This is a genomic window from Janthinobacterium sp. PAMC25594, assembly GCF_019443505.1.
Lineage (GTDB): Bacteria > Pseudomonadota > Gammaproteobacteria > Burkholderiales > Burkholderiaceae_D > Janthinobacterium.
In genome coordinates this window covers 3835246-3891433 of the sequence record NZ_CP080377.1, presented here as the reverse complement: position 1 = coordinate 3891433, position 56188 = coordinate 3835246, and the positions used below count along the sequence as shown (strand labels likewise).

Here is a 56188-nt window from a genome sequence, read left to right as displayed (position 1 = left end):
TGGCGAGATCCTGTGGGATGGCCAGCCCCTGCGCGCGCAATCGATCCGCGACACGGAAGAAGCGGGCATCATCATCATCCACCAGGAACTGATGCTGGTGCCGCAGCTGTCCGTAGCCGAGAATATCTTCATGGGCCGCGAGCTCACCCTGCCGGGCGGGCGCATGCATTACGCCGCCATGTACAAGCGCGCCGACGAGCTGCTGTGCGAATTGAAAATTCCCGAACTGAACGTGGCGCTGCCGGTCATGAACTATGGCGGCGGCCACCAGCAACTGGTGGAAATCGCCAAGGCGCTCAACAAGAATGCGCGCCTGCTGATTCTCGACGAACCGTCGTCGTCGCTGACGGCGTCGGAAATCGCCGTGCTGCTCGATATCCTGCGCGCGCTGAAAGCCAAGGGTGTTACCTGCATCTACATTTCGCACAAGCTCGATGAAGTGGCGGCCATCTGCGACACCATCGTCGTCATCCGCGACGGCAAGCATATCGCCACCACGCCGATGGCGCAGATGAACGTCGAACGCATCATCGCGCAGATGGTGGGCCGCGAAATGAGCCAGCTGTATCCGCAGCGCTCGCCTGAGAAAAAGGCGGCGATCGGCGAGGTGCTGTTCGAGGCGCGCCACGTGAGCTGCATCGATGCCGACAACCCGCAGCGCAAGCGGGTCGACGATGTGTCATTTACCCTGCGCCGTGGCGAGATCCTCGGCATCGCCGGCCTGGTGGGGGCGGGGCGCACGGAGCTCGTCTCGGCCCTGTTCGGCGCCTATCCGGGGCCGTGCCAGGCCGAAGTGTGGCTCGATGGCCGCCGCATCGACACCTCGTCTCCGCAAAAAGCGATTGCCATGGGCCTGGCCATGGTGCCGGAAGACCGCAAGCATCACGGCATCGTGCCCGACCTCGACGTGGGCCAGAACATCACCCTGGCCGTGCTGGAGACATTCGCGCGCGCCACGCGCATCGATGGCGAGGCGGAATTGACGGCCGTGCGCGGCGAGATCGCGCAGCTGGAACTGAAGGCGGCCAGCCCGTCGCTGCCCATTACGAGCCTGTCGGGCGGCAACCAGCAAAAGGCCGTGCTGGCCAAGATGCTGCTGACGCGCCCGCGCGTGCTGATCCTCGACGAACCCACGCGCGGCGTCGACGTGGGCGCCAAATATGAAATCTACAAATTGATGCTGGCGCTGGCCGACCGGGGCGTGGCCATCATCATGGTCTCGTCGGAACTGGCCGAAGTGCTGGGCGTGTCCGACCGCGTGCTGGTGATGGGCGAAGGCCGCCTGCGCGGCGACTTTATCAACGATGGCCTGAGCCAGGAAACCGTGCTGGCGGCGGCGCTGGACCAGCGTCCGGCGCCCGCCGCCAACACCGCAAACAAGGAACCCGCAGCATGAAACCGCACAGTATCAAACAGCTGTTCACCCAATACAAGATGCTGGCCCTGTTGATCGCCGTGGCGCTGATCTGGGCCTTCTTTTCGTGGAAGACGCAGGGCAGTTTCCTCACGCCGCGTAACCTGTCGAACCTGCTGCGCCAGATGTCCGTCACCGGCATCCTCGCCTGCGGCATGGTGCTGGTGATTATCGCCGGCGAGATCGACCTGTCGATCGGTTCCCTGTTGGGGCTATTGGGCGGCATCGCCGCCGTGCTGGACGTGACGCAGCACTGGCCGCTGGCGCTGAACCTGGCTGCCGTACTCGGCTGCGGCCTGGTGATCGGCCTGCTCAACGGCTACCTGACGGCGTACCGGGGCATCCCGTCCTTCATCGTGGGACTGGGCGGCATGCTCGCGTATCGCGGTGTCCTGCTGGGCATCACGGGCGGCATCACGATCGCCCCCGTCTCCGAGCCGATGGTCTACCTGGGGCAGGGTTACCTGCCCGCGGTGCCCGGCATCGTGCTGGGCGTCGGCCTGTTCCTGCTGGCCGCCTTCCTGACGTGGCGCGCGCGCGCCAGCCGCGCGCAGCATGGCTTGCCGCAGACGGCGCCCTGGGCCGATGGCTTGCGCCTGGCCGTCATCGGCGCCGTGCTGTATGCCTTCGTGCAAACCCTGAACGGCTATGAAGGCATCCCGCTGCCCGTGCTGTTGCTGCTGGCCTTGCTGGGATTGTTCAGCTACATCACCAGCCAGACCGTGTTCGGCCGGCGCATCTACGCCGTCGGCAGCAATATGGAAGCGACGCGTTTGTCCGGCATCAACGTCAAAGCCGTCAAGCTGTGGATCTTCGGCATCATGGGCCTGATGTGCGCATTGGCTGGCCTGATCAACACGGGCCGCCTGGCGGCCGGTTCGCCTTCGGCCGGCACCTTCAGCGAACTCGATGCCATCGCCGCCTGCTTCATCGGCGGCACCTCGATGCGCGGCGGATCGGGCACCGTGTACGGCGCCCTGATCGGTGCGCTGGTGATGGCCAGCCTCGATAACGGCATGTCCATGCTGGACGTGGACACCTACTGGCAGATGATCGTGAAAGGCAGTATCCTCACTTTGGCCGTGTGGGTCGATGTCAGCACGCGAGCAGGGCGCCGTTAGCCGTGAAACGATCTGGCACGCGAGGAGACACCATGAAGATGCCGACCGCGCACCGGATCGCGCTGCTGTTTAACGGGAATAAAATCTACGACCGCGACATCATCGCGGGCATCGCCGCCTACCTGAACACCACGCGCGTATCGTGGGACCTGTTCCTGGAAGAGGATTTCCGCTGCCGCCTGCCCGGCATTGAGCGCTGGCAGGGCGACGGCATCATCGCCGATTTCGACGATCCCGCCGTCTGCGCGGCGCTGGCAAACAGCCGCCTGCCCGTGGTGGCCGTGGGCGGCTCGTATGCGCACGCCGAGGATTACCCGGCCGGCATCCCCTACGTGGCGACCGATAATTTCAAGATCGTCAAGCTGGCCTATGAACATCTGGTGGAAGCGGGCTTGACGCGCTTTGCCTGTTTCAGCCTGCCCGAGGCCGATGTCAACCGCTGGGCGCAGGAGCGCGAAACGGCGTTTTGCGCGCTGATGGAACGCGATCACATGCGCGCCGACGTGTACCGGGGCGTCGCCACCAGCGCGCCCGCGTGGGATGAAGCGGTGGAGCAGCAGATCGCCTGGCTCAACAGCCTGGAAAAACCCGTTGGCATCATCGCCGTGAGCGACGCGCGCGCGCGTCAGCTGCTGCAAGCGTGCATGCACGCGGGCATCGCCGTGCCGGAGCAAGTGGCCCTGATCGGCATCGACAACGACCCGCTGGCGCGCATGCTCACGCGCATTCCCTTGAGTTCCGTGATCCAGGGCACCGAGGAAATGGGCCGCACGGCGGCGCATTTGCTGCACCAGATGCTCAACGGCGCGCGCCTGTCCGGCACGCGCATCCTCGTGCCGCCGGCCGGCCTGAACGTGCTCGCGTCCACCTGTCACCAGCCCTTCCAGCATCCGCAGGTGATGCAGGCGCGCCACTTCATCCGCCAGTACGCCTGCCAGGGCATCAAGACGGAGCAGGTGGCCGATTACGTGGGCGTGTCGCGCTCCTCGCTCGAAGCGCACTTCCGCCATGAGCTGGGGCGCAGCGTGCACGACGAAATCCTGCATTTCAAGCTCGATGCGGCCAAGACCCTGCTGGCGCGCGGGCCGGGCCAGGTGGCCGAGGTGGCCGTGCGTTGCGGCTTTACCACGGTGCAGTACATGCATACCGTCTTCAAGCGCGAACTCGGTTGCACGCCGCGCGAATTCCAGCAGCGCAGCCAGCCACCGCCATGACGATTTTTACCTTGCACAACGCGCGCGGCATGCGCGTGGCCATCGACGCGCACGATGCCAGCGTGCGGGCCTGGTGGGCGCCCGACCGCTATGGCCGCCTGGCCGATGTGCTGGGCGCGGCGCCCCCTGCGGCGCGTGCGCCCACAATCTGGCAGTGCGCGCCGCCAAACGATGGCCACCTGCTGCTGCGCCTGATGCAAGACGGCCTGTCGGTGCGCCTGGCTTACCGGCTTGACGACGATGGCAGCCTGCACCTCGACTGCGCCGCCACGGCCGATGCCATTTCCCGTTTTGCGCTTGCCGCGCCCCGCTTCAATCTGCAGGGCCACCATGCCAGTGTGGGCGAGCATGTGCTGCGCCTGGCCGCCGATCGCTATTGGCCGGGGGGCCGCACGGGCGATACGCCGCTCGATGTGGCGGGCAGCGCGTTTGACTTCCGCCAGCCGGCGCCGCTCGCATCGCGCCTGGCCTGGCCCGCGCTGGTGAACTTGCCGGGATTTGGGCATGATTTTTACTGGACGGGCAGCGGCCAGCCGCGCGAGGTGGCGCGGGTGGTCGATCCCGCTTCCGGCCGGGTCTTGCGTTTTTCCAGCACCCAGGACAGTTGTCACCTGTACTCCGACGCGCGCTGTTTTTCCCTGCTGGCGCAGGGCGTGCAATTGCAGCCGGGACAGGTAATGCGCTTCCAGCTCGCCTACCGTTTGGGCGTGCAGGATCTCGACGCGTTTGACATATCCGAACCGGTATCAATGATGTCAAATAAGTGATTGGTCAGATATGCGGGGCAGTTCTACCATGGGGTAGTTTTTCCCTCATTTATTTTTGCCCTTAGCGACGCTGCGAACCTGCCCATGAACATACTCACCATCGATGCCGGCACCACCAATACGCGTACCTTGCTGTGGCGCGCCGGCGCCGTCGTCGCCCAGGCACAGCTGGAAACGGGCGTGCGCAATACCGCCATCGATGGCCATAACGGCGCGCTGAAACAGGCGCTGCGCGATACCATCGCCAGCGTGCTGGCCAGCGCCGGCATCGCGCCGTCCGCCGTGGACCTGGCGCTGGCGTCGGGCATGATCAGCTCGCCCATGGGCGTGCGGGAAGTGCCGCATTTGCCGGCGCCCGCCGGCCTGGCCCAGCTGGCGCAAGGCATGCAGGCGGTGGATTTGCCCGACGTGCTGGCGCAGCCCCTGTGGCTGATTCCCGGCGTGCGCAATCAGCATGGCGCCGTCGGCCTGCATAACGTCGAGGCGATGGACATGATGCGCGGCGAAGAGACGGAAGTCGTCGCGCTGCTCGAGCGCTTGCAGTTGCGCGGCGCGGCGACCCTGATCATGCCCGGTTCGCATACAAAACTGATCAGCGTGGACGAGCAGCGCCGCATCCTCGGCTGCAGCACCACCATCGCGGGCGAACTGCTGCAGGCGATCACGCAGCACACCCTGATCAAGCAATCGGTCGATGGCGGTTTTGCCCAGACCCTGGTGCCGAAAATGCTGCTGGCCGGCGCCGCCGCGGCGCAAAAAACGGGACTGGCGCGCGCCTGCTTCAGCGTGCGCACGCTGGGCCAGTTCAGCGCCGTCGAATGCAATGAGCGGGCCAATTTCCTGATGGGCGCGGTCCTCAGCGGCGACCTGCTGGCGCTGCGCAACAGCACCGCCATCCAGATGCGGCCCGATACGCCGCTCGTCATTACCGGTAAACCCATGCTGCGCCAGGCACTCGGCTTGCTGATCGAAGAACACGGATTTTTTTATGGCAAGCGCATCATCGTCGACGACCAGCAGCAAGCCAATCTGGCCGGTCACGGTGCGCTGCTGATCGCCGCCGCGCGCGGCTTGATTTCTCCGCAGGAGACGGTATGAGTGACAACAAGAACAAGCGTCCCTTGCGTTCGCAGTCGTGGTTTGGCGGCGACGACAAGGACAGTTTTATTCACCGCAGCTGGATGAAGAACCAGGGCTATCCCGGCGATGCCTTCGATGGCCGGCCCGTCATCGGCATCTGCAATACCTGGTCCGAGCTGACGCCCTGCAATGGCCATTTCCGCGACCTGGCCGAGATGGTCAAGCGCGGCGTGCTCGAAGCGGGCGGCTTCCCCGTCGAGTTTCCCGTGATGTCGCTGGGCGAGACCAATCTGCGTCCGACGGCCATGCTGTTCCGTAACCTGGCCAGCATGGATGTCGAGGAATCGATCCGCGCCAACCCGATCGACGGCGTGGTGCTGCTGACGGGCTGCGACAAGACCACGCCGGCCCTGCTGATGGGCGCGGCCAGCGTGGATTTGCCCACCATCGTGCTGTCGGGCGGCCCCATGTTGAACGGGAATTACCGGGGCAAGCCGATCGGCTCGGGCACGGATGTGTGGAAGTTTTCCGAAGACGTGCGCGCCGGGCGCATGACCTCAAACGAATTCAAGCAGGCCGAATCGTGCATGTCGCGCTCGGCCGGCCACTGCATGACCATGGGTACGGCTTCCACCATGGCCAGCATGGTCGAGGCGCTGGGCGTGACCCTGCCCGGCAACGCGGCCATTCCCGCCGTCGATGCGCGGCGCAAGCTGCAGGCGCAGCTGACGGGGCGGCGCATCGTCGACATGGTGCATGAAGACCTGAAACTGTCGCAGATCCTCACGCGCGACGCGTTTGAAAACGCCATCATGGTCAACGGCGCCATCGGCGGCTCGACCAATGCGGTGATTCACCTGCTGGCCATTGCCGGGCGCATCGGCGTGGACATGCGCCTGGCCGACTGGGACCGCCTGGGCCGCGATATTCCCTGCCTGCTCAACCTGATGCCGTCGGGCCAGTACCTGATGGAAGACTTTTACTATGCGGGCGGCCTGCCCGTCATCATCCGCGACTTGCTGGGAAAATTGCATGGCGGGGCGCTCACCGTCACGGGCGCCAGCATGGCCGTCAACGTGGCCGAAGCGGAAAATTTCAATCCCGAGGTGATCACGCCGCTGGCGCAGCCATTCAAGGACGAGGGCGGCATCGCCGTCCTGCAGGGCAACCTGGCCCCGCGCGGCGCCGTCATCAAGCCCTCGGCCGCCTCGCCGGAACTGATGCAGCACCGTGGCCGCGCCGTCGTCTTCAACAGCATCGAGCATTATAAAAAGCGCGTCGACGATCCCGCGCTCGATATCGACGCCAGCTGCGTGATGGTGCTGCAAAATTGCGGCCCGCAAGGCTATCCGGGCATGGCCGAAGTGGGCAATATGGGACTGCCGAAAAAACTGCTGGAGCAGGGCGTGCGCGACATGGTGCGCATCTCGGATGCGCGCATGAGCGGCACGGCCTACGGCACGGTGGTGCTGCACGTGGCGCCGGAAGCGGCCGTGGGCGGGCCGCTGGCCCTGGTGCGCGATGGCGACATGATTGAACTCGACGTGGCTGGACGGCGCTTGCACCTGGATGTCGACGAGGCCGAGCTGGCGCGCCGGCGCGCCGAGTGGCGCGCGCCGCCACCGGCCATGCAGGGCGGCTATCAATCGATGTACATCAAGCACGTGACGCAGGCCGACGAAGGCGCGGACCTCGATTTCCTCGTCGGCTGCCGGGGTTCGGCAGTACCACGCGAATCTCACTGAAAGAAGGAACAGACATGGGGACACGGGCCCAATTACTGGTCGATGCGCAGAATTTTCTCGGCGAGGGAGTGCGCTGGTGCGAACGCAGCGGCCGCGTTTTCTGGACGAATATCGAAGGCTGCCAGCTGCATGCGCTGGTGCTGGCCACGGGCGAGCGCCAGAGCTGGGCCATGCCCGAGCGCCTGGCGTGCTTTGCGCTGACGGACAACGACGACGTGCTGCTGCTGGGACTGGCCTCCGGACTGGCGTGGTTTGACGCGCGCAGCGGGGCCGTCACGCCCTTGCACACGGTGGAGGGGGACTTGCCCATGACGCGCCTGAACGATGGCCGCTGCGACCGCCAGGGACGCTTTGTCTTCGGCACGCTCGATGAGCGCCCGTGCCGCGATGCCATCGCCAGCTTTTACCGCCTCAACCTGGACTTGAGCCTGGAGCGCTTGCCGCTGCCGCCCATCGCCATCTCGAACAGCATCTGCTTCAGTATCGATGGCACGGCCATGTACTTTTGCGATTCGATGAAGAAGGCGATCTACCGCTGGGACGATTACCTGGGGGGCGACGCCAGCCGGGTGCGCGTGTTTGCCGTGCTCGATCCGGGGCCGGGCGCGGCCGATGGCGCCACCATCGATGCGCACGACCACTTGTGGAGCGCCCAGTGGGGCGCGGGACGCGTATTGCGCTTCGCGCCGGACGGCAGCGTCGAGCGGGCGATCACCTTGCCCGTCTCGCAACCCAGCTGCGTGAGCCTGGGCGGCCCGCACTACGACGAATTATTCGTCACCACGGCGCAGGAAAGCTTGACGCCGGCCCAGTTGGCGGGCGAACCGCTGGCCGGTGGATTGTTTCATGCGCGCCAGGTGGACGTGCGCGGTTTGCCGGAAGTGCGCTTTGGCGCCCTGCCGGCCTGACAGGAGAGAGCATATGCAAAAGCACACGGTTTATGAGGGTATTCTCGAGCGGGGCATGGTCGGTATCGTGCGCGCCCCTTCGGCGCAGGCGGCCGTGCAGATCGCCGAGGCGTGCATCGCCGGCGGCATCACGGCGCTGGAAGTGGCGTTCACCACGCCCGATACCCTGGGCGTGCTGCGTACCCTGCGCGAACGCCATGGCGACGAAGTTTTGCTGGGCGCGGGCACGGTGCTCGATACGGAGACGGCGCGCGCCGCCATCCTGGCCGGCGCCCAGTTCATCATTTCGCCCGGCGTCAACGTGGAAACCATCGCGCTGTGCCAGCGCTACCAGGTGTTGTCCATGCCGGGCGCGATGACGCCGACGGAGATCGTCACGGCCCTGCAGGCGGGCGCCGACATCGTCAAGGTCTTCCCGGCCGAGATGTTCGGCCCCGCCTATATCAAGGCTTTGCTCGCGCCGTTGCCGCAAGCGCCGCTGATGCCCACGGGCGGCGTGACGGTGGAGAACCTGCATGCATGGTTTGCCAGCGGCGCCGTGGCCGTGGGCATCGGCGGCAGCCTCAGTGGTCCGGGCGCCACCGGCGATTACGCGGCCGTGACGGCGCGCGCTCGCGCATTTGTCGCGCAGATGGCGGCCGTGCGTACGGCTAAGTCTTCTGGCTAGCTCCTGCCGGGCCGGGAATCTGCTACGCTAGGCGGGCAATGTCGCACGCCTAACCACGACCCGAATATGTCCAACATCGCCCGCATCCTGCAAGACAGCCGCATCATCGCCATCGTCGGCATGTCCGACAAGCCCGAACGCGCCAGCCATGAAGTGGCCGATTACCTGCTGCGGCATGGCTACCGCGTATTGCCCGTCAATCCGGCCCTCGCCGGTAAGGAAGTGCTGGGCCAGCGCGCCTACGCCACCCTGACGCAGGCTGCGGCGGCTGTCGCGCCGGCGCGCATCGACATCGTCGACTGCTTCCGCAAGTCCGAGGATATTGTGCCCATCGCCGAGGAAGCCATCGCCGTCAAGGCAGGCTGTTTGTGGCTGCAGCTCGACGTCATCAACGAGCAGGCGGCGCAGCTGGCGCGGGCGGCGGGCCTGGAGGTGGTGATGGACCACTGCACAAAAATTGAGCACCGCAAGCTGGCGGTGGCGGCATGAAGGCGCGCACGCAATTTCGCGCCGGCCAGGGGTTCGAGCTGAACGAGGAATTCGCCGGCAAGCGCCTGCTGGGCGCCGCCACCAAGGCGGCCAACAAGAAGCTGACGCCAGCCCAGTGCAAGGCCCTGGACCGCGAGGAAACCGTGGCCCTGACGGCGCAGATCGCCGAGTGCCAGAGCATGCTGTATGCGCAGCACAAAAAGAAGGTGCTGCTGGTCTTGCAGGGCATGGATACCTCGGGCAAGGACGGCACGGTCAAGGCGATCTTCAGCAATATCAATCCGATGGGCATCCGCGCCGTGGCGTTCAAGGGACCCACCGATATCGAACTGGCGCACGATTACCTGTGGCGCGTGCACCAGCACGTGCCGGTCAAGGGCGAGATCGCCATCTTCAACCGCAGCCATTACGAGGATGTGCTGATCACGCGCGTGCAGGACATGATCGACAAGGCCGAATGCCAGCGCCGCTACGCGCAGATCCGCGATTTCGAGCGCATGCTGAGCGAAACGGGCACCGTCATCCTGAAAGTCTTCCTGCATATCTCGAAGGACGAGCAACGGGGACGGCTGCAGGAGCGGCTTGACGATCCCGACCGCCAGTGGAAGTTCGACCCCAACGATATCGCCCAGCGCAAGAAGTGGGATGGCTACCAGCGCGCCTATGAAACGGCGATCCGCGAGACCGATGCCGATCACGCGCCGTGGTACGTGGTGCCATCGAATTCCAAGACGCAGCGCAACCTGGTGGTCGCCTCGCTGCTGCTGGAAACGCTGCAGGGCATGAAGCTGGAATACCCGGCGCCGGACCCGAAACTGTCGTCTTTCAAGGTCGAGTAGAACTCAGGGCAGTTCAGCGCGGCGCCTGCGGAATCGGCCGCGCTGTGGCATAGTATCCCTCGTCGATAATTCAAACCAGACCGGAGATCCATATGCTGCAGTTGAAAGATCCTACCTTGTTGCGTCACCAGGCTTACGTGAATGGAGCCTGGGCGGATGCCGATGGTGGCCAGACGATTAATGTGAGCAATCCCGCCACCGGCGAGCATATCGGCACGGTGCCCCTGATGGGCGCCGCCGAGACGCGCCGCGCCATCGAGGCGGCCAATGCCGCCTGGCCCGCCTGGCGCAAGAAGACGGCCAAGGAACGCGCGGCCGTGCTGCGCCGCTGGCATGACCTGATCCTGGAAAACGCCGACGACCTGGCGCTGATCATGACCACCGAGCAGGGCAAGCCCTTGCCGGAGGCGAAGGGCGAAGTGCAGTTCGGCGCCTCGTTCATCGAGTGGTTTGCCGAAGAAGGCAAGCGCGTCGCTGGCGACACCCTGCAATCGCCGTGGCCGGACCGCCGCCTGGTCATCACCAAGGAACCGATCGGCGTGTGCGCCGCCATCACGCCGTGGAACTTCCCCGCCGCCATGATCACGCGCAAAGTCGGCCCGGCCCTGGCCGCCGGCTGCCCGATGGTCCTGAAGCCTGCCGAAGCGACGCCGTTTTCCGCGCTGGCGCTGGCCGTGCTGGCCGAGCGCGCGGGCGTGCCTGCGGGCGTGTTCAGCATCGTTACGGGTGCGCCGAAAGACATCGGCGGCGAAATGACCTCGAACCCCATTGTGCGCAAGCTGACGTTTACGGGCTCGACCCAGGTGGGCCGTTTGCTGGCGGAACAGTGCGCGCCGACGATCAAGAAACTCTCGCTGGAACTGGGCGGCAACGCGCCGTTCATCGTCTTTGACGACGCCGACCTGGATGCGGCCGTGGAAGGCGCCATCGCCTCGAAATACCGCAACGCGGGCCAGACTTGCGTGTGCGCCAACCGCCTGTACGTGCAGGACAGTGTGTATGACGCGTTTGCCGAAAAACTGGTGGCTGCCGTGGCCAAGCTGAAGGTGGGCAATGGCATCGAGGCGGGCGTCACGCAAGGCCCGCTGATCGACGCCAAGGCCGTCGCCAAGGTGGAAGAGCACGTGGCCGATGCATTGGCCAAGGGCGGTCGCCTGCTGGCCGGCGGCAAGCGCCATGCGCTGGGTAATGGATTCTTCGAGCCGACCATCATCGCCGACGTGACGAACGACATGCGCGTGGCCACCGAAGAAACCTTTGGCCCGCTGGCGCCGCTGTTCCGCTTCAAGACCGATGAGGAAGTGATCGGGCTGGCCAACAACACGGAATTCGGCCTGGCCGCCTACTTCTATTCGCGCGACATCGGCCGCATCTGGCGCGTGGCCGAAGGCCTGGAAACGGGCATGGTTGGCGTCAACACGGGCCTGATCTCGAACGAGATCGCCCCCTTCGGCGGCGTCAAGCAATCGGGCCTGGGCCGTGAAGGGTCGACCTACGGTATCGAAGATTATTTAGTCATCAAATACATCTGCATGGGCGGTATCTAAGGCTGCCTAGCGTGAGCCGCGGCGCGCGGCGAGGCGGTCCAGCATGCCCTTGACCGCTTCCATCTGCGTGCCGCTCTTGCGGTAGAAGTCCGGGTCGATCGGATTGATGCTGGTGTAGCCCCAGAAATCCCAGCAGCCTTTCGGGTTGTACGGGTAGACGGGGCTCGGTTCGGCCTGCGGATACAGCACGATGATCTTGTTGGCGTCCGCCACCTGGTTGTAGCCGGTGCTGGTATAGAAGCGGTCGCCGATCGCCTGCGTCGTCTGCAGGCAGCCGTGGAACACCACGTGCACACGGCAACTCTCGCTGTCGCAGGCTTTCGGGATGTAGGCGTAGCCCGTATTGTTCATGCTGGAGTACGCGTTCTGGATGAAGCTGCGCTGGTTGAAGGCGATCAGCTTGCCCGTCAGGGTGGTCGACGACGGTTGCAGATCCGGGTACAGGTGCTGCAGGATGTCGCGCGCCTGCACGAAGTCGCAGTCGTTGATGAACGGCGACTCCGTCACGGCGCAGGGCTTGTCCTGATTGTTGTCTGTGATGATGGCATGGCCCGCGCCGACCGTATCGACGAAGCGGATCTGCGCCGCCGGCGTGCCCGCCAGTTGATAGAATTTTCCCACCTGTTCCACCACCGGCCGCGTCACGGTCTGGTCTTTCGTTCCGCTGAACAGATACACGCGCTGGCGTTGCAGGTTGGCCGTGTCGTCGATGAGACGGGCGCGCGCAAAATCGTTCGCCGCGCGCAGTAATTCGCTCGCCACGGGCGGCGCCACCTGCGCGCTGCCCGGATTCATGCAGGTGGTCAGGGCATTCGTCAGGTAGGGAATGTAGGGGAAGCGGCCCGGTTGGCCAGAGCAGAAAAACGGGCCACCGGCGATGATGCCGGCGCCGGCCACCGTGGCCGAGTAGGCGACGGCAAATTGCGCCGCCATGAAGCCGCCCGAGGACAGGCCGGACACGGTGGTCTGGCTCAGGTCGGCCTGGTAGGCGGGCAGGGCGGCGGCATCGTTGCTCGCGGCGGGCTTGACGGCTTTGGCGGCTTTGGCGGCCGTGGCGGCGTGCGCGCTTGCTGGCGCCAGGACGAGCAAGCTGGCGGCCAGCAGGGTGGTGGTTAATGTGGTCAGGTGCGCGGTCAGGTGCGGGAAGGACATGGTGACTCCACAAGGCAAGGGCAGGAAGGCCGAGCATAGGTAAAAAAACTGTGCGTTGGGCAAGTACTGCACTGTCGTTGATGTCGCTCAAGCTATCGCTGTTGTTGTGGCCCTCATGCGCGTGGGCGGCGTTTGACATAGAATGGTTTTTTTCCGTTCAACCATGGTGCCCCTCATGTCCAAGATCCTTGCCCAGCTGTTTGCGCTGACTACCCTTGCCGCCAGTGCCAGCCTGGCCGTGCCGGTCCATGCCGCCGAAACCGCGCCAGCTGCCGCTGCGCCAGCGGCCTGTCCCGCCATCCTCAAGCAGACCTTCAATCGTTTGCAGGATGAGGCGCCGCAAAACCTGTGCCAATACGCGGGCAAGGTCGTGCTGGTGGTCAATACGGCCAGTTATTGCGGTTTTACCAATCAGTATGAAGGGCTGGAAGCGCTGTACGCCAAGTACGGCAGCAAGGGCCTGGTGGTGCTGGGCTTTCCGTCGAACGATTTCGGCAAGCAGGAGCCGGGTAACAGCAAGGAAATCGCCGATTTCTGCTACAACACCTATGGCGTGAAGTTTCCCATGTTCGCCAAATCGGCGGTGTCCGGCCCCACGCCGAACCCCCTTTACGTGGACTTGATCAAGCAGACGGGCAAGACGCCGGCCTGGAATTTCCATAAATATTTGATCGACCGCCACGGTAAGGTGGTGGAAAGTTTCCCCAGCAAGGTGACGCCGGACGACAAGAAACTCGTTGGCGCAGTGGAAAAAGCGCTGGCGATGTAAGTTGCCGACACACAAGCAGGCCTGCGCGCCTGCTTTTTTTAATGCCGCGCTTGTCGTCTTGCCATCATTGTCCTAAGCTGGTGGTTCGTGTCTGTCAAAACAACCATCAAGGAGATCATCATGGCGTATGTCGATGGATTTGTGGTGCCCGTACCGAAAGCCAAGCTCGATACCTATCTGGCCATGTCGCGCGCCTGCGGCGCCGTCTGGCGCGAATATGGTGCGCAGGAATTTCGCGAATGCGTGGGCGACGATGTCAAGCCGGGCAAGCTGACCTCGTTCCCGCAGGCGGTGGACTTGCAGGATGGCGAAGTGGTGGTGTTTTCCTGGATCGTGTTCGAATCGCGCGCCAAACGCGATGAAATCAACGACAAGGTCATGAAAGACCCGCGCCTGGCCGAGATGATGGATCCGGCCAAGCTGCCGTTCGATGGCAAGCGGATGATTTATGGCGGCTACGAAATGCGTGTAGACGCTTAATTGACAAGCTGCGCCATCATGGCGCCGCGCAGCGCATTGCACACGACGATCGCCTCGGCCCGCGCCAGCATGGGACGCGTGATGACGGTTTCCCGCGCATCCCAGGCGGGATCGGCCAGCATGGCCGCGCGCTGCACGCCGGGCAACAAGCCGCAGGACAGGGGTGGCGTGTGCCAGCGGCCATCGAGCCGGACGAAGACATTGCTGCGCCCGCCCTCCGTCAATTCACCCCGCTCGTTAAAGAACAGCATGTCGAAGCCGCCTTGCGCCTCGGCCGCGCGCCAGGCCGCGTCGTAGCGCGCGCGCACGCTGCTCTTGTGGCGCAGGAACAGGTCGTCGGCAGTCGTGGCGTCGGGCGCCAGCAGGATGTTGACCGTCTGCGGCAAGGCGGTGAGGGCACCGCTTTGCGTCGTAAACTGGCCGTCCTGGCGCAGCGCCAGGCGCAGGCGGAAGGGGATATCGTCGGGCCGCGCCGCGCAGGCCGCCAGCAGTGCGGCGCGGGCAGCGTCCGCATCCCAGGCAAAATTAAAATAGGCGCAGGAGGCGGCCAGGCGCGCCAGGTGGCGTTCCTGCTGGCGGCAGCCATAGTCGCGGCTGGCGTGCAGGGTTTCGAACAGTTCGAAGTCGTTCGTGAGGCCCGTGAGGAAGCGCGCCTTGAGCTGGCACTCCGCAAATTCCTCGTGCGGGTCGCTGTCGAGCACGATGCCGGCACCCACGCCCATTTCGCCGCGCCGCATGCCGCCAGGGCCAGCCGGCTGCAGAGCCAGCGTGCGGATCGGCACGGACATGCAAAAGTCGCCCACGGCGTGGGCGGCGCCAGCGTTTGGTGGATCGAACCAGCCGATGGCGCCCGTGTAGATGCCGCGCGGCGCCCCTTCCAGTTCGGCGATGATTTCCATGGTGCGGCGTTTCGGCGCGCCCGTGATCGAACCGCACGGATACAAGGCCTGGAAGATGTCGGCCAGGCTGGCGTCGCCGCGCAGGCGCGCCTGCACGGTGGAGGTCATTTGCAGCACGCTGCTGTAGCGCGTCACTTCGAACAGGGCGGGCACATTGACGGAGCCCGTGGCGGCGATGCGGCCGATGTCGTTGCGCAGCAGGTCGACGATCATCAGGTTTTCCGCGCGATTCTTCGGATCATGGGCCAGGGCCCTGGCGCGGCGTGCATTTTCTTCCACCTGTTCGGCGGGAGCGGCCGGCGCCGTGCCTTTCATGGGGCGCGCCGTCAGCTCGCCTTGCGCATGGCGCACGAACAGCTCCGGCGACAGCGACAGCAGGGCGCCGCCACCGGGCAGCATCACCAGCGCGCCATACGGCACGGGCTGGCGCGCGCGCAGCCGCGCATACAGGGCCAGGGGCGAGCCGAAGGCGTCGAAGCGCAAACGATACGTGTAGTTGACCTGGTAGGTGTCGCCGGCCACGATGTAGTCGTGGATGCGGTGCAGTGCGCGCGTGAATTCGGCTTGATCTACATTCGCGCGAATATCGGCCACGCCGGCCGGCGCGGTATCCGCGCGGACGCGTTCGTCCAGCCACTGCGCCACGTCCTCCTGCGACAGCTGCGTGCAATGGTCAAAGACGAGCACTTGCGCCAGCGGTGGCGCGCCGGGATCCGCCGCGCGCGGCGGCATGGTCAGCAAGTGCGCGCCCAGCTCGTAGCTGCACACGCTGACGGCGTACTGGCCGCGTTTTAAAGCCCCTTGCAGCCCTTCGAGCAGGGCCGGCCACTGCTCCCCCTCGCCGCACCGCAAGACCGCCGCCAGGCCCGTGTACAGGCGCGAACCGGCGCCGGGTGTGCTGGCGTCGTCGAGCAGGGCGAAACAGTCGGTGTGCATGGGGACAGCCGCGGCGATGACTTACCCCAGCAGCATGGCGATTTGCAGCGCCGCTTCCTGGGAGGGATTGATCTTGAAGCCGCTCTTGGCGTAGCGGTGCCAGCGTCCAATGACGAAGCTGACGATCAGGGTGGCGCGCGCCGCCACTTCGCTTTCCTTGCCATGGCCTTCGGCGGCGGCCACGCGCAAGGCCTGCTTGAGCGCCAGTTCCACGCGGTCGTAGAACTGGTTCATGCGCACTTGCAGGCGCTCGTCCTCATTGACCAGCGCATCGCCGATCAGCACGCGCGTCATGCCCGGATTGCTGATGGCGAAATTGAGCAGCATGCCGACGATGTCGCGCGTCTGCGTCATGCCGTCGCTGTGCTTTTCCGCGATCTGGTTGATCAGGCCGAAAACGCTCGACTCGATGAATTCGATCAGTCCTTCGAACATTTGCGCCTTGCTGGCGAAATGGCGGTACAGGGCCGCTTCCGACACGGCCAGTCTGGCCGCCAGTGCGGCAGTGGTGATCTTTTCGCCTTTCGGCTGCTCCAGCATTGCGGCGAGGGCCTGAAGAATTTGTAGCCTGCGTTGGCCCGGCGGTGTGCTTGCCATATTTTCTCTTGTCGTTAAAAAAATGCTGCCTTGATGGGGCGTTCCGTCACCGCCGCTAGCGGTGCGGCTTCCGGCGTCAACCGGAAGCCCAGGAGTCCCCTTCAACGCAGGCGGTGAAGGCGGCGTACCAAATGCCGGACAGATTTTACTTTGACATCGACGTAAGCGGGGCGATTTAACGCCTTGGGCAGCTTCGCCACGCCGATCGGATCGGCCATTTTCAGGTATTGCGTGACCCAGGCCGTGCGCATGCCCAGTTTTTTTGCGCCCTTCAGGTTGGCCAGGGTGTCTTCCACCAGGATGCAGCGGCCAGGGCGGATCTGGTGCTTGCGCATCAGTTTGCGCAGCATCAGCGTCGATGGCTTGGGCCGCAGCTGGCGGTGCACATGCATCGCCTCGATGGCGATATGCTGCGCAAAGTGCCGGCGCAGGCCCAGATGGCGCATCACGTCGCTCGAGTAGCGCAGCGGCGCGTTGGTGAGTAAAATTTTACGGCCAGGCAGGCGTTTGAGTAAAGCCCCCAGCCCCCGCTCGGCGCGTATCATGGCGCGCAAATCGTCGAACGCGTGCGTCTCGTGCAAAAAATGCGCGGCCTGCACCTGATGGTGCTTGACCATGCCCAGCAAGGTGGCGCCATAGCGGCGCCAGTAGGCCGCGCGCGCCGCATTGACGATGGCGTCGTCGGCCGGCGTCACGCCGTCGCCCAGCACGCGGGCAATATACGTGTTCATATTGGCCGTGATGGTGGGGAAGATGGCGTGCGAGGCATTGTGCAGCGTGTTGTCGAGGTCAAACAGCCAGACCGGCGACGAGCGGTTAAGATGGGACACAGGCACAGGAGTCTTTAGGCAAGATGATAAGCAAGATGAAAAATTCAACAATCAGGAAAACCATGCGACGCCAGATTATAGTGATGTTTTGCGGATTATTCTTGTTGCCGTTGCCAGCGGCCTTCGCCGAAGTGCCACCCGTGGCGCAAAACCGGGGTGCCCTGTTCAGGGTGCAGGACGCCGGCCACACCCTGTATTTGTTCGGCACCATCCACGTCGGCGCCCCCGACTTTTATCCGCTGGAACCCACCGTGACGCAGGCGCTGCATCAGGCTGGCGCGCTGGCGCTGGAGATCGATCCCGGCGCCGACCCGCGCGCCGCCCTGGGCGCCGTGCTGAAATACGGCATGGAGGCGCCGGGCAGCCAAGTGCCGGCCGACTGCCGCCAGACCCTGGCCCCGCGCCTGGCGCCGCTGTTGCAAAAATACGGCATTCCGGCCGAAGCGGTGGCGCAGATGAAACCGTGGATGCTGGCCAGCATGCTGGCCATCGGCGAGTTTTCCACCCTCGGCTACCGCTCCGACCTGGCGGTCGACAATTATCTGTCGCAGCAGGCCAAGGCGCGCAAGATCCCCGTGCTGGAACTCGAGTCGATGGAAGGCCAGCTGGCGCTGTTTGGCGCGATGACGCCGCTCGACCAGTGCCGCTTCCTGGAAGACGGCGTGGCCTCGATCGAGGACCAGGAACAAAGCCAGGAAGCGCGCGAGATCGCCAACGCCTGGCGCACGGCCGACGCGGCCGCCTTCGACAAGCTGGCGGCAAAGGCAGCGACAGACCCCTCGTTCGCCGCGCAGTTCGTGCAAAAGGTGTTGTTAGATGGCCGCAACCCGGCCCTGGCCGACGGCATCGCCAAGTTGCTGGCGCGCGAAAAGCACAGCCTGGCCGCCATCGGCGTGCTGCACCTGGTCGGAACGAAAAGCGTGCCGGAGCTGTTGCGTCAAAGGGGCTTAAAGGTCGAGCGGGTGTATTAGGGATAACGCTGGCTTAGCCGCGCAAAACACGCGGCAGAGCAGATGGAAAAATGTTCAGGGCAAGGCGGACTGACGAAGACAGTACGCATGTACGGCGAGGAAGGACAACGCCGCCATGGGCATTTTTACTATGGGGAGATGAAGGCAGAGCAGATGGAAAAGTGTTCAGGGCAAGGCGCCGAGACGAAGACAGTACGAATGTACGGCGAGGCGAGGCAACGCAGCCATGGACATTTTTCAGATACGGGGATAAATCGATGGTGCCCTTGACGTGGATCGAACACGTGGCCTCTCCCTTACCAAGGGAGTGCTCTACCACTGAGCTACAAGGGCATAAAAAATCGGCGCTGGGTGAATTGCGCCGAATTATTTTTTAGTGCGAACGGATCATAGTACCAAAAGCCTGCTCGGTCAACACTTCCAGCAATAATGAGTGTTCGATGCGGCCATCAATGATGTGTACCGTGTTCACGCCGGACTTGGCGGCGTCGAGCGCGGACGAGATCTTCGGCAGCATGCCGCCCGAGATCGTGCCATCGGCGAACATCTCGTCGATTTCGCGCGCGGACAGGTCGGTCACCAGGTTGCCCTGCTTGTCCTGGACGCCGGCGATGTTGGTCATCATGATCAGCTTTTCCGCTTTCAGGATTTCCGCGATCTTGCCGGCTACCACGTCCGCGTTGATGTTGTAGGCCTGGCCATCCTGGCCGAAACCGATCGGCGAAATGATGGGAATGAAGGCATCGTCCTGCAGCGCCTTGACGACGGCCGGGTTGATCGCGTCGATCTCGCCGACAAAGCCGATGTCGAGGAATTCGCCCGGATGTTCGCGGTCCGGCATCTGCATCTTGCGCGCGCGGATCAAGCCGCCATCCTTGCCCGTCAGGCCGACAGCCTGGCCGCCGTAATGGTTGATCAGCATGACGATATCCTGCTGCACTTCGCCGCCCAGCACCCACTCCACCACTTCCATGGTTTCTTCATCGGTGATACGCATGCCTTGCACGAAGGTGCCTTGCTTGCCGATTTTTTTCAGCGCGTTGTCGATCTGCGGTCCGCCGCCGTGCACCACCACCGGGTTCATGCCGACCAGCTTGAGCAGGATGACGTCGCGCGCGAAGCCGTGCTTCAGGCGTTCGTCCGTCATGGCATTGCCACCGTATTTGATGACGATGGTCTTGCCATGGAAATTGCGAATGTAGGGAAGGGCCTCGGCCAGAATCTGCGCCTTGATTTGCGGCGACACCGCCGTCAAGTCGTCATTCATGTCCAGGTTCAAGTTAGCTAGTTGATTCATGGCGAGTCCGGAAAATAGATTTGTGCGATTTTACAGGGAAGAAGAAAATCCTGGAGGCATTATAGGGCGATCTTGTTGTATTTTCCCTGATGATCCTATAGTCTGGCCCGATATGTCCCCCAGCCAGCCCTTTTACTGCCCGTTACATCTGCGTCGCATCCCGTCGCAGCATGACACACACTTGCCAATTCAAACACAGCCATGAGCGCATGCACCCGCTGCGGCGCCACCTTCCAGTGCGGCCAGACTGACCCGCAGGCCAGCGGACCCTGCTGGTGCTTGGCCCTGCCGCCGGCCGTTCCCGTGCCCGGCGGCGCCGTCGGCTGCTGGTGCCCAGCCTGCCTGCAAGCGCATATCGCCACCCTGACACCCCCTGTAAAAGCCATCACGTCGGCCAATTAAGCGCTTCGATATAAATTGCTTTGCAATAAACCTTGCATTCCGTAGGGGAATACGTTCAGACTTCAATTTTTAAGAATTTCTTATAGGAAAGTTATGCGCTTCAGGGATATCCGCATCGGCGTGCGCATCAATGCCGGTTATGCCATTTTGATCGTGCTGATGCTGGTCGTCATCGTCCTGGCCGGTAGCCGCATCTATGCCATCCGCGCCGAGACCGACGATATCCTGCAGCGCGACTGGGTCGCCGCCAAAGCCACCAGCAAGATCCATGGACTGGCGCGCGAGGCGGCCACGCGCATTCCCAGCCTGCCGAACCAGCACGAATTGGCACGGCGCCAGGCGAATCAGGCGCACCTGGAAGCGATCAAGCAAGGCATCGATGAACAGGTGCGCATCCTCGATGGTCTCGATGCGCGGCCGGAAGAACGGCGGCTGCTGGAACAGATGCACCTGGCACGCGCCGACTACTATGGCTCGCTCAAGACGATGTTCGAACTGGTCGAGCGCGGCGAGGATGCTGCCGCGGAGCTGGCCATGCGGACGCAGACCTTGCCGGTACTGGAAAAAGTGCTGCTGTATGTGGGCCAGCTCGATGACTTGCAGCAGCAACTGATACGCGACAGCGCGGCCAGGATACGCGACGATATCGATACGTCGCTGATCCTGATGGGTGGTATCGGCCTGGCAGCCCTGTTGATCGGCCTGGCCTTTGCCTGGTCGGCGCGCTCGATCACGCGTCCCTTGGGCGAGGCGGTGGCGATCGCTACGCGCGTGGCCAAAGGCGACTTCAGTTCCGTCATCGAAGTGACGTCGCGCGATGAGACGGGCGAATTGCTGCAGGCGCTGAAAAACATGAGTACCAACCTGGCCGTCGAGCAGGATCTGCGGCATGCCGTCGAAGTGGCCGAGGATGCGACCAAGATGAAGTCGGACTTCCTGGCGAATATGTCCCATGAAATTCGCACGCCGATGAACGGTATCATCGGCATGACCCACCTGGCGCTGCAGACGGAGCTCACCTCGACCCAGCGCAACTACCTGGAAAAGGTGGAATCGGCATCGAAGAACCTGCTGGCCATCATCGACGACATCCTCGATTTCTCGAAGATCGAGGCGGGCAAGATGGCCTTTGAAAAAGTCGATTTTTTCCTCGAGGACGTGCTGGCGCAGATCGCCGACCTGTCCGTGATGCGGGTCCAGGACAAGGGGCTCGAACTGCTGTTCGACATCGCCCCCGACGTGCCGAACGCATTGCAGGGCGATCCGCTGCGCCTGGGCCAGGTGCTGATCAACCTGACCAACAATGCCATCAAATTTACGGACAAGGGCGAGATCGTCGTCAGCATCCGCCTGCAGCAGCTGGAAGAACATGCGGCGGTGCTGCGTGTCGATGTGCGCGACACGGGCATCGGCCTGACGCCGCCCCAGCGCAGCAAATTGTTCCAGGCATTTACCCAGGCCGACACGTCCACCACGCGCCACCATGGCGGCACCGGCCTGGGGCTGACCATCAGCAAGCGCCTGGTGGAAATGATGGAAGGCGAAATTGACCTGGTCAGCGAAGCGGGTGTGGGCAGCACCTTTTTCTTTACGGCCCGCTTCGGCCTGGCCGCCGTGCCGCGCGACAGCCTGCCAGTGCCGTCGCAGTTCCAGGGCCTGCGCGTGCTGGTGGTCGATGATAACCCCAGCGCGCGCGAAATTTTCGTCAGCATGCTGACGGCGCTCGGTTTCGATGCGCGTGCCGTGTTTGGCGGCGTGCTGGCCATCGGCGCCGTGGCGCAGGCGCGCACCGAGGGGCGCCCGTACGGGCTGGTGCTGATGGACTGGAAAATGCCGGGCATGAACGGCCTCGATACGCTGGCCGGCATCCGTGCCGATGCCGCCGGCATCGATGCGACGCCGGCCTGTATCATGGTCACGGCCTTCCATCGCGAAGCACTGCTGGAGGCGGCGCGCCAGCGGGAATTGCCGCTCGATGGCGTATTGAACAAGCCGGTCAGCGCCTCGACCCTGCTCGACCAGATATCGTTCGTGTTTGGCGGCGTGACAGGGCAGAGCCGCAAGACGCAGCGCCAGAGCAGCTACCGCGACGACGAACGCGCCCTGCGCGGCGCCTGGCTGCTGCTGGTGGAGGATAATGAGGTGAACCAGGAAGTGGCGCAGCATATTCTCAACGACGCCGGCATTCGTGTCGACATCGCGAGCAATGGCGCCATCGCGCTGGCGAAGATCGAGGAAAACGCCTATGACGGCGTGCTGATGGATTGCCAGATGCCGGTGATGGATGGCTACCAGGCCACCCGCAAGCTGCGCCAGGATCCCCGTTATTCGGATTTGCCGGTGATCGCCATGACGGCCAATGCCATGGTCGGCGACAAGGAAAAATGCCTGGACGCCGGCATGAACGATTTCATCGCCAAGCCGATCGACGTGGCGCAGCTGTTCGGTACCCTGGCGCGCTGGATCGCGCCGGCCGCGCCGCAGGAAATGACGGTGGTGGTGGCGCAGCAGGAAGCGGAGCTGCCCGTGATCGCCGGCCTGAAAATGGCGGAGGCCATGCGGCGCGTGGGCGGCAATGCCACGTTGATGCGAAAATTGCTGGATCGTTTTGTGGAAACCCAGTTCGATGCCATGCAGCGCATCGTCGCCGCCATCGAGAACAATCAGCTCGAGACGGCAATCCGGGAAGCGCATACCCTGAAGGGCCTGGCCGGCAATATCGGCGCCGGTGGCCTGGCCGACAGCGCGGCGCGGGTCGAGCATTTGCTCAGCCTGGGATCGCATGACGGCTTGCCGCAGGCACTGGCGGCCTGCACCCTGGCGCTCGACGAACTGGTGCCGAAGATCGTGCTGGCCATGCAGTCGCGCAGCAATGTGCCCGAGCCGGGCAACGCCGTGGCGGCACCGGTGGACCGGGCATACCTGGAGGCGGGCTTGCGCGAACTGTCGCGACTGCTGCAGCAGGACGATGCGCAGGCCGTCAAGCATCTCGATGGCATCGGTCCCGTGCTGGTCGCGGCCGGGCAGGCGGAACATGCGCGCCAGCTGAAGCGCATGCTGGGACAATACGATTTCGAAGGTGCGCTGGCGCAGCTGGGCGAGGTGGCCGATGCGCTGGAACTGACACTGTGACAAGGATAACTATGCAGAGCGAAGGACGGGCATGAGAGCGTCAGCAAGCAAGCCAACCATCCTGGTAGTCGACGACACGCCAGACAATATCGACCTGCTGCGCGCGGTGCTGGAAGACGATTACCGCACCAAGATCGCCGTCAATGGCGAGCGCGCCCTGAAGATCGCCGCCGGCGGCGACCAGCCCGATCTGATCCTGCTCGACATCATGATGCCGGGCATGAGTGGCTACGATGTGTGCCGCGCGCTGAAGGCCGATGCCGCCACGGCCGGCATCCCCGTGATTTTTGTGACCGCCATGAGCGAAGTGGCCGACGAGCAGCTGGGCCTGGCCCTGGGCGCCGTCGATTACATCACCAAGCCGATTTCGGCGCCCATCGTGCTGGCCCGTATCAAGACGCAGCTGGCGATGAAGCAGATGCAGGATTTTTTGCGCGACCAGAATCATTACCTGGAAACGGAAGTCGAGCGCCGGGTGCAGGAAGTGGCGGCGCTGCAGGACGTCACGATACACGCCATGGCTTCGCTGGCCGAGACGCGCGACAGCGAGACGGGCAACCATATCCGTCGCACCTCGCACTACCTGAAGGCGCTGGCCGAGAAAGTGCGCGACCTGCCGCGCTTCCGCGATTTTTTGACGGACAAGAATATCGAACTGCTGTTCAAGACGGCGCCGCTGCACGATATCGGCAAGGTGGGCATCCCCGACCATATTTTGCTCAAGCCGGGGCGTTTCGAGCCGCACGAAATGGCCATCATGAAGACGCACACCACCCTGGGGCGCGACGCCATCCTGGCGGCCGAGCACGAGCTGGGCATCGAGGTCGATTTCCTCAAGTACGCGAAAGAGATCGCCTACAGCCACCATGAAAAATGGGATGGCAGCGGTTACCCGCAAGGGCTGGCTGGCGAAGACATCCCGATTTCGGCGCGCCTGATGGCGCTGGCCGACGTGTATGACGCCCTGATCAGCCGACGCATCTACAAGCAGGGCATGGAGCATGCACAGGCCGTGCAGATTATCATCGAGGGGCGCGGTTCGCACTTTGACGCCGAGATCGTCGACGCCTTCCTGCAGATCCAGGACCAATTCATCGCCATCTCCAGCCGCTATGCCGATGGCGTGTGCGAGATCGCCGACAAGCAGCGGCAGATCGCGCCATATACCGAAAACATCAGCTGACGGTCTTGAAGAAGCGCAGCTGCTTTTTGCGACCGGCGGCTGGCGTCCGGGCCTTTGCCGTCGGCCGCATGACTGCCGCTGTCGCTGCCGCCTGACCAGGCATGGCCGGCGCCGTGCATGCCACGTCCAGATCAGTGCTTAGCTGACGGTCTTGAAGAAGCGCAGCATCTCGCGGCTGGCGTCCGGCCCTTTTCCGTCCGTGTAGCTGCCGTTATTGCTGCCGCCGGACCAGGCATGGCCGGCGCCGTGGATGACCCAGTGTTCTCCCAGCGGCGAGCCATCGGCCTGGCTGTGCGTGGTGCGCGTGTAGCGGTGGCCATTCGGCACGCTGCCGTCGATGGATGCCGCCTTGGCCGCCTTGCCGCCCGCCTGACTGCGCACGCCCTGCGCGATCAGTTCATCGCCATTGCGCGGGTTGACGGTGGTGTCGCGGTCGCCATGGAAAACGATGATGGGGACGCCGCCCGCCGGCGCCTTGCGCTGGGCATTGGGCATGGCGCCGCCTTTCATGGCGGCCAGCGCCGACGGCAAGTCCTGCGCCGAAGCGAAGGGCAGGCCCGAATGCACGCCGACGGCGGCAAACAGCTCGGGGTACAAGGTGCCGACGATGACGGCCATGGCGCCGCCCGCCGACAGGCCGGCGACGAACACTTCGCGTTCATTCACCGGGTAGTCGTCGATGACTTGCCGCGCGATGCCGGCGATCAGCGACGGTTCGCCCTGGTCGCGCTGCTGGTCGATGGCGTTGAACCAGTTCCAGCAGCGTGAACTGTTGGCACCCTGCGTCTGCGCCGGATAGACGACAAAACATTCCTTTTCTTCGGCCAGCGCATTCATCTGCGTGCCGGCGGCGAAATCGTCGGGATTTTGCGTGCAGCCGTGCAGCATCACGATCAGCGGCATGGCCTGGCCGTGATAGCTGCTGGGGATATACAGCTTGTACGAACGCGTGCCCGCATGGTTGCGGTATACGCCGTCGATGAACTGCGCGCCAGCGGGTATTTCCGCCGGCGTGGCGGCCGGCGCGTTGAAGCCGGGCGGATGAAAATTCGGCAGCTCGAAGCTGGGCATGTCGAAGCTGTGCTGGCCCAGGCCGGCGGGCACGCCCAGGCGCGCCATGAAATCCTGCGCGAATTCCTGCGCCGCCTGCGCGGGCGTGGGCGGCACCGATGCCGCTTCCGGTGCGGCGTCCGCTTGCGGCGGCGCGGCGCGGGCCTGCGCTGACGGTGGCGCCGGTGGCGGATTAATGTCGCGCATCGGCTGCGGTGGCGGCGCTTGCGTGGACGCCGCGTGCGGCGCCAGGCCGGCGGCAGACAGCGCCTGCTGGATCGCTTCGGTGGCGGCGGCGGGACCGCTGCCCATCAGATTACGGGTCGCTGCGCGCATCTGCGCCAACATGTTGAGAGGTAGTTTCATGACCATCCTTAACGGTGCCGCGCATCGGCCGGGTCATCGCCGCAAACCAATACGCTAGTGAATTCGCCCTGCGAGCGCCGTCTTGACGACGGTGCTGGCGTGCAGGGCACCTAATACGAAAATCGACTCGATGGTGGCCAGTGCCAGTTCCACGGAGACGTCGCTGGCGATGCTGGCCAGTCCCAGCACCTGGATCTGCAGGCGCTGGCCGGCTGCCTGGATCGCTTCCAGGTCGGCGCGCGAATAGTGCTGCATGCCCAATACCAGGCTTTTACGGGCGACGGTTTGTTTCACCACGTCGGCGTGGATACCCAGCTGGTTGCGGATGGCCGTACGGATCAGATCCGTGCGGTTGGAATAAAATCCCTCCTGAACCAGCAAATCGATCTGCCCCAGGTCGATCAAGCCGAGGTTGATCGTGATTTTCTCGGATTCCCCAATTTTGGGCTTGCTGTCTTGCTTGGCCATATCTCTCCAAAAACTCCACGTGGCATCCAATTGCCATCTGTATGGATGGTAGTATAGTTGTGTAATATCTCAAGTCAAGCAGGATCTGGCCTGATCGTGTTGTAGGACGGGCACCCGCAGAGTGAAAACCAGCTGCAAAATAAATTTCCGGGAGATGCGTTTTTGAGCATGCTTTCGCTTGAAAATATACTCACAGAAACATTGCATGCCGACGCCGTCGACGCGCCGGCGCGGTTTCGCGGCATAATGCAAGCCTTCACGTTTACCGATGCCGTTCCATGATGGTCGCTACCCCACCTCCGCCAGCCGTTCCGCTCCCCTTGCCGTCGCCGGTGCCGTCGCCCTGTGTCAGCCTGTGCAAGATGAACCGCAACAGCGGCTTGTGCGAAGGCTGCTTGCGCACGCTCGACGAGATCATCGCCTGGAGCAAGGCCGACGACGATTTCAAGCGCGCCGTGTGGGCCGAATTGCCAGGACGCGAATCTTTGCTCGATTTCGAGCCCGACTACTGAGGAAGCCCATGTCGCGATCGCCAGCGCTGTTCCCCGATGCCATGCAGGTGTTTGAACGCGGCTGGCTGTCGTCGAACAACATCCTGTTCCAGGGGAAGGATGACACGGCCCTGATCGACAGCGGCTATGTCACGCATGCGCCGCAAACCCTGGCCCTGCTGCGCCACAGCCTGGCCGGCCGACCGCTGGACCGCCTGTTCAACACCCATCTGCACTCCGACCATTGCGGCGGCAACGCGCTGCTGCAAGCCGCCTACGGCTGCCAGACGGCCATTCCGGTCTCGGAAGCGGACAAGGTGCGCAGCTGGGACGTGGACACCCTCAGCTTCCAGGCCACGGGCCAGCAATGCCCGCGCTTCGGCTTTGACGCCACCGTCTCGCCCGGCGACAGGTTGACCTTGGCCGACATGGCCTGGCAGGCGCTGGGCGCACCGGGCCACGACCCGCACTCGCTGATTTTTTACTGTGCCGACGAGGGCATCCTCATTTCCGCCGACGCCCTGTGGGAAAACGGCTTTGGCGTGATCTTCCCCGAACTCGATGGCGGCTCCGGCTTTCTGGAAGCGCGCGCCACCTTGGACCTGATCGCCAGCCTGGACGTGCGCGTCGTCATTCCCGGCCACGGGCGGCCGTTCCAGGACGCCGCCGGCGCCCTGCAGCGCGCGTATTCGCGCCTCGACTACCTGTCGTCGGACCCCGTGCGCAATGCGCAGAACGCGGTGAAAGTGCTGCTGAAATTTTTGCTGCTGGAACGCCAGCGTATCGCCCTGGCCGCCATACCGGCCCTGTTGCGCGGCATGCCCATCTTCGAAGAGGCCAACCGGCGCTTCCTGCGCCAGGAGGCGGCCGCGCTGGCCGAGTGGGCCGTGTCGCAGCTGGTGAAGGCCGCGGCGGCACGTGTCGAGGGTGAGTACTTGCTCAACGAGGGCTGAAACGGACTTGCGATAAATTCAGCACGATCGTACTTTTTCTGCACTATAATCAACGTTCAGTGTGTCTTTCATCCCGATCAACTTTCCAGCGAGTCCGCCATGGCATTGCCTGTTGCGTTGCAAAACCTCTCCTTACCCGTTATCGCCTCGCCGATGTTCATCGCCAGCGGCCCGGCCCTCGTCGCGGCGCAGTGCAAGGCCGGCATCGTCGGTTCCTTTCCCGCGCTGAACGCGCGTCCTGCCGAATTGCTCGACACCTGGCTCACGGATTTGCAGGCCGAACTGGCCGCCTTCCAGGCCGCCAATCCCGATAAAAAAGTGGGACCGATCGCCGTCAACCAGATCGTGCACCAGTCGAACGACCGTCTGGCGCACGATGTGGAAGTGTGCGTGAAACACCGGATTCCCATCATCATTTCCTCGCTGCGCGCGCCGCCCAAGGAAATGCTCGACGCCATCCACAGCTATGGCGGCATCGTGCTGCACGATGTGATCTCGATCCGCCACGCGAAAAAGGCGCTGGAGGCGGGCGTCGACGGCTTGATCCTGGTGGCCAGCGGTGCTGGCGGCCATGCGGGCACCCTGTCGCCATTCGCGCTGGTGGGTGAAGTGCGCAAATTCTTCGATGGCCCGCTGGCGCTGTCGGGCTCCATCGCCACCGGCGACGCCGTGCTGGCCGCGCAAGCCATGGGCGCGGACTTTGCCTACATCGGTTCGCGCTGGCTGGCGACCAAGGAATCGAACGTCAGCGACGGTTACCGCGACGCCATCGTCGATTCCGCAGCGGCGGACATCGTCTACACCAACCTGTTTACGGGCGTGCACGGGAATTATCTGAAAAAATCGATCGAAGCGGCGGGACTCGATCCGGAAGCCTTGCCTGAAGCGGACAAGAGTTCGATGAATTTCGGCTCCGGCAGCGCCAAGGCCTGGCGCGACATCTGGGGCGCGGGCCAGGGCGTGGGCTTGATGGACGACGTGCCGAGCGTGGAAGAGATGGTGGCGCGCCTGAAGGCCGAATACGATGCGGCGCGCGCGCGGTTGAAGCTGTAATGCTGGTGAGGGTGTCGGATTACGCGCTGCGCGCTAATCCGACCTACGCCACCGGGCACTGGTAGGTCGGATTAGCGCAGCGTAATCCGACAACCACTGTTACATCACTCCTGCTTCAAATCCTCGGGCTTGATGGCCCACAGCCCCGGCAAGTTGCGCCAGTAGCCGTACGCATCCATGCCGAAGCCGACGACGAAGCGGTTCGGGATCACCAGGCCGACGATGTCGGCCTGTACGGGCTTTTTCTTGCCGATGGCTTTGTCGGCAAACACGGCCAGGATGACTTCCGAGGCGCCCATGTCCAGCAAACGCTGCTTGACGTGCGCCAGGGTTTCGCCTTCGTCGAGAATATCGTCGAGCACGATGACGGTGCGGCCCGCTACGTTCGAACGAGGGATGACTTTCCATACCACTTCGCCACCCTTGTCGTCGTCGCCGTAGCGGCTCACATGGATGTAGTCGAATTCGAGCGGGAAGCTCAGTTGCGGCAGCAGGTTGCCCGTAAACACGACGGCGCCGCCCATCACCCCCAGCACCAGCGGGAATTCCTTGGAATCGGCGGCGTTGAAGCGCGTGTTGAGCACATCGGCCATGCGCGTGATCGACGCCTGCACGGTATCTTGGTCGAACAGCAGTTCCGCGTTCTTGATCAGGTCACGGGCACGGTTGTGATGAAATTCTTGCATGGACTCTTGCATGGCGATGAATGGGGCTGATGGTAAATGCCGGTATTATCCCGCAAATCGGCCTTATTTGTAATCGCGCATGTCGTCAATGACCTTGCCATCCAGCGCCAGGCTGCCCACGGCCACCAGCACCACGTCGCCGCGCAGCTTGGTCAGTTCGCGGATCGAGCCGATGATGGCTTCCACGCCGCTGGCGTCCGTCGGATCGTCGACTTCGCAATGCAAAGCCATCTCGTCGTTGGCCATGCGCCCGGACACGACCAGCCGCGCCTTCCTGATTTGCGGATGGCGGCGCGCGATGTCATGCACCTGCGACGGATGCACGAACATGGCGCGCACCTTGGTGGTTTGATCGGCGCGCCCCATCCAGCCTTTGATGCGCGTATTCGTGCGGCCGCACGGCGACTCCGGCGCGTCCATCAGCACGGCCGATAAGTCTCCCGTGGCGAAGCGGATCAGCGGGTAGTCGGCATTGAAGACGGTGACGACGACTTCACCCACTTCGCCCGGCGCGACGGGAATGCCGCTGCCCGGATGGACGATTTCAAGCAGGACGTTTTCATCGACGACCATGCCCGGATTGAGCTTGCCATTGCTGGCCGTTTCATAGGCGATGCTGCCGATATCGGCCGAGGCATAGGTCTGGAACACGTGCGGCACGCCGTTCTCGGCAAACCAGCTGCGCAGCGATTCGGGCAAGGCTTCCGCGCCCATCACGGCCTTGGTGACGCTGCTGATGTCGGCGCCCATTTCGCGCGCCTTCTCGATGATCAGTTTTAAAAATGAGGGCGTGCCGATATACGTGTCGGGCTTCAGGTCGACCATCGCCTGCACCTGCATTTCCGTCTGCCCGATGCCGGCCGGGATGACGGTGCAGCCGATGCGCGCGGCGCCCCCTTCGACCATGAAGGCGGCCGGCGTGAAGTGATACGAAAAACAGTTCTGCAGCAAGCCGCCGGCGCGCACGCCGGCCGCATACATGGGCCGCGCGAAGCGCCACCAGTCGGGGCCGCGGCCTTCCGGATCGAAGATGGGGCCGGGCGAGACGAACACGCGCGCCAGGGCGTTTTTCGGCGTCGTGTTCAAGCCGCCGAACGGCAGCGCGTCGTGCTGCAATTGCTTGAGGTCGGACTTGCGCGTCACGGGCAGTTGCGCCAGCGCGGCGCGGCTGGTGATGTCGGCCGCGTGGACGCCATCGAGAATGCGGGCCCAGCCCGGCGCCTTTTGCGCGCGCGCGATCAGCTGCGGCAGGCCGGCCATCAATTCGCGTTCGCGCGCCTCGGCGGTGCGCGTTTCCAGACTGTCGAGCGTATCGGTCATGTCAGTCATTCTCCATTTGTCAGTGCGTGTTGATCCGCACGCCAGGCCATCAGGACCGCCGTGCGCGTTGCAGCCAAGGGTTTTGATGAATCAGGCCAGCCAGCGCTTGCGGCGGCGGTAGAACTTCATGTCGCGGAAGCTCTTGCGCCCGGCGCTGGACACGCCCAGGTAAAACTCCTTGACGTCTTCGTTGCTGGCCAGGTCCCTAGCAAGTCCTTCCATCACGACGCGGCCGTTTTCCAGGATGTAGCCGAAGTCGGCGTAGCGCAGCGCCACGTTGGTGTTCTGTTCGGCCAGCAGGAACGACACGTTTTCCTTGTGGTTCAGGTCCTTGACGATGCCGAAGATCTCTTCGACGATCTGCGGTGCGATGCCCATCGACGGTTCGTCCAGTAAAATCATCGACGGCTTGGCCATCAGCGCGCGGCCGATGGCGCACATCTGTTGCTCGCCGCCCGAGGTATAGCCGGCCTGGCTGCTGCGCCGCGTTTTCAGGCGCGGAAAGTAGTGGTAGACCTTTTCCAGCGCGTCTTTCAGCTCGCCGCGCGACAGGCTGCGCGTGTAGGCGCCCGTCAGGAGGTTTTCCTCGATGGTGAGATGGCCGAAACAGTGCCGGCCTTCCATCACTTGCGACAGGCCCCGCTTGACCAGCTCATTCGGCGTCAATTGATCCACGCGTTCGCCCTTGAACTGGACCTCTCCCTTGGTGACGTCGCCGCGTTCGCCGCGCAGCAGGGTCGAGATGGTTTTCAGGGTGGTCGACTTGCCGGCGCCGTTGGCGCCCAGCAGCGCCACGATCTTGCCCTGCGGGACTTGCAGCGACACGCCCTTCAGGACCAGGATCACGTGGTCGTAGATGACTTCGATATTGTTCACCGACAGGTAGGGCGGCGCGGTATCCGGTGTTTGCGTGGCAGTGGGTGTCATGGCTGCTTCGTTTTCATGTGATGTTGGTGCTTGTCGGATTACGCTGCGCTAATCCGACCTACGTGGATGCGGCGTAGGTCGGATTAGGCCGCAGGCCGTAATCCGACGCCACCCCGAGAGCCGCTTACTTCATGCACGCCGGCGTGATCTTTTTCTCTTCGGCGTACTTGCCCGACGATTCCTCGACGAGTTTACGCACCAGGGCCTTGTCGCCGACGATCCATTTCGGCGTGATGGCGATCCACTTCTTGCCATCCCACTGCTGCACCTTCACGGCGCCCGAACCTTCATGGTCATCGCAGCTGGTCTTCACGGTGGGGAACATGCCCAGCGCGCCGACGGCCTTCTGGCGCGCGTCGTCGACGTTCAGGTTTTCCAGGCCCCAGCGCATCTGCTCGCCCGTGACAGGCTTGCCCTTGCCGAATTTTTCCTGCGCCACGCGGATCGCTTCCACCCACAGGATGCCGGCCGTCACGCCGCGCATGTGGTAGACGGAGCCGACGCGCGACTGGTCGGACAGGTTGCCCTTGCCGGACGCGTAGAGTTTCTTGCGGATGTCGTCGAGCACGGGGTAGTTGCCCGGCGTATTGAACGTCATCGCCGTGTAGCCCTTGGCCGCGTCGCCCGATGGAATCGTGTCTTCCTCGGAGCCGGCCCACCAGACGCCCAGCATTTTGTCGCGCGGGAAGCCGTTGCGCTGCGCCGTCTTGATGGCAACGGAGTTCATCACGCCCCAGCCCCACAGGATCACGTGGTCCGGCTTGGCCTGGCGGATTTGCAGCCATTGCGATTGCTGTTCGCTGCCTGGCGGCGCGACGGGAATTTTCACCAGTTCAAAGCCGTACTGTTTCGACAGCGCTTCGAGCACGGGCAGCGGCTCCTTGCCGAAGGCTGAATCGTGGTACAGGTGGACGATCTTTTTGCCTTTCAGCTTGTCCATGCCGCCATCCTTGTCGCCCAGGTACTTGATCATGGCGGCGGCCTGGCTCCAGTAGCTGGAGATCAGCGGATACACATACGGGAAGACCTTGCCGTTGGCGGCGTCCGAGCGGCCGTAGCCGATCATCGTCATGGGGATCTTGTCCTGCGCCACGCGGTCCAGAATGCCGTAGGCGACGCCGGTGGACAGGGTTTCGACCAGGGTGGCGCCGCCCTGCTTGGTTTTCAGGCGCTCATAGCATTCGACGCCGCGCGACGGGTTGTATTCGGTTTCGCATTCTTCCCAGCTGATCTTGACGCCATTGACGCCGCCGGCCTGGTTGACCAGGTTGAAGTAGTCGATGGCACCGCCGTAGAAACCGGAGCCGCCGGCCGCGTACGGGCCCACGCGGTAGGAGGGCAGGGCGATGTACTGTTCCTTGTCCTGCGCCTGGGCGCTGCCGGCCATGGTGAGTGCGGCACTGGCGATGGCGGCGGCCAGCATGAGCGATTTGATGTGTTTCATTGTGTGTCTCCTCTTGTTTTATTTGGTATTCAAGTGAACCGACATCGACTGCAAAAACTTAATGGGGGAAGGGCCAGAGTCTCAATTTTTCTTTCGCGATTTGCCACAGCCTGGCCAGGCCGTGTGGTTCGACGATCAGGAAGAAGATGATCAGCGCGCCGAACACCATCAGTTCCAGGTTCGAGGCCACGCTGGTCGGCAATGCCAGGCCGTGCGCGATGGTGTTCAGGAAGACGGGCAGCAGCACGATGAAGGCCGCGCCCAGGAAGGAACCGAGAATGGAGCCGACGCCGCCGATGATGATCATGAACAGGATGCGGAAGGACAGGTCCAGGTTGTACGCTTCCGGCTCCACCGTGCCCAGGTAGGCATACGCATACAGGGCGCCAGCCACGCCGCAGTAGAACGAGCTGACGGCAAACGCCAGCAGCTTGGTGCGCATCAGTCTGAAACCGATCACTTCGGCCGCCATGTCCATGTCGCGTACGGCCATCCACGAGCGGCCCACGTTGGAGCGGATCATGTTCTTGGCCAGCAGCGCCATGCCGGCGACGATGGCCAGCACCAGCAGGTATTTGCTTTGCGGCGTATCGAACTGGTAGCCGAGGATGGTCATCTTCTGCACCGTGATCACGCCCGAGGAGCTGTAGTTGGTCAGGTACGGAATCTTGGTCAGGCACCAGACGACGAAGAACTGCGTCGCCAGGGTGGAGGCGGCCAGGTAAAAGCCGCGGATGCGCAAAGAGGGCAGGCCGAAGGCGATGCCCACCATGGCCGCGCACAGGCCGCCGAGGATGAACGACACCAGCAGCGGCAATCCCGGCAAGCGCGCCATGAAGTTGTACGAGGCGAAGGCGCCTACGGCCATGAAGGCGGCCGTGCCCAGCGACAGCTGGCCCGCGTAACCGGTCAGGATGTTCAGGCCCAGCGCCGCCAGCGCGAAGATCAGGAACGGGATCAGGATCGCCGACAACATGTAGGGCGAGGCGAAATACGGCAGCAGGAAGACGGCGACAAGGAGCGTGGCCGTCAGCGCCAGGCGGTCCTGGCGGATCGGGAAAATCTGGTTGTCAGCCTGGTAGCTGGTCTTGAATTGTCCTGCTTCACGGTAAATCATGGGGTGTCCTTTGCGGGCTGTTTTGGCTGTTGTCGGGTTACGCGCCATGCGCTAACCCGACCTACGATGCTGTTTCGGTGGTGTTATATTCGCCGGATGATCTTCTCGCCGAACAGGCCTTCCGGGCGCACCAGCAGGAACAGCAGGGCCAGCACATACGGGAACCAGCCTTCAATGCCGCCGCCCACCATGGGGCCCAGGTAGACTTCGGCCAGCTTTTCCGAGGCGCCGATGATCAGGCCACCGACGATGGCGCCCGGCACGGAAGTAAAGCCGCCGAGTATCAGCACCGGCAAGGCTTTGAGGGCGATGAAGGTGAGGGCGAACTGCACCCCGTTGCGCGCGCCCCACAGCAAGCCCGCCACCATGGCCACCAGACCCGCCACGCCCCACACCACGGCCCAGATGCGCTGCAGCGGGATGCCCACCGCCAGCGCCGCCTGGTGATCGTCGGCGACGGCGCGCAGGGCGCGGCCCACCTTGGTTTTCGAGAACAGCAGGGCCAGGCAGATCACCAGCAGCGCGCAGATGCCGGCCGCCATCAGGTCGAACTGCGAGATGTTGATGTCGAAGCGGTCCATCAGGAACTGCATCGGTACGTCTTCGAAGGGCAAGTCCAGCTTGTGCACTTGCGAGCCCCACATCAGCTGCGCCAGGCCTTCGATGAAAAAGCTCAGGCCGATGGTGGCCATGAACAGCGTGATTTCCGGCTGGTTGACGAGCGGGCGCAAGACCACCCGTTCAATCGCCATGCCCAGAGCTATCATGGTGAGCATCGTCAGCGGAATGGCCAGCCATAGCGACAGGCCGAACTTGTCCATGATGCCGACGCAGGTGAGGGCGGCGAAAAACACCATCGCTCCCTGCGCAAAATTGAACACGCCCGAGGCCTTGTAGATCAGCACAAAACCGATCGCCACCAGCGCGTACATGACGCCCGACAGCAGACCGCCGATCAGCACTTCAAAGAAAAAATTGATATTCATACGGTGTCCAATGCGTCTTAGTGGGCCACGCCGAGATAGGCGTTGATGACATCCTGGTTGCTGCGCACCTCGTCGGGCGTGCCGTCGCCGATCTTCTTGCCGTAGTCGAGTACCACCACGCGGTCGGAGATATCCATCACCACGCCCATGTCGTGCTCGATCAGCACGATCGTCGTGCCCAGCTGGTCGTTGACGTCGAGGATGAAGCGGCACATGTCCTGCTTTTCTTCCACGTTCATGCCGGCCATCGGTTCATCGAGCAGCAAAATTTCCGGTTCGGCCACCAGTGCGCGGCCCAGTTCCACGCGCTTTTGCAAGCCGTAGGGCAGGCGCCCCACGGGCGTCTTGCGGATGGCCTGGATTTCCAGGAAGTCGATGATCTCCTCTGCCTTCTTGCGGTGCTCGATTTCCTCGCGCCGCGCCGGACCCCAATACAGGGCTTGCAAGAGAAAATTCGACTTCATTTTGAGGTTGCGCCCCGTCATGATGTTGTCCAGCACCGTCATGCCCTTGAACAGGGCGATGTTCTGGAAGGTGCGCGCAATGCCGGACTTGGCGGCCGCGTAGCAATCCATGCCGCGCCGGTGCTCGCCCCGGTAAATGATCTCGCCCTGCTGCGGGCGGTACACGCCATTGATCACGTTCAGCATCGAGCTCTTGCCGGCGCCGTTCGGGCCGATGATGGCGCGGATTTCATGCTGTTTGACGTCAAACGAGATGTCGGTCAGCGCTTTCACGCCGCCGAACGACAGCGAGATGTTCTTCAGGTCGAGGATCACGGGGCCGGTCTTGCGGGCCGTGCCGAAATGGGCGTCGGGTTCGTTCATTTGCATCGTGCTGTGCTCCATCATGCGGCCAGGCCCTGGGGCCGATACGTTTTGCTGTCCCAGATCTGCAGGTTGGCGCTGGTCGAACCGGTGCGGCCATCCTCGAATTTCACCTGGGTCTCGATGTATTGCGTCGCCTTGCCCTCATACAGGGCGGAAATGAGCACCGCATATTTTTCGGCGATGAATTTGCGACGTACCTTGCGCGTGCGCGTCAGTTCGTCGTCGTCCGGGTCGAGTTCCTTGTGCAGCACCAGGAAGCGGTGCACCTGCGTGCGGTCCATCAGCGGATCGGCCGCCAGTTCCGCGTTGACCTGCTCGATGCAGTCGCGGATCAATCCGTAGGTTTCGGCGCGCGCGGCCAGGTCGGTGTAGCCGGCATACGCGATGCCGCGCCGCTCGGACCAGTTGCCCACCGCTTCGATGTCGATATTGATGAAGGCGCACACCTGGTCGCGCGCATGGCCGAAGGCCACCACTTCCTTGATGAAGGGGAAGAACTTGAGCTTGTTTTCGATGTAGTTGGGCGCGAAGATGGCGCCGCACGTCAGCTTGCCGACATCGGCCGCGCGGTCGATGATTTTCAAGTGGCCTTCGCTGTCGAACACGCCCGCGTCTCCCGTATGAAAGTAGCCGTCGGCATCGATCACTTCGGCGGTGGCATCGGGACGCTTGAAGTAGCCGCTCATGGTGGCGGGCGACTTGACCAGCACTTCGCCATTGGCCGCCAGCTTGACTTCCACGCCCGGTGCGGGCAGGCCCACGCTGTCGAACTTGATATTGCCGTCCGGCTGCAGACATACATAGGCGCAGGTTTCGGTGGAGCCGTACAGCTGCTTGAGGTTGACGCCGATCGAGCGGTAGAAGCGGAACAGGTCGGGGCCGATGGCGGCGCCGGCCGTGTAGGCGACGCGCACGCGCGACAGTCCCAGCACGTTTTTCAGGGGACCGTAGACCAGCAGCTCGCCCAGCTTGTAGCTGAGGCGATCCGCCAGCGACACGGGCTTGCCATCGAGGATCTGCGCGCCGCAGCGCTTGGCCACGTCCATGAAATGGCTGAACATGCGGCGCTTGATGCTGCTCGCGTCTTCCATGCGTATCATCACGCTGGTGAGCATGTTTTCGAACACGCGCGGCGGCGCAAAGTAGCAAGTGGGGCCGATTTCGCGCATGTCGATCATCACCGTGTCGCCCGATTCGGGGCAGTTGACGGTGAAGCCGGCCACCATCGCCTGCGCCAGCGAAAACAGGCAGTCGCCGACCCACGCCATGGGCAGGTAGGAGAGGATATCTTCCTCGTCGGTGAGCTTGTCGAAGGCCACACCGCCAACGCCGGCGGCCAGCAGCGCCGTATGGCTCTGGCACACGCCCTTCGGCTTGCCCGTGGTGCCCGAGGTGTACAGGATGACGGCCGAGTCGTGGCCGGCACCGGCTTCCACCGCTGCCTCATAAAAACCCGGATGCTCGCGGTCGTAGGCCCGGCCCAGCACCTGCAGGGCGGCAAAGGACGTCAGCTCCGGCTGGCGGTAATGGCGCATGCCGCGTTCATCGTCATACGCGATGTGGGCGACGTGCGGATACAGCGCTTTCAGTTCAAGCAGCTTGTCGACCTGCTCCTGGTCTTCGACGATGGCGTAGCGGATTTCCGCGTCCTGCAGCACGTAGGCCATGTCGGCGGCCGGCGCGTCCTGGTACAGAGGCACGGGCACGCCGCCCAGGCTTTGCGCTGCCAGCATGGCCCAGTACAGGCGGGGACGGTTGTCGCCGATGATGGCCAGGTTCATGCCGCGCTGGAAGCCGATGGCAGCCAGGCCGCAGGCCAGCGCGCGCACCTCCTCGTTGACCTGGGACCAGGTCCAGGTTTGCCAGATACCCAGGTGTTTTTCGCGAAAGGCGGGCTTGTCGGATCGTACTATCCCGTGTTGCAATAAGCGCCGTGGAAAAGTCGGCATCGTTGCTGTGGTAGTCGTTTGCACCAGTGTCTCCCTGTTGCTTGTCTCAGGCTCCACCTCGTTGGATGGCGCTCTGTGTTTTTATGTATCAGGCGTTTGTGCAATGATAGTAGCTTGCGTTAGTTTGCCGAGTTGTCTTTTCGGGGACATTTACCCACTTTTCGATGGTGCATCGCACAATGACCTACCCTGATATCACGCTGAAGGATGCCGTGCGCGCGGCCAACTGGGCGCAGCTGCTCGATCCCGTGCAAATGGCCCGCGTCGAGGCGGATGTGTTTGAAACCTTCGTGCCGAAAGGCGGCTTTGTCTGCCGCAAGGGCGAGCCGGTGGACAACTGGATCGGCGTCATCAGCGGCATGGTCAAGATGAATAATTTTTCTGCCTCCGGCAAGGCCATGACCTTCATCGGCGTGCCGCCCGGCAGCTGGTTTGGCGAAGGTTCGCTGCTGAAAAACGAAATCCGCAAATACGACACCATGGCGCTGCGCGACACGCGCGTGGCGCGCCTGCCCGGTGCCACCTTCCACTGGCTGCTGGAAACGAGTCTGCCATTCACGCGTTTCCTGCTGATGCAGCTCAATGAGCGCCTGGGCCAGTTCATCGGCATGGTGGAAAACGAGCGCCTGCTCGACCTGAACACGCGCGTAGCGCGCTGCCTGGCCTCGATGTTCAACTCGCATTTGTACCCGGGCGTGGAAACCCTGGTGCAGCTGTCGCAGGAAGAGATCGGCCTGCTGTCGGGCTCTTCGCGCCAGCGCGCCAACCAGGCCTTGCAGGTGCTGGAAAAAAAGGGTTTATTGCGCCTCGATTACGGCGGCATCCGCGTGCTGGACCTGGAAGGCTTGCGCCGCTACGAGGCCGATGATGCCATCTGAGTCCACTCGCGCCGCGGCGCTGCGCGCACGCCTCGATGGCGGCTTTGTCGAGCATGTGCGTTTCACGGGGCCGCCGGTCGATTTTAAAGACTGGGCATCCGAAGAACTGGGCGCCATCTGGGGTGCGTTGCACCGCGCGGCGCGCTTCGGCCATGACGATCCTGCGCGGCGCGCACTGGCGATGGCGCTATTGGCACAAGCGAGCAGCGTGAACCTGGCACCGGCGCTGGCCGGCGACATGTTCCTCGACGCGCTGGACGCGGCCCGCGTGCACGACTGGGATTACGCAATCGGCTGTCTGGCTTGCCTGCGCGGCGCGCCACCGGAAGGCAGCGCGCAGCTGGCGCTGCGCATCCTCGATGAACCGAAGCACTGGGGCGAACAGCATTTTGCCGCCTGGCTGCTGGCGCAGCTGGCCGGTGGCGACGCCCCGGCCCAGTTCGGGCAGATGATGGACGAGCGCCATGCGCGCTACCCGATGCCCTTGACCTTGCAGGAACTCACCGTGCTGCCGCAGCTGGCGCAAGCGTCCCTGCTGGCGCTGGCCGGCTCGCGCTACAGCGGCCACTGGAACCGCGACAGCATCGGCGAGGCGGACCCCGCCGAAGTGCTGGCCGACGATGTGGCGTATGTCGATTTTGGGCGCACGATACTGGAACAGGCGGCGCGCCATATCGCCGCCATCCATGACGGCAGCGTGCCGTATGCGGCCGATGCCGCCTTTGCCACCGCAGACTCTGCGGTGCTGGCGCGCGCCGCGCGGGTGGCGTCTTATCGCGATGATGCGTGGTTCAGGCCCGCGATCACCGTCTTGCTGCCTTTGGCATGCGTGGCGCCCGGCGCGGCCAAGAGCGCGCCGTCGCAATCGCTGGCGATGGCGCTGGGCCATGCGGTGGAAACCGTCCCCACGCCCGAAAGCCTGCTGGCCCTGCGCGAGGCGCTGGCGCAGGTACGCCATGCGGGCATCCGCAAGAAACTGGAACGCAATCTGAAACCGGCCGAACGGGCGCTGGCCGAACGGCCCGATATCGCCTGGAGGATCGGCATGCCGGGCCCCATGGGCAGGCGGCGCCAGGCCATGCTGGCGCGCCGCCTGGAAGCGGGCTACGCCAGCGAGGTGTGGTTTGGCCTGGAGCAATGGCGTGCCCTGCGCGACGATGTCGATATCGACGCGGTGGCACGCGCGCTGGTGTGGCGCACGGGCGATGGGCTGGCCTTTATGCTTGACGGGAAGGGCGCCATCGATGCGCAGGGCAGCCAGTGGATTTGCCCGGGCAAGGCGAGATCGGCCTGTGGCATCCCCTGCACGGCAGCGGGGAGCAGCGCGCCGCCTGGCAGGCGCTGCTCGCGCGGCGGCGCCTGCGCCAGCCGCTGCGCCAGGTTTATCGCGAAATATATGCACCACCCGGCGACGGCAGTGCCCCATTTGCTGGCTACCAGCTGTCGCTGCACACCTTGCTGGGACTGGCGCGCCGCGAAGGCTGGCGCCTGGACTACGATGAAGGCCTGTCGCGCCAGTTCGGTGCCTGGCGCGCGTCGCTGCGCATCGAGGGACGCGTGTATCCGGGGGCGGGCGGCGCCTGCACGTCAAACGGGCTGGCGCCCGCGCAGATGATGCCGATGGCGCCGGTGGCGTATTCGGAAGCGTGCCGCGCGGTGGACCTGCTGGTCAGCGCCAGCGCCTTGGCGCTGGTGGAGGACGAGCAAAGCGTGGAGCGCGCACAGCGCCTGTTTTACCTGGCCAACCTGGCACCGGGGCCGATGGCGGGCATGCGGCGCGCCGTGCTGGAACAGGTATTCGCGGAGCAGATCGAGGATGGCCGCATGGCGCTCGAAGCGCGCCACCTGATGGTGGGCGGGCATGCGATCCACCTGACCACCGGCAGGGTCAAGAAGGATGGCGCCGAGGTGGCGATCGAGGTGGCAGCGAAGGGGAGCAAGCTGGGCGCCGTGCCGTGGCTACCCTACGACGAGGCGCTGCTGGAAAAAATCGCCGCCGCCGCCGGGGCGCTAATGGCGCTGCACCGAGTGCAGCCCGGCTGCTAATCGCGGTATCATAGACGCTTCCCGGCACCGCTCCATTTTCGCTCCCATGCAGACACCTGACCACCAATCCACTCCCGCCTCCCGTTTGTCGCAACTGCGCGGCGCCATGCGCGCGCAGCACATCGACGCCTGCATCGTGCCCTCGGCCGACCCGCACCTGTCCGAATACCTGCCGGCCCGCTGGCAGGGCCGCGAGTGGCTGTCCGGCTTTACGGGGTCGGTCGGCACTCTGGTCGTGACGCAGGATTTCGCCGGCGTGTGGACCGATGGCCGCTACTGGGAGCAGGCGGAAGACGAACTGGCCGGCAGCGGCATCGTCCTGAAGAAAATCCCGTCCGGTGCCAGCGTGCTGTATATCGACTGGCTGGGCGAGACTATGCGGCCGGGGCAGACGGTGGCCGTCGATGGCGCCGTGCTGGGCCTGGCCAATGCGCGCCTGCTGCAGCAGGCGCTGGGCGAGCAAGTGATCCTGCGCACGGATACCGATGTGCTGCAAGCCGTGTGGCCGCAGCGTCCGGCCATGCCCGCCGCGCCTGTGGTGGAACACGCGGCGGCGTATCCGGGCCTGTCGCGCCAGGACAAACTGGCGGCCCTGCGCGCCAGCATGGCGGCGCACGGCGCCAGCCACCACGTCATTTCCACCCTCGACGATATCGCGTATTTGTTCAACCTGCGCGGCGCGGACGTCAACTACAACCCCGTCTTCCTCGCGCATGCGCTGGTGGGGCCGGAGCGCGCCACCCTGTTCGTCGCCGACGGCAAGCTGCCCGCTATCCTGCGCGCTACCCTGGAAAGCGAAGGCGTGGACGTGGCCGCGTATGACCGTACCGCGGCCGCGCTGGCCGCGCTGCCGGCCGGCGCCACCTTGCTGCTCGACCCGCGCCGCATCACGTTTGGCACGCGCCAGGCCGTGGCCGAGGGCGTGCGGGTGGTCGAAGCCATCAATCCGACCACCCTGGCAAAGTCGCGCAAGACCGATAGCGAAGCGGCGCACGTGCGCGCCGCCATGGAGCAGGATGGCGCCGCGCTGTGCGAATTTTTCAGCTGGTTAGACAGCACCCTGGCCGACCCGCAGCGCGCGCCCCTGACGGAAATCGGCGTCGACGAACACCTGACAACATGCCGCGCGCGCCGTGCGCATTTTGTCAGTCCCAGTTTTGGCACCATCGCCGGCTTCAATGCGCATGGCGCCATCATGCATTACCACGCCCATGCGGGCAGTGAGGCCACCATCGAAGGCGACGGCTTGCTGCTGATCGATTCGGGCGGCCAGTACCTGGGCGGCACCACGGATATCACGCGCGTCGTCCCCGTTGGCAGCATCACCGCTGAGCACAAGCGCGATTTCACCCTGGTCTTGCGCAGCATGATCGCCCTGTCGCGTGCGCAGTTCCCGCGCGGCGTGAAGTCGCCCATGCTGGACGCTATCGCCCGCGCACCGCTGTGGGCCGAGGGCATCGACTTTGGCCACGGCACGGGCCATGGCGTGGGCTTTTTCCTCAACGTCCATGAAGGGCCGCAATCGATTTCCCAGTCGGCCATGCCGGAGCCGCAGACAGCCATGGAGATCGGCATGATCACCTCCATCGAACCGGGCATTTATCGCCCTGGCCAGTGGGGCATCCGCATCGAGAACCTGGTGCTGAATGTTCCCGCAGGGACGACGCAGTTCGGGGAATTCCTGCGCTTCGAGACATTGACCCTGTGCCCGATCGACACACGCTGCGTCGAGCGCTCGCTGTTGCGCGACGATGAGGCGGCCTGGCTCAACGACTACCACGCCACCGTGCGCGCGCGTCTCGCGCCGCTGTTGGCTGCGCAGGCCGATGCGCCTGCGCTGGCGTGGCTGGAACAGCGCACGGGAGCCATCTGATGCGTTCGACCCGCGCCACCTCCGCCATTGAGCGGCTCAAGGAACGCACCGGCCACCGCCTCTACACGATGGCGCGCACGGGCGATGAACTGTTTTTCCTGACCGAAGGCCCGGGCTTGCCGCCCCTGTGCCCGCCGCTGGAACTCGATGCCTTTGTCGCCTTCGTGAATGGACTGGGACCGCAAAAGGCGCGCCGCGTCAGCAAGCTCGATGTGGCGTTTGAAAAGCAGCTGACGAAAAAGCCCTAGATGCCGACCATCGACTTCCTGCGCGCCTATTGGTCGCCGGCCGAGCTGGCGACGAACGGCGTGATCCTGCTGAACCTGCTGGGCGCGTTGCTGCTGGGCTTGCTGGTGGGCTATGAGCGTTCCTATCACGGGCGCGCCGCCGGCATGCGCACGTATGGCCTGGTATGCATGGCGTCGGCCGCGCTGACGGTGCTGGGCGGCTATCCGGAGTTCTGGTATGGCGGCCATGGCGCCATCGTCGGCAGCGACCCCACGCGTATCATCCAGGGTATCGTCACGGGCGTGGGTTTCCTCGGCGCCGGCGTCATCATGCGCGAAGGCTTCAATATCAGCGGCTTGACGACGGCCGCCTCGATCTGGGCCTCGTCCGTGATCGGCATCATGGTCGGCATCGGCTTTTATCTGTCGGCCATGGGCCTGGCCTTCATGTGCGCGATGGCGATGATTTTTCTGTCAAAATTGGAGAACTGGCTGCCGTCGCGCCACGCAGTGGCCATCACCATGCGCTTCAAGCAAGGCTTTGTTCCGCGCGAAGATGCGCTGCGGCGCATGGCGGCCAAGCGCGGCTACGACATCGCCGGCGGCTCGCTGACCATCGGCAGCACGGACGGTATGCAGGAGTGGCGCTTTGTCGCTATCGCGCATGGCAAGAACACGGGTGCCAGCCTGTCGGCCATGTCGGCCGAACTGGCCGCCTTCGACGGCATCGCCGGCTTCCAGCTGTCGCACGCACGCAACTGAAAAGGATGGACATGGATGCACAGGCTCAAGACGTACTCGATTTCTGGTTCCTGCCGCCGGATAACCCTGACTACGGCCAGTCGCGCGTGGAATGGTTCCGCAAGGATGACGCCTTCGATGCGCACATACGCGCGCGTTTCGGCACGCTGATCGATGCCGCCATCGAGGGCGGCTTGCGCGCGTGGGACGCGACGCCGCACGGCGCGCTGGCGCGCCTTATCGTGCTCGATCAGTTTACGCGCAATGTCTATCGGGGCACGCCGCGCGCCTTTGCCGGCGACGCCCAGGCGCTGTCGCTCGCCCTATCCATGACGCGGCAGGGGCTCGACCAGCGGCTGCCGCCGATGCTGCGCGCCTTCGCCTACCTGCCGTTCGAACATGCGGAAGACCTGGCCATGCAGGCGCGCGCCGTCGAGCTGTTCCAGCTGCTGTCGCAGGCGCAGCCCGGCTTTGACGGCATGCTTGATTATGCGCAGCGCCACCAGGAAGTGATCGCCCGCTTCGGCCGCTTCCCGCACCGTAACGCCATCCTGGGCCGCGCTTCCACGCCGGAAGAGCTGGAATTCCTGCGCCAGCCGGGATCGGGTTTTTAGAACATCATCATGAACGTGACATTGAATATCATCGGCGCCGGCCATGTTGGCCGTGTGCTGGGCCGTCTGTTCGCCGGCGTGGACGGGATCGCGGTGCAGGACGTGCTGACGCGCTCGATGGCGTCGGCGCAGACGGCCGTCGATTTCATCGGCGCCGGCACTCCCGTCGCCAGCTATGCGGCCTTGCGCCACGCCGACGTCACCCTGCTGGCCGTGTCGGACGACCAGATCGGCCCGGCCTGCGCGGCGCTGGCGGCCGAGGGACGCCAGGCCGGCGCCATCGTGTTTCACTGCAGCGGCGCGCTGGCCTCGAACGTGCTGCTGGCGGCCACGCAGGCCGGGGCTTTCGTCGCCAGCGCCCACCCGATCCGCAGCTTTGCCGACCCGCAGCAGGTGGCCGCCACCTTCGACGGCACGTTTTGCGGCGTCGAAGGCGATCCGCTGGCGCTGGTTTTCCTCACGCCGGCCTTGATCGCCATCGGCGCGCGCCCCGTGCCCATCGACCCGGCCGCCAAGACCCTGTATCACGCCGCTGCCGTGTTTGCCAGCAATTACCTGGTGACGGTGCTCGACGCCGCCTTGCGCGCCTACCAGGCGGCCGGCATTCCCGAGCCGGTGGCGCGCGAGCTGGCCCAGCCTTTGGTGACGGAAGCGGTGGCCAATGTGTTCCGCCTGGGCGCCGCCCCCGCGCTCTCCGGGCCCATCGCACGCGGAGATTCGGCCACCGTGCAACGCCAGCAGCAGGCGGTGCAAAGCTGGGATGCCGCCACGGGCGAGTTGTACCGGGCGCTGGTGGCGCCAACGCAAGATCTGGCCAGGCGCAAGCGCGGAGGATGACTCAGGCGGCGTGCACGCCGTTGCGGCCGTGATGCTTGGCCTGGTACAAGGCGCTGTCGGCGCGCGAAAAGAAGGCCGATTCGCTTTCGTCGGGCCGGTACTCGGCCACGCCCAGGCTGATCGTCACGGGGACGCGCGGCGCGGGCAGGCCGAAATCGTGGCGTTCGATGGCGGCGCGCAGGTTTTCCGCCACTTCCACCGCTTTGGCCAGGCTGCAGTCATTCAGCAGCACCAGGTATTCCTCGCCGCCCCAGCGCGTGATGACGTCGCTTTCGCGTACGGTGGCGCGCGCCACGTCGGCCACGCCACGGATGACCTTGTCGCCCCACAGGTGGCCATGCGTATCGTTGACGCGCTTGAAGAAATCGATGTCGAACAGGATGGCCGACATCGGCTGCTCGTTGCGTTTGGACAGGAGCATGGCGCGCTGGAACAGCAATTCCAGCGATTGGCGGTTCAATAGCCCGGTCAGCGCATCCGTCGAGGCGATGCGCTCGATGCGGCGCTGGTAGCGGTTCACCGTCAGCAAAGTCAGCAGCAGTACCAGCAGGGTGACGCCAAAGCTGATGGCCAGGTTGAAGATGAACACGCGCTGCAGCGACTGCACTTCGTCGCTGACGTTCTGCTCGACCACCAGGTACCAGCCCAGTTCGGGAATGAAACGCGAGTTGACGAGGATTTGCGCATGGCCCAGCTGGTAGGACAGGTGCGTCGGTGCGCTCTGGTGGTTGATGATCTGCTCGGCAATGCTGCTCACGCCGGGTAAATTGCGGATGTTGCCGCGCCCCTCGCGCATGGTCTTGCCCGCCAGTACCAGGGCGCCGGCGCCGTCGACAAAGTAGATGTTGCGGTGGAAGCGCACCTGGTAGCGGTCGATGATGTGGCTCATGGTGTCCAGGGTCAGGCCGATGCCCGTGGCGCCGATGAACTGGCCGTCATAGTCGACCACGCGATGGTTGATGAAGATGGTCATGCTGTCGCGGTTGGCCATGTCCACGTCGACATTGGTTTCATAATCGGTCTTGTCCATGGCGCGCACGCGGTAGTACCAGAGGTCGCGCGTCGCTTCCGGGCTGACGGATTTCAGCGTGCCTTCGGCATAGTAATATTTGCTGCTCTTGTCCGAGACGAGAAAGCTGGTGATGGCGCCGTATTTCTTCTTGACTTCGGCCAGGTAGCGCACGATCTGCGCCGGGTTGCTTTCGCCGGCGAGTATCCAGTCGCGCACGAAGGTATCGTGCGCCATCAGCGACGAGATGAAGACGGGGCGCAGCATGTCCTTCTGGATTTCCGAGTAAATGTTGTCGCCCGTCAGCGGCAAGGTCTGGTCGGCGATGCCATGCTCGATGGCCTGGCGCGAGGCCAGGTAGCTGGCCAGGCTGGTGGCCATGAAGCCCGCCCCCAGGATCAGGGTCAGGAGGATGAGCAGGCGGTACTTGATCGACAGAAGGCGCATGGAGACGAGGAAGTGGCAGGCGGGAAGGCAATCTTTACGCAATCCAAAAGTATGCAGCAGGCCGGGTATTGGCGCAATGATAACTGGATTTATTGATAATTTACGCTGGCATCCGCGACAAGATAACCACGACTTACCAAATAAAAGTGCCGATTTGTCGACAAAGATGCAAATTAGCAATAAGATTTGACGATGGGAATCATTGCGCACCGCCCCTGTCTTGCCGTCCGTTTTCGGCGCAGGACACCACGCGCAGGGAGTGTAGTATGTTATTTTTAAAGAGTACGTCTGTCAGCAAGGCCCCCGGCATTTATGAGGTCGACATCGCCGCCAAGCCGCCGGGCAAGACCTTCGGCGTTTTTCTCGCCACCGATCCCGACCATCCGCCACAGGCCTTGCTGGGACAATTGAAGGCGCTCGGTTTCGAGAACACCTATAGTTCGCCCTACCTGCACAAGGATGCGGGCAAAGTGCTGGACCTGCATTTCCAGAAGGATGGCACGGATATCTTCAAGGGCTGGAAAACCGAGGAATGCGCGCTCAACCTGGCCGCCATCACGGCGCTGTTCGAGGAGCACGGCATCACTATCTCCCCACGGGTTATGTCGATGGCGGAAGCCTACGCGTAATTTATCTCAATCGCTTCAGCCAGCCTCCACGCCGATGTGATATAGCGCCCACGGGCAGCTGGCGAAGCGTTCGGCCAGGGGCAGTGCCGCCACGGCCGCGATGCGGTCCGCGTCGTGGATCGCCCATAGCGGCCCCAGGCCGCCCAGCGCCATCGCCTGCCCGTCGAGGTGGGTGGCGACAATAAAACGCTGCGCACGCACTTGCGCCACGGTCAGCGCCGCCGCATAGCCATCGACGGCGCGCAGCAGCAGGCGCACATCATCTTCCTCCGGGGCGCCTGCCGCCTTCAAGACATCGACCAGCAGCGGCCCGCGCAGGGCATGCGCCTTGCCGTCGTATTCCAGGGTGGGATGGATGGTGCGCGCCGGCAAGTTCGTCAGCGCCGCAAAGTCGAATGCCCGCGCCCGCTCAAAACTGACTTTCTGCTTGTGCATCATCTGGTCGCGCACGGCGTCGAACGGACCCCGGTTGGGCTTGGCGATGCTGCCCGTGATGGTCAGCAAGGCCGGACCGCGCAGGCCGGCGGGCGCTGCCCGGGCGATGGCGGGCAGGGCGGTGGCCGCCATGGCGGCGGCGAGAAACTGGCGTTTGTGCATGCACCTCTCCTGTTCGTCTGAAATTCAAATTTCTCTTAAGTCTATCTTAAGTTCGCTCAACGGTGCGCATTTTACGGTTATTGTCAGTTTGTAATCTCCGCTTACATCTTGTCACAGTTCTTACGGAATGGAGAAAGACGTAGCTTTTTTCGGCTGTTATTGTGTAGTCATCGCACTTCGCTGAACTGCGAATCCAGGCAAGTCAACTAATTAAGAGAGAGAACATGATGAAGAAGAAAATCCTGTTTGCAATGATCGCTACCACTACTGCACTGACCGGCATGAGCGCCGCGCACGCCGAAGGCGCCTATGTGGGTGCCGGCGTCACGGGCAACCGTTATAGCTTCGATATTCCTGGCGCCACCAGCGCCGATAATCACAGCGGCTACAAGGCGGGCGCGAAGGTGTTCGCCGGTTATGATTTCGATAAAACCTGGGCGGTCGAGGGCGGTTACGCCGATTTCGGCAGCAAGGATTACAGCTATGTCACCAGCACCGGCAACGGTTCCGTGAAAAGCGATTCGCACGGCTACTACCTGGCCGGCAAGGCCAGCATGCCGGTGAGCGATAAAGTCGGCGTGTTCGGCAAGCTCGGTGTGGCCAAGGTCAAGAATAGCTTGAGCGGCACAGGCCTGTCGACCGGCATCAGCGGCAACGACAAGACGGGCGTGTACGCTTCCGTCGGTGCCCAGTACGCGATCAACGAGAAAGTCTCGCTGACGGCGGAAGTGGAACACTTCGGCAAGAGTGCCGACCAGGGCCGCAAGGCGACGGGCTTAGCTCTTGGCGCACGCTATAACTTCTAATTTATCAGAAGTTTGCTGAAAAAAAAGGCAGTTACCGCGAGGTAACTGCCTTTTTGCATTGCTGCACCCGATTTATACGGTGAGCGGTTTGTAGCGGATACGTTTCGGCTTGGCACCTTCTTCACCGAGGCGTTTCTTCTTGTCCGCTTCGTATTCCTGATAGTTGCCGTCAAAGAAGGTGACTTGCGAATCGCCTTCGAAGGCCAGGATGTGCGTGGCGATACGGTCGAGGAACCAGCGATCATGCGAAATGACCATCACGCTGCCGGCAAATTCCAGCAAGGCGTCTTCCAGCGCGCGCAGGGTTTCCACGTCCAGATCGTTCGACGGTTCATCGAGCAGCAGGACGTTGCCGCCCGCCAGCAAGGTTTTTGCCAGGTGCAAACGGCCACGTTCACCGCCGGACAGATTGCCGACGATTTTTTGCTGGTCGCCGCCCTTGAAGTTGAAGCGGCCCAGGTAGGCGCGCGACGGCATTTCGAAGCGGCCGACCGTCAACATGTCGGCGCCGCCGCACACGTCCTGGAAGACGGTCTTGCTGTCCGACAGCGAGTCGCCGCGATTCTGGTCGACGATGGAGACGCGCGCCGTCTGGCCGATGGCCACTTCGCCGCTGTCCGGCTGTTCCATGCCGGTAATCATCTTGAACAGGGTCGACTTGCCGGCGCCGTTGGGGCCGATGATGCCGACGATGGCGCCTGGCGGCACGGTGAAGCTCAGATTGTCGATCAGCAAACGGTCGCCGAACGCTTTCGACACGTTCTTGAACTCGATGACCTCATTGCCCAGGCGTTCAGCCACGGGAATGAAGATTTCCTGCGTTTCGTTGCGCTTCTGGTATTCGTGCTCGGACAGCTCGTTGAAGCGGGCCAGGCGGGCTTTCGACTTGGCCTGGCGCGCTTTCGGGTTCTGGCGCGACCATTCCAATTCCTTCTGCAGCGCCTTCTGGCGTGCCGATTCCGTCGATTCTTCCTGTTTCAGGCGGGCTTGCTTCTGTTCCAGCCAGGTCGAGTAGTTACCCTTCCATGGAATGCCGCTGCCGCGGTCCAGCTCCAGGATCCACTCGGCTGCGTTGTCGAGGAAGTAGCGGTCATGGGTGATGGCCACCACGGTGCCGGGGAAGCGCAGCAGGAATTGTTCCAGCCAGTCGACCGATTCCGCATCCAGATGGTTGGTCGGTTCGTCGAGCAGCAGCATGTCGGGCTTGGACAGCAACAGCTTGCACAGCGCCACGCGGCGCTTTTCACCGCCGGACAGCACGCCGATGCTGGCATCCCAGGGCGGCAGGCGCAGCGCGTCGGCGGCCATTTCCAGCTGCAAATTCAAATTGCCGCCGTCGGAAGTCGAGATGATCGCTTCCAGGCGTGCCTGTTCCGTGGCCAGGGCGTCGAAATCGGCGTCTTCCTCGGCATACGCGGCGTACACGGCTTCCAGCTTGGCTTGCGCTTCAAACACTTCGCCCAGGCCCGATTCGACTTCCTGGCGCACGGTTTTTCCCGGGTCCAGTTGCGGTTCCTGTGGCAGGTAGCCGATGTTCAGGCCCGGCATCGGCACGGCTTCGCCCTGGATGTCGGTGTCGATGCCGGCCATGATTTTCAGCAGGGTCGATTTGCCGGAGCCGTTCAGGCCCAGCACGCCGATCTTCGCGCTTGGGAAGAAGGAGAGGGAAATATCTTTCAGAATCTGGCGCTTGGGCGGGACGATTTTGCCCACGCGATTCATGGTGTAGACGTAATTTGCCATTAGAAATCTCGGGTGATATACAAAGATGGACAGGATACGGTAAACGCCCGCTTCCGGCCAGCGCTGCGCGCTGCGGAAACGGACGCCAGGGCAAGACTAGCTGCTGGCGCGCGCCTTGCGGGCCGTCCACAGCCCTTCGGCCGCGTACAGGCCCAGCGCCGTCCAGATGACGAGGAAGCCCAGCATGCGTTCGGGCGTGAACGATTCGTGGAAGACCCACACGCCGATCAGCAGCTGGCCCGTGGGGGCGATGTATTGCAATAGCCCCAGCACGGCCAGCGGCAGGCGGCGCGCGCCGGCGGCAAACAGCAGCAGGGGGATGGCCGTGATGGGGCCGGACGCCAGCAGCAGCGCGCGCGTGGCGGTGGAATCTGTATTGACGAAGCCGCTCTGGCCGTGCCAGGCCAGCCACAGCATATAGGCCAGCGCCAGGGGAAATAAAATCAAGGTTTCGAATGACAGGCCTTCCAGTGCACCGAGCGCGGCCGTCTTGCGCAGCAAGCCATAGCCGCCGAAGGTGGCCGCCAGCAGCAGGGCGATCCACGGCACTTGCCCCGCCTGCCAGGTGAGCCAGGCCACGCCGCAGGCGGCCAGGCCGATGGCCAGCCACTGCAGGCGGCGCAAGCGCTCGTGCAGCAGCATAAAGCCCAGCATGACATTGATCAGGGGCGTAATGAAGTAGCCGAGGCTGGCGTCGACCACGTGGCCGTTGTTGACGGCCCAGATATAGATGAACCAGTTGGCGGACAGCAAAAACGCACTGGCGACGAAGCCGGCCACGACCCTGGGCTGCGTTTTCAGGCTGCCCAGCCAGCTCCACTGGCGGCGCACGGTCAGCACGATGCCTAGAAACAACAGAGACCAGACCATGCGGTGCGCCAGGATTTCCTGTGGTGCGATCTCGCCGATGGCATGGAAATACAGGGGGAACAGGCCCCAGCACAGGAAGGCGAGGGAGGCGTACAACATGCCTGGATTCATGATGGGCTTCGCTGGAGAGTAGACAGTCTGTCATTATGGCTGAAAACATCGGGGGCTGCCCGGCGCCGCTGGCGAGGCGTAGAATGGCAACAAATCAATGGCCGCAAGCCCGCGCAGCAAGGCGGAGCGGTACAAAACCACGACTTTGGGGCAGCTGCGGAACCATGCAAAAATACTCTTGCTATTTGCTAATACCTATCATATTGTGCGATGCAACAAAACAAAAACGGGTGCAATCTTGACGTCGGAACACAAAAAAAGCGGCCTGGTCGGCTTGACACTGGCTGCCGTCGGTATCGTCTATGGCGATATCGGCACCAGTCCGCTGTACACCCTCAAAACGGTCTTTGACCCGGCCCACGGGCTGGCAGTGACGCATAACAACCTGCTGGGTATCGTTTCGCTGATCTTCTGGGGCCTGACCCTGATCGTTTCGCTGAAATACGTGACCCTGGTGCTGCGTGCCGATAACCGCGGCGAGGGCGGCATCATGGCCCTGATGGCGCTGGTGCTCTCGTCCGTCAGCAAGTCGTCGCGCTGGCATGTGCCGCTGATGGTGATCGGCGTGTTTGGCGCCACCCTGTTCTATGGCGACAGCGTGATCACGCCGGCCATTTCCGTGCTGTCGGCGATCGAAGGCCTGGAAGTGGCCACGCCTGCCTTCAGCCCGTATGTGGTGTGGCTGACGATCGCCGTGCTGGTGGCGCTGTATTCGGTGCAGTCGCATGGTACGGCCGGCATCGGCCGCTTCTTCGCTCCCATCATGCTGATATGGTTTGTCGCGCTCGCCGTTATGGGCGTGCTCAACATCATCAAGTCGCCAGGTATCCTGGCCGCCGTCAATCCCTTGCACGCGGTGGCTTTCCTGCTCGACAATGGCCGCATCGCCTTCCTGTCGCTGGGCGCCGTGGTGCTGGCGCTGACGGGCGCCGAGGCGCTGTACGCGGACATGGGCCACTTCGGCAAGAAGCCGATCCGCATGGCCTGGTTCCTGATCGCCTTTCCCGCGCTGGCGCTGAACTACCTGGGCCAGGGCGGGCTGCTGCTGGCGCACCCGGAAGCCATTTCCAATCCGTTCTACCAGCAGCTGGGCGCCTGGAGCGTGTATCCGCTGGTGATTTTGTCGACCATGGCCACCGTGATCGCTTCGCAGGCGACCATTTCCGGCACCTTCTCGATGACCAAGCAAGCCATCGCGCTGGGCTTCCTGCCGCGCATGCGCGTGCGCCACACGTCGGAAAGCGAAATCGGCCAGATTTACATCCCGGCCGTGAACTGGCTGCAGCTGGCCGTCGTGCTGCTGGCCGTCGTCGGTTTTGGTTCGTCGGAAAAGCTGGCCGCCGCCTACGGCATCGCTGTCACCGCCACCATGCTGGCCACCACGATCCTGACCTTCTTCGTCATCCGCTACCGCTGGAAGATGAATTTGCTGCTGTGCTGGGCCGCCACCGGTTTCTTCCTGATCATCGATGTGAATCTGTTCGCGGCCAGTTCCCTGAAACTGTTCCACGGCGGCTGGTTCCCGCTGTTGCTGGGCGCCGTCCTGTTCATCATCATGCTGACCTGGAAACGGGGCCGCCAGCTGGTGTTCCAGAACCTGGAAAAGCACGCGATCCCGCTCAACGAATTCCTCTCTTCGCTGTTCATCGCGCCGCCGCTGCGCGTGCCCGGCACGGCCATCTTCCTGCGCGGCGAAACGGATGGCGTGCCGCATGCGCTGCTGCATAACTTGCTGCACAACAAGGTGCTGCATGAACGCGTCATTTTCCTCACCGTCTTCATGCATGAAGAGCCGTGGGTGTTGCCATCCGAGCGCGTGCGCGTGGTGGAGCTGGGCCACCAGTGCTACCAGGTCAATGTGCATTACGGCTTCAAGGATGAACCGGACATTCCTGCGGCGCTGGCGCAATGCGCCGAGCAGGGAATGGATTTCGAGATGATGGAAACGTCGTTCTTCATCGCGCGCCAGACCATCATCTCGACGCCGGGGGCCGGCATGATGCCATGGCGCGAGCACCTGTTCGTCACCATGTCGCGCAATGCGCGCACGGCGGCCGACTACTATCAGATCCCGAGCAACCGGGTGATCGAACTGGGCACGCAAGTGGAAATCTAGGCCCTACGGCGCGGTGGAATGGATGTTTTGTCAATGTTGTATTGGCGCACAATCTTCCGCCGTGCTTACGTCTGCTTACAAATGAGGCTGGCGACACCTGTTAAACTGCTGCTCGCACCGGTCCGCACCGTACGGATCGAGCCACACTCAATATTTAAAGGGAAACCATGAAATCGGTATTTAAAATGATCGCCACGATTGCCTGTGCCGTGGCCCTTGCCGCCTGCGGCGCCGCCGCAAACACGGAAAAGCCGGTCGTGCTCGACCCGAATACGCAGGTGAAAGAACTGACCATTACCGATGTGGTGCTCGGCACCGGCACGGCGGCGGCGGCGGGCGATACCCTGACCGTGACCTACACGGGCTGGCTGTACGACGCTAGCAAGCCGGGCAACAAGGGCACGCAGTTCGATGCGAGCCTGCCAGGCGCAGGTTTCCCATTCGTGCTGGGTTTCGGCCAGGTCATCCTGGGCTGGGACCGCGGCCTGGTCGGCATGCAGGCGGGCGGCACGCGCACCCTGGCCATTCCGTATGACCTCGGTTATGGCAAGGCGGGCAAGCCACCGGCGATTCCCGGCTACGCCGGCTTGCTGTTTGAAGTCAAGCTGATCGGTGTGACGAAAAAGTAAGCACACGCAAGGCAGCTGATACCAGGGGCGATTCCACGGAATCGCCCTTTTTGCTTTGCGGGTCCTGTCTGCGTCAGGCTGGCGCCAGTTCCTGGAAGTAATACGTGGCGCCGCCCAGCGTGGCCGGCGCGTCATATTGCAGCACCTGCGTGCGGCGCAGCGCCACAGGGGCGCTGAAGGCGGGGCCGTCGTAGACGAAGGTGTGGAATTCGCCGTTTTCGCCGCAGGCGTCGACGCCGGGCGGCAGGTCGGCGAGGAAGGAAGCATCGAACTCGCGCCCGCAAAACTCGCGTGGCAGGTGCCGGCCATTGATGCAGACGACGATGGCCTTGAAGCCGGCGGCGAGAAATTCGTCGACCAGCGCGCGCCGCGCTTCGCCCCACAGGGGCAGATGCGCGGTCAGGCCGGCCGCGGCGCAGACTTTTTCTTCCCAGTCGCGGTGCGGCTGCAGGTCGATGTCGCCAAACAGGGCGTGCGCTATGCCCTCGTCTTTCGCCGCGCGCAGCATGGCGATGAATTGTTCCTCGTAGCTGGCCCAGCTGGCGTGATAGCGCTGCAGGCGCGCCCCCAGGCTGGCTGCCTGCGCTTCGAGCAGCTCGGGCGGCACGCCGTGCGAGCGCGATTTGCGGCCATCTTCATCCATGGCCGTGATCAGCAGCGGCACGCGCATGCCGGCGTTGCGCGCGCGCCACAGGGCCAGGCAGGAATCCTTGCCGCCGCTCCAGGAAATGAGGGCCGTCGTCATGCCGGTTTCTCCGCGCGCAGCATGTCGATGTGTTGTATGCCGTCTTCGTCGTACGGCGCGCTGACGGTGACAAAGCCGAACGACTGGTAGAAGCGCTCCAGATACTGCTGCGCACCGATGCGAATGGCGTGGCCAGGGTGCTGGCGTTCGGCGCGCGCGATGCCCTCAAGCAGCAGCTGCTTGCCGGCGCCCGTGCTGCGCGCTTCGGGCGCCGTCAGCACGCGGCCCAGCGACATTTCCACGTATTTGGCGCCCGGCGCCAGCACGCGCAGATACGCGGCCAGCCGGCGCTGGCCATCGACCGTTTGCCAGCCCAGCAAGTGCATGGCTGGCTGGTCATGGCCATCGAGGTCCGGGTAAATACACTGCTGTTCGATGACGAACACGCGCTGGCGCAAGGCCAGCACCTGGTACAAAGCGTGGGGGCCGAGTTCGTCGAACGTGTTCCATTGCCAGGCGATCATGCGTACTCCGAAAAATCAGGAAAAGAGCGTCATTCTAAAGGGACACGTGAAAAAAAAACCGCGCTGCCTACATGGCAGTGCGGTTTTGATGGTGACGCGCAGCAACTGATGCCAGGTGCGCTCAGACGATCGTCAGGGTGACGTCGATGTTGCCGCGCGTGGCGTTCGAGTAAGGGCACACGATGTGGGCGGCGGCGACCAGCGCTTCGGCGGCGGCGCGCTCCATGCCCGGCAGCGAAATTTTCAGTTCCACTTCGATGCCGAAGCCCGTGTCGATGGCGCCGATGCCGACGTTGCCTTCGATGGACAGGTCTGCCGGCAAGGCGATCTTGTCGCGGCCACCGACGAATTTCATGGCGCCGATGAAGCAGGCCGAGTAGCCGGCGGCGAACAGTTGTTCCGGATTGGTGCCCACGGCGCCATTGCCGCCCAGTTCTTTCGGCGTGGTCAGCTTGACGTCCAGCACATTGTCGGACGACACGGCACGGCCTTCGCGGCCTCCGGTGGCGGTGGCTTGTGCGCGGTACAGGACTTGTTTGATCGACATGATGGTTTCCTTGAGTAAATTAAATAGTTAACGACTAAATAGTGTGCTACTTGTTTCATGGGCTACTGCCCCAGGATGCCCGTCTGCAGAAGCGATTGCCGGCGTCCATGTGCTCAATATATATCGTGCACTATTTAATTGCAAGCGATTTTATTTTCAGGCGATGAGATTTGTGCTTTA

53 protein-coding genes, 1 tRNA gene and 1 pseudogene (1 of these 55 cut by a window edge) are annotated in these 56188 nt (G+C 63.6%); 32 read left to right on the top strand and 23 right to left on the bottom strand.

Annotation, left to right across the window (positions count from 1 at the left end; genetic code table 11):
• From xylG to gabD, 11 genes are all read left to right on the top strand, one after another.
• Window positions 1-1396, top strand: the 3' portion of a protein-coding gene (gene xylG, locus KY494_RS17505; protein WP_219887670.1) for a D-xylose ABC transporter ATP-binding protein. Its footprint begins 182 nt before the window's first position; only the last 1396 of its 1578 coding nucleotides appear in the window; the start codon falls outside the window, past its left edge; the stop codon is at window positions 1394-1396.
• Entirely contained in the window at window positions 1393-2535 is a 1143-nt protein-coding gene (locus KY494_RS17500) for a sugar ABC transporter permease (RefSeq protein WP_141171276.1), read from the top strand. The genes xylG and KY494_RS17500 overlap by 4 nt, the downstream gene beginning before the upstream one ends.
• A 32-nt stretch (window positions 2536-2567) precedes the next feature.
• Entirely contained in the window at window positions 2568-3749 is a 1182-nt protein-coding gene (locus KY494_RS17495; RefSeq protein WP_219887669.1) for a DNA-binding transcriptional regulator, read from the top strand.
• Window positions 3746-4516, top strand: coding sequence for a hypothetical protein (locus tag KY494_RS17490; protein ID WP_219887668.1), 771 nt, complete (start codon window positions 3746-3748; stop codon window positions 4514-4516). Before KY494_RS17495 ends, KY494_RS17490 begins: the two co-directional genes overlap by 4 nt.
• Before the next feature lie 84 nt (window positions 4517-4600).
• Window positions 4601-5614: a 2-dehydro-3-deoxygalactonokinase gene (locus KY494_RS17485; RefSeq protein WP_219887667.1), complete on the top strand. Its 1014-nt coding sequence runs from the start codon at window positions 4601-4603 to the stop codon at window positions 5612-5614.
• Window positions 5611-7341 (top strand): L-arabinonate dehydratase, encoded by a 1731-nt coding sequence (gene araD, locus KY494_RS17480; protein WP_219887666.1) that lies wholly within the window; start codon window positions 5611-5613, stop codon window positions 7339-7341. The genes KY494_RS17485 and araD overlap by 4 nt, the downstream gene beginning before the upstream one ends.
• 14 nt (window positions 7342-7355) lie before the next feature.
• Window positions 7356-8249 (top strand): SMP-30/gluconolactonase/LRE family protein, encoded by an 894-nt coding sequence (locus KY494_RS17475; RefSeq protein ID WP_219887665.1) that lies wholly within the window; start codon window positions 7356-7358, stop codon window positions 8247-8249.
• 13 nt (window positions 8250-8262) lie between these two features.
• The gene (locus KY494_RS17470) at window positions 8263-8916 is read left to right on the top strand and encodes a bifunctional 2-keto-4-hydroxyglutarate aldolase/2-keto-3-deoxy-6-phosphogluconate aldolase (protein WP_219887664.1); all 654 of its coding nucleotides are present in this window, start codon (window positions 8263-8265) and stop codon (window positions 8914-8916) included.
• 66 nt (window positions 8917-8982) lie between these two features.
• Complete coding sequence (locus KY494_RS17465) at window positions 8983-9405, top strand: CoA-binding protein (RefSeq protein ID WP_219887663.1); 423 nt, start codon at window positions 8983-8985, stop codon at window positions 9403-9405.
• A complete protein-coding gene (locus tag KY494_RS17460; protein ID WP_219134088.1) occupies window positions 9402-10244 on the top strand; it encodes a PPK2 family polyphosphate kinase in 843 nt (280 codons plus the stop codon). Before KY494_RS17465 ends, KY494_RS17460 begins: the two co-directional genes overlap by 4 nt.
• A 92-nt stretch (window positions 10245-10336) precedes the next feature.
• Window positions 10337-11791: an NADP-dependent succinate-semialdehyde dehydrogenase gene (gene gabD, locus KY494_RS17455; protein WP_219134087.1), complete on the top strand. Its 1455-nt coding sequence runs from the start codon at window positions 10337-10339 to the stop codon at window positions 11789-11791.
• Between the two features lie 6 nt (window positions 11792-11797).
• On the opposite strand, the gene KY494_RS17450 is transcribed toward gabD, so the two are convergent.
• The gene (locus KY494_RS17450) at window positions 11798-12943 is read right to left on the bottom strand and encodes a poly(3-hydroxybutyrate) depolymerase (protein ID WP_219887662.1); all 1146 of its coding nucleotides are present in this window, start codon (window positions 12941-12943) and stop codon (window positions 11798-11800) included.
• Window positions 12944-13118: 175 nt separating this feature from the next.
• Between KY494_RS17450 and KY494_RS17445 the strand changes: the two genes are divergently transcribed.
• Together KY494_RS17445 and KY494_RS17440 are read left to right on the top strand one after the other, a co-directional pair.
• On the top strand, window positions 13119-13712 hold the full coding sequence (locus tag KY494_RS17445) for a glutathione peroxidase (protein ID WP_219887661.1): 594 nt from the start codon (window positions 13119-13121) through the stop codon (window positions 13710-13712).
• A 120-nt stretch (window positions 13713-13832) separates the two neighbouring features.
• Window positions 13833-14192, top strand: a complete 360-nt coding sequence (locus KY494_RS17440) for a DUF1428 domain-containing protein (RefSeq protein ID WP_086144438.1) — start codon at window positions 13833-13835, stop codon at window positions 14190-14192.
• Here the strand turns inward: KY494_RS17440 and pabB are convergent.
• From pabB to KY494_RS17425, 3 genes are all read right to left on the bottom strand, one after another.
• Complete coding sequence (pabB, locus tag KY494_RS17435) at window positions 14189-16027, bottom strand: aminodeoxychorismate synthase component I (protein ID WP_219887660.1); 1839 nt, start codon at window positions 16025-16027, stop codon at window positions 14189-14191. The two genes, KY494_RS17440 and pabB, sit on opposite strands and share 4 nt — an antisense overlap.
• A 21-nt stretch (window positions 16028-16048) precedes the next feature.
• Complete coding sequence (slmA, locus tag KY494_RS17430) at window positions 16049-16624, bottom strand: nucleoid occlusion factor SlmA (RefSeq protein WP_086144344.1); 576 nt, start codon at window positions 16622-16624, stop codon at window positions 16049-16051.
• Between the two features lie 101 nt (window positions 16625-16725).
• Window positions 16726-17460, bottom strand: coding sequence for a pyrimidine 5'-nucleotidase (locus KY494_RS17425; RefSeq protein WP_219134083.1), 735 nt, complete (start codon window positions 17458-17460; stop codon window positions 16726-16728).
• Between the two features lie 95 nt (window positions 17461-17555).
• Between KY494_RS17425 and KY494_RS17420 the strand changes: the two genes are divergently transcribed.
• Entirely contained in the window at window positions 17556-18425 is an 870-nt protein-coding gene (locus tag KY494_RS17420) for a TraB/GumN family protein (protein WP_258194298.1), read from the top strand.
• Between the two features lie 258 nt (window positions 18426-18683).
• On the opposite strand, the gene KY494_RS17415 is transcribed toward KY494_RS17420, so the two are convergent.
• Together KY494_RS17415 and argB are read right to left on the bottom strand one after the other, a co-directional pair.
• Window positions 18684-18758 (bottom strand) — tRNA-Thr (locus KY494_RS17415).
• 40 nt (window positions 18759-18798) lie between these two features.
• Window positions 18799-19692, bottom strand: coding sequence for an acetylglutamate kinase (gene argB, locus KY494_RS17410; RefSeq protein WP_010393729.1), 894 nt, complete (start codon window positions 19690-19692; stop codon window positions 18799-18801).
• A 231-nt stretch (window positions 19693-19923) separates the two neighbouring features.
• Between argB and KY494_RS17405 the strand changes: the two genes are divergently transcribed.
• From KY494_RS17405 to KY494_RS17395, 3 genes are all read left to right on the top strand, one after another.
• On the top strand, window positions 19924-20124 hold the full coding sequence (locus KY494_RS17405; protein WP_219887658.1) for a cysteine-rich CWC family protein: 201 nt from the start codon (window positions 19924-19926) through the stop codon (window positions 20122-20124).
• Between the two features lie 93 nt (window positions 20125-20217).
• A complete protein-coding gene (locus KY494_RS17400; RefSeq protein WP_219887657.1) occupies window positions 20218-23256 on the top strand; it encodes a response regulator in 3039 nt (1012 codons plus the stop codon).
• Window positions 23257-23287: 31 nt separating this feature from the next.
• Window positions 23288-24439: a two-component system response regulator gene (locus KY494_RS17395; protein WP_219887656.1), complete on the top strand. Its 1152-nt coding sequence runs from the start codon at window positions 23288-23290 to the stop codon at window positions 24437-24439.
• A 138-nt stretch (window positions 24440-24577) separates the two neighbouring features.
• Here the strand turns inward: KY494_RS17395 and KY494_RS17390 are convergent, their stop codons facing one another.
• Together KY494_RS17390 and KY494_RS17385 are read right to left on the bottom strand one after the other, a co-directional pair.
• Window positions 24578-25855 carry a PHB depolymerase family esterase gene (locus KY494_RS17390; RefSeq protein WP_258194296.1) on the bottom strand — a complete coding sequence of 426 codons (1278 nt, stop codon included), beginning with the start codon at window positions 25853-25855 and terminating at the stop codon, window positions 24578-24580.
• A 54-nt stretch (window positions 25856-25909) separates the two neighbouring features.
• Complete coding sequence (locus KY494_RS17385) at window positions 25910-26323, bottom strand: CopG family transcriptional regulator (RefSeq protein WP_034783786.1); 414 nt, start codon at window positions 26321-26323, stop codon at window positions 25910-25912.
• Between the two features lie 278 nt (window positions 26324-26601).
• Between KY494_RS17385 and KY494_RS17380 the strand changes: the two genes are divergently transcribed.
• From KY494_RS17380 to KY494_RS17370, 3 genes are all read left to right on the top strand, one after another.
• Window positions 26602-26835 carry a DUF1289 domain-containing protein gene (locus tag KY494_RS17380; protein ID WP_070304433.1) on the top strand — a complete coding sequence of 78 codons (234 nt, stop codon included), beginning with the start codon at window positions 26602-26604 and terminating at the stop codon, window positions 26833-26835.
• 8 nt (window positions 26836-26843) lie between these two features.
• Window positions 26844-27767 (top strand): MBL fold metallo-hydrolase, encoded by a 924-nt coding sequence (locus KY494_RS17375; protein WP_219887655.1) that lies wholly within the window; start codon window positions 26844-26846, stop codon window positions 27765-27767.
• 99 nt (window positions 27768-27866) lie between these two features.
• Window positions 27867-28820: a nitronate monooxygenase family protein gene (locus KY494_RS17370; RefSeq protein WP_219887654.1), complete on the top strand. Its 954-nt coding sequence runs from the start codon at window positions 27867-27869 to the stop codon at window positions 28818-28820.
• Between the two features lie 104 nt (window positions 28821-28924).
• Here KY494_RS17370 and KY494_RS17365 read toward each other — a convergent pair whose 3' ends face one another.
• The 8 genes from KY494_RS17365 to KY494_RS17330 form a co-directional block, all read right to left on the bottom strand.
• Window positions 28925-29506 carry a hypoxanthine-guanine phosphoribosyltransferase gene (locus KY494_RS17365; RefSeq protein WP_071079967.1) on the bottom strand — a complete coding sequence of 194 codons (582 nt, stop codon included), beginning with the start codon at window positions 29504-29506 and terminating at the stop codon, window positions 28925-28927.
• 63 nt (window positions 29507-29569) lie between these two features.
• Window positions 29570-30826, bottom strand: coding sequence for a phenylacetate--CoA ligase family protein (locus KY494_RS17360; protein ID WP_258194295.1), 1257 nt, complete (start codon window positions 30824-30826; stop codon window positions 29570-29572).
• 90 nt (window positions 30827-30916) lie between these two features.
• Complete coding sequence (locus KY494_RS17355; protein ID WP_219887652.1) at window positions 30917-31753, bottom strand: ABC transporter ATP-binding protein; 837 nt, start codon at window positions 31751-31753, stop codon at window positions 30917-30919.
• Window positions 31754-31877: 124 nt separating this feature from the next.
• Window positions 31878-33197, bottom strand: a complete 1320-nt coding sequence (locus tag KY494_RS17350) for an ABC transporter substrate-binding protein (RefSeq protein WP_099761113.1) — start codon at window positions 33195-33197, stop codon at window positions 31878-31880.
• A gap of 58 nt (window positions 33198-33255) precedes the next feature.
• A complete protein-coding gene (locus KY494_RS17345; protein WP_034752817.1) occupies window positions 33256-34314 on the bottom strand; it encodes a branched-chain amino acid ABC transporter permease in 1059 nt (352 codons plus the stop codon).
• Window positions 34315-34397: 83 nt separating this feature from the next.
• Window positions 34398-35294, bottom strand: coding sequence for a branched-chain amino acid ABC transporter permease (locus KY494_RS17340; protein WP_219891629.1), 897 nt, complete (start codon window positions 35292-35294; stop codon window positions 34398-34400).
• A 23-nt stretch (window positions 35295-35317) separates the two neighbouring features.
• Window positions 35318-36133 (bottom strand): ABC transporter ATP-binding protein, encoded by an 816-nt coding sequence (locus KY494_RS17335; protein WP_029496076.1) that lies wholly within the window; start codon window positions 36131-36133, stop codon window positions 35318-35320.
• A 14-nt stretch (window positions 36134-36147) separates the two neighbouring features.
• Window positions 36148-38079: an AMP-binding protein gene (locus KY494_RS17330; protein ID WP_219887651.1), complete on the bottom strand. Its 1932-nt coding sequence runs from the start codon at window positions 38077-38079 to the stop codon at window positions 36148-36150.
• Between the two features lie 179 nt (window positions 38080-38258).
• On the opposite strand from KY494_RS17330, the gene KY494_RS17325 reads away from it, so the two are divergent.
• The 8 genes and pseudogenes from KY494_RS17325 (at window position 38259) to KY494_RS17295 (ending at window position 45295) form a co-directional block, all read left to right on the top strand.
• Entirely contained in the window at window positions 38259-38957 is a 699-nt protein-coding gene (locus tag KY494_RS17325; RefSeq protein ID WP_219134071.1) for a Crp/Fnr family transcriptional regulator, read from the top strand.
• 1260 nt (window positions 38958-40217) lie between these two features.
• Window positions 40218-40382 (top strand): annotated as a pseudogene (locus KY494_RS30175) (DUF4132 domain-containing protein); the annotation flags it as partial.
• Window positions 40383-40568: 186 nt separating this feature from the next.
• Window positions 40569-41003: a hypothetical protein gene (locus tag KY494_RS29795; protein WP_258194292.1), complete on the top strand. Its 435-nt coding sequence runs from the start codon at window positions 40569-40571 to the stop codon at window positions 41001-41003.
• Between the two features lie 46 nt (window positions 41004-41049).
• Window positions 41050-42876: an aminopeptidase P family protein gene (locus KY494_RS17315; RefSeq protein ID WP_219887649.1), complete on the top strand. Its 1827-nt coding sequence runs from the start codon at window positions 41050-41052 to the stop codon at window positions 42874-42876.
• Window positions 42876-43124, top strand: coding sequence for a hypothetical protein (locus tag KY494_RS17310; RefSeq protein ID WP_071079957.1), 249 nt, complete (start codon window positions 42876-42878; stop codon window positions 43122-43124). Before KY494_RS17315 ends, KY494_RS17310 begins: the two co-directional genes overlap by 1 nt.
• Entirely contained in the window at window positions 43125-43865 is a 741-nt protein-coding gene (locus KY494_RS17305) for an MgtC/SapB family protein (protein WP_219134067.1), read from the top strand.
• A gap of 5 nt (window positions 43866-43870) precedes the next feature.
• Window positions 43871-44458 carry a DUF924 family protein gene (locus KY494_RS17300; protein WP_219887648.1) on the top strand — a complete coding sequence of 196 codons (588 nt, stop codon included), beginning with the start codon at window positions 43871-43873 and terminating at the stop codon, window positions 44456-44458.
• Between the two features lie 9 nt (window positions 44459-44467).
• Window positions 44468-45295 carry a Rossmann-like and DUF2520 domain-containing protein gene (locus tag KY494_RS17295; RefSeq protein ID WP_219887647.1) on the top strand — a complete coding sequence of 276 codons (828 nt, stop codon included), beginning with the start codon at window positions 44468-44470 and terminating at the stop codon, window positions 45293-45295.
• 1 nt (window position 45296) lies between these two features.
• On the opposite strand, the gene KY494_RS17290 is transcribed toward KY494_RS17295, so the two are convergent.
• The gene (locus KY494_RS17290) at window positions 45297-46793 is read right to left on the bottom strand and encodes a sensor domain-containing diguanylate cyclase (RefSeq protein ID WP_258194291.1); all 1497 of its coding nucleotides are present in this window, start codon (window positions 46791-46793) and stop codon (window positions 45297-45299) included.
• A gap of 224 nt (window positions 46794-47017) precedes the next feature.
• On the opposite strand from KY494_RS17290, the gene KY494_RS17285 reads away from it, so the two are divergent.
• Window positions 47018-47380, top strand: coding sequence for a hypothetical protein (locus tag KY494_RS17285; protein WP_219887646.1), 363 nt, complete (start codon window positions 47018-47020; stop codon window positions 47378-47380).
• Window positions 47381-47395: 15 nt separating this feature from the next.
• Here KY494_RS17285 and KY494_RS17280 read toward each other — a convergent pair whose 3' ends face one another.
• Window positions 47396-47977, bottom strand: coding sequence for a molybdopterin-dependent oxidoreductase (locus KY494_RS17280; RefSeq protein ID WP_219887645.1), 582 nt, complete (start codon window positions 47975-47977; stop codon window positions 47396-47398).
• 224 nt (window positions 47978-48201) lie between these two features.
• Here KY494_RS17280 and KY494_RS17275 point away from each other — a divergent pair, with 224 nt between their 5' ends.
• Window positions 48202-48783, top strand: coding sequence for a porin family protein (locus KY494_RS17275; RefSeq protein WP_219134062.1), 582 nt, complete (start codon window positions 48202-48204; stop codon window positions 48781-48783).
• A 72-nt stretch (window positions 48784-48855) separates the two neighbouring features.
• On the opposite strand, the gene ettA is transcribed toward KY494_RS17275, so the two are convergent.
• Both ettA and rarD read right to left on the bottom strand, forming a co-directional pair.
• Window positions 48856-50526, bottom strand: coding sequence for an energy-dependent translational throttle protein EttA (gene ettA / locus KY494_RS17270; RefSeq protein ID WP_219887644.1), 1671 nt, complete (start codon window positions 50524-50526; stop codon window positions 48856-48858).
• 96 nt (window positions 50527-50622) lie between these two features.
• Window positions 50623-51507, bottom strand: a complete 885-nt coding sequence (gene rarD, locus KY494_RS17265; protein ID WP_219887643.1) for an EamA family transporter RarD — start codon at window positions 51505-51507, stop codon at window positions 50623-50625.
• Between the two features lie 238 nt (window positions 51508-51745).
• Between rarD and KY494_RS17260 the strand changes: the two genes are divergently transcribed.
• Together KY494_RS17260 and KY494_RS17255 are read left to right on the top strand one after the other, a co-directional pair.
• Window positions 51746-53623, top strand: coding sequence for a potassium transporter Kup (locus KY494_RS17260; protein ID WP_219134059.1), 1878 nt, complete (start codon window positions 51746-51748; stop codon window positions 53621-53623).
• 167 nt (window positions 53624-53790) lie between these two features.
• Entirely contained in the window at window positions 53791-54252 is a 462-nt protein-coding gene (locus KY494_RS17255; protein WP_257572059.1) for an FKBP-type peptidyl-prolyl cis-trans isomerase, read from the top strand.
• A gap of 73 nt (window positions 54253-54325) precedes the next feature.
• On the opposite strand, the gene KY494_RS17250 is transcribed toward KY494_RS17255, so the two are convergent.
• The 3 genes from KY494_RS17250 to KY494_RS17240 form a co-directional block, all read right to left on the bottom strand.
• Window positions 54326-54997 (bottom strand): diphthine--ammonia ligase, encoded by a 672-nt coding sequence (locus KY494_RS17250; protein WP_219887642.1) that lies wholly within the window; start codon window positions 54995-54997, stop codon window positions 54326-54328.
• Complete coding sequence (locus KY494_RS17245; RefSeq protein WP_219887641.1) at window positions 54994-55461, bottom strand: GNAT family N-acetyltransferase; 468 nt, start codon at window positions 55459-55461, stop codon at window positions 54994-54996. Before KY494_RS17245 ends, KY494_RS17250 begins: the two co-directional genes overlap by 4 nt.
• 121 nt (window positions 55462-55582) lie before the next feature.
• Entirely contained in the window at window positions 55583-56008 is a 426-nt protein-coding gene (locus KY494_RS17240; protein WP_035823589.1) for an organic hydroperoxide resistance protein, read from the bottom strand.
• Window positions 56009-56188 lie beyond the last annotated feature (180 nt).

Excerpts from the sequence above, each read along its gene's own strand:
- KY494_RS17440 (WP_086144438.1), top strand. The coding sequence starts at position 13,833 with ATGGCGTATGTCGATGGATTTGTGGTGCCCGTACCGAAAGCCAAGCTC.
- KY494_RS17310 (WP_071079957.1), top strand. The coding sequence starts at position 42,876 with ATGCGTTCGACCCGCGCCACCTCCGCCATTGAGCGGCTCAAGGAACGC.
- KY494_RS17500 (WP_141171276.1), top strand. The coding sequence starts at position 1,393 with ATGAAACCGCACAGTATCAAACAGCTGTTCACCCAATACAAGATGCTG.
- KY494_RS17295 (WP_219887647.1), top strand. The coding sequence starts at position 44,468 with ATGAACGTGACATTGAATATCATCGGCGCCGGCCATGTTGGCCGTGTG.
- KY494_RS17305 (WP_219134067.1), top strand. The coding sequence starts at position 43,125 with ATGCCGACCATCGACTTCCTGCGCGCCTATTGGTCGCCGGCCGAGCTG.
- KY494_RS17280 (WP_219887645.1), bottom strand. The coding sequence starts at position 47,977 with ATGCACAAACGCCAGTTTCTCGCCGCCGCCATGGCGGCCACCGCCCTG.
- araD (WP_219887666.1), top strand. The coding sequence starts at position 5,611 with ATGAGTGACAACAAGAACAAGCGTCCCTTGCGTTCGCAGTCGTGGTTT.
- KY494_RS17240 (WP_035823589.1), bottom strand. The coding sequence starts at position 56,008 with ATGTCGATCAAACAAGTCCTGTACCGCGCACAAGCCACCGCCACCGGA.
- KY494_RS17325 (WP_219134071.1), top strand. The coding sequence starts at position 38,259 with ATGACCTACCCTGATATCACGCTGAAGGATGCCGTGCGCGCGGCCAAC.
- KY494_RS17450 (WP_219887662.1), bottom strand. The coding sequence starts at position 12,943 with ATGTCCTTCCCGCACCTGACCGCGCACCTGACCACATTAACCACCACC.
- argB (WP_010393729.1), bottom strand. The coding sequence starts at position 19,692 with ATGAATGACGACTTGACGGCGGTGTCGCCGCAAATCAAGGCGCAGATT.
- KY494_RS17380 (WP_070304433.1), top strand. The coding sequence starts at position 26,602 with ATGATGGTCGCTACCCCACCTCCGCCAGCCGTTCCGCTCCCCTTGCCG.
- KY494_RS17355 (WP_219887652.1), bottom strand. The coding sequence starts at position 31,753 with ATGACACCCACTGCCACGCAAACACCGGATACCGCGCCGCCCTACCTG.
- KY494_RS17360 (WP_258194295.1), bottom strand. The coding sequence starts at position 30,826 with ATGACCGATACGCTCGACAGTCTGGAAACGCGCACCGCCGAGGCGCGC.
- KY494_RS17460 (WP_219134088.1), top strand. The coding sequence starts at position 9,402 with ATGAAGGCGCGCACGCAATTTCGCGCCGGCCAGGGGTTCGAGCTGAAC.
- pabB (WP_219887660.1), bottom strand. The coding sequence starts at position 16,027 with ATGCACACCGACTGTTTCGCCCTGCTCGACGACGCCAGCACACCCGGC.
- KY494_RS17250 (WP_219887642.1), bottom strand. The coding sequence starts at position 54,997 with ATGACGACGGCCCTCATTTCCTGGAGCGGCGGCAAGGATTCCTGCCTG.
- KY494_RS17285 (WP_219887646.1), top strand. The coding sequence starts at position 47,018 with ATGTTATTTTTAAAGAGTACGTCTGTCAGCAAGGCCCCCGGCATTTAT.
- KY494_RS17300 (WP_219887648.1), top strand. The coding sequence starts at position 43,871 with ATGGACATGGATGCACAGGCTCAAGACGTACTCGATTTCTGGTTCCTG.
- KY494_RS17255 (WP_257572059.1), top strand. The coding sequence starts at position 53,791 with ATGAAATCGGTATTTAAAATGATCGCCACGATTGCCTGTGCCGTGGCC.
- KY494_RS17495 (WP_219887669.1), top strand. The coding sequence starts at position 2,568 with ATGAAGATGCCGACCGCGCACCGGATCGCGCTGCTGTTTAACGGGAAT.
- KY494_RS17345 (WP_034752817.1), bottom strand. The coding sequence starts at position 34,314 with ATGATTTACCGTGAAGCAGGACAATTCAAGACCAGCTACCAGGCTGAC.
- KY494_RS29795 (WP_258194292.1), top strand. The coding sequence starts at position 40,569 with ATGATGCCGATGGCGCCGGTGGCGTATTCGGAAGCGTGCCGCGCGGTG.
- KY494_RS17350 (WP_099761113.1), bottom strand. The coding sequence starts at position 33,197 with ATGAAACACATCAAATCGCTCATGCTGGCCGCCGCCATCGCCAGTGCC.
- KY494_RS17315 (WP_219887649.1), top strand. The coding sequence starts at position 41,050 with ATGCAGACACCTGACCACCAATCCACTCCCGCCTCCCGTTTGTCGCAA.
- KY494_RS17370 (WP_219887654.1), top strand. The coding sequence starts at position 27,867 with ATGGCATTGCCTGTTGCGTTGCAAAACCTCTCCTTACCCGTTATCGCC.
- ettA (WP_219887644.1), bottom strand. The coding sequence starts at position 50,526 with ATGGCAAATTACGTCTACACCATGAATCGCGTGGGCAAAATCGTCCCG.
- slmA (WP_086144344.1), bottom strand. The coding sequence starts at position 16,624 with ATGGCAAGCACACCGCCGGGCCAACGCAGGCTACAAATTCTTCAGGCC.
- gabD (WP_219134087.1), top strand. The coding sequence starts at position 10,337 with ATGCTGCAGTTGAAAGATCCTACCTTGTTGCGTCACCAGGCTTACGTG.
- KY494_RS17485 (WP_219887667.1), top strand. The coding sequence starts at position 4,601 with ATGAACATACTCACCATCGATGCCGGCACCACCAATACGCGTACCTTG.
- KY494_RS17330 (WP_219887651.1), bottom strand. The coding sequence starts at position 38,079 with ATGCCGACTTTTCCACGGCGCTTATTGCAACACGGGATAGTACGATCC.
- KY494_RS17405 (WP_219887658.1), top strand. The coding sequence starts at position 19,924 with ATGAGCGCATGCACCCGCTGCGGCGCCACCTTCCAGTGCGGCCAGACT.
- KY494_RS17385 (WP_034783786.1), bottom strand. The coding sequence starts at position 26,323 with ATGGCCAAGCAAGACAGCAAGCCCAAAATTGGGGAATCCGAGAAAATC.
- KY494_RS17275 (WP_219134062.1), top strand. The coding sequence starts at position 48,202 with ATGATGAAGAAGAAAATCCTGTTTGCAATGATCGCTACCACTACTGCA.
- KY494_RS17470 (WP_219887664.1), top strand. The coding sequence starts at position 8,263 with ATGCAAAAGCACACGGTTTATGAGGGTATTCTCGAGCGGGGCATGGTC.
- KY494_RS17445 (WP_219887661.1), top strand. The coding sequence starts at position 13,119 with ATGTCCAAGATCCTTGCCCAGCTGTTTGCGCTGACTACCCTTGCCGCC.
- KY494_RS17465 (WP_219887663.1), top strand. The coding sequence starts at position 8,983 with ATGTCCAACATCGCCCGCATCCTGCAAGACAGCCGCATCATCGCCATC.
- KY494_RS17395 (WP_219887656.1), top strand. The coding sequence starts at position 23,288 with ATGAGAGCGTCAGCAAGCAAGCCAACCATCCTGGTAGTCGACGACACG.
- KY494_RS17245 (WP_219887641.1), bottom strand. The coding sequence starts at position 55,461 with ATGATCGCCTGGCAATGGAACACGTTCGACGAACTCGGCCCCCACGCT.
- KY494_RS17390 (WP_258194296.1), bottom strand. The coding sequence starts at position 25,855 with ATGAAACTACCTCTCAACATGTTGGCGCAGATGCGCGCAGCGACCCGT.
- KY494_RS17400 (WP_219887657.1), top strand. The coding sequence starts at position 20,218 with ATGCGCTTCAGGGATATCCGCATCGGCGTGCGCATCAATGCCGGTTAT.
- KY494_RS17490 (WP_219887668.1), top strand. The coding sequence starts at position 3,746 with ATGACGATTTTTACCTTGCACAACGCGCGCGGCATGCGCGTGGCCATC.
- rarD (WP_219887643.1), bottom strand. The coding sequence starts at position 51,507 with ATGAATCCAGGCATGTTGTACGCCTCCCTCGCCTTCCTGTGCTGGGGC.
- KY494_RS17475 (WP_219887665.1), top strand. The coding sequence starts at position 7,356 with ATGGGGACACGGGCCCAATTACTGGTCGATGCGCAGAATTTTCTCGGC.
- KY494_RS17335 (WP_029496076.1), bottom strand. The coding sequence starts at position 36,133 with ATGCAAATGAACGAACCCGACGCCCATTTCGGCACGGCCCGCAAGACC.
- KY494_RS17375 (WP_219887655.1), top strand. The coding sequence starts at position 26,844 with ATGTCGCGATCGCCAGCGCTGTTCCCCGATGCCATGCAGGTGTTTGAA.
- KY494_RS17365 (WP_071079967.1), bottom strand. The coding sequence starts at position 29,506 with ATGCAAGAATTTCATCACAACCGTGCCCGTGACCTGATCAAGAACGCG.